General features: G+C 62.5%; 51 protein-coding genes and 6 pseudogenes (1 of these 57 only partly in view). 15 read left to right on the top strand and 42 right to left on the bottom strand.

Going from position 1 to position 57,373, the window contains the following annotated elements; translation table 11 throughout:
• Together QCE49_RS16415 and QCE49_RS16410 are read left to right on the top strand one after the other, a co-directional pair.
• A protein-coding gene (locus QCE49_RS16415) for a hypothetical protein (protein WP_250437247.1) crosses the window boundary here: on the top strand, nt 1–20 show its end. 163 nt of this gene lie to the left of the window's left edge; only the last 20 of its 183 coding nucleotides appear in the window; the start codon falls outside the window, past its left edge; it ends in the stop codon at nt 18–20.
• Nucleotides 21–103: 83 nt separating this feature from the next.
• A pseudogene (locus QCE49_RS16410) lies at nt 104–765 on the top strand (hypothetical protein).
• A gap of 134 nt (nt 766–899) precedes the next feature.
• Here the strand turns inward: QCE49_RS16410 and QCE49_RS34565 are convergent.
• The 3 genes and pseudogenes from QCE49_RS34565 to QCE49_RS16400 form a co-directional block, all read right to left on the bottom strand.
• Nucleotides 900–1,353, bottom strand: a pseudogene (locus QCE49_RS34565) (winged helix-turn-helix domain-containing protein); the annotation flags it as partial.
• A gap of 33 nt (nt 1,354–1,386) precedes the next feature.
• A pseudogene (gene ompR / locus QCE49_RS34560) lies at nt 1,387–1,524 on the bottom strand (two-component system response regulator OmpR); the annotation flags it as partial.
• Nucleotides 1,525–1,904: 380 nt separating this feature from the next.
• Entirely contained in the window at nt 1,905–2,420 is a 516-nt protein-coding gene (locus QCE49_RS16400) for a hypothetical protein (RefSeq protein ID WP_250457052.1), read from the bottom strand.
• Nucleotides 2,421–3,033: 613 nt separating this feature from the next.
• On the opposite strand from QCE49_RS16400, the gene QCE49_RS16395 reads away from it, so the two are divergent.
• On the top strand, nt 3,034–3,312 hold the full coding sequence (locus QCE49_RS16395) for a DUF4148 domain-containing protein (RefSeq protein ID WP_250456920.1): 279 nt from the start codon (nt 3,034–3,036) through the stop codon (nt 3,310–3,312).
• A 12-nt stretch (nt 3,313–3,324) separates the two neighbouring features.
• Here QCE49_RS16395 and QCE49_RS16390 read toward each other — a convergent pair whose 3' ends face one another.
• The 14 genes from QCE49_RS16390 to QCE49_RS16325 form a co-directional block, all read right to left on the bottom strand.
• Nucleotides 3,325–4,479, bottom strand: a complete 1,155-nt coding sequence (locus QCE49_RS16390) for a porin (RefSeq protein ID WP_250456919.1) — start codon at nt 4,477–4,479, stop codon at nt 3,325–3,327.
• Nucleotides 4,480–4,599: 120 nt separating this feature from the next.
• Entirely contained in the window at nt 4,600–5,811 is a 1,212-nt protein-coding gene (locus QCE49_RS16385; protein WP_250456918.1) for a CynX/NimT family MFS transporter, read from the bottom strand.
• 76 nt (nt 5,812–5,887) lie between these two features.
• Complete coding sequence (locus QCE49_RS16380; protein ID WP_250456917.1) at nt 5,888–6,706, bottom strand: amidohydrolase; 819 nt, start codon at nt 6,704–6,706, stop codon at nt 5,888–5,890.
• A gap of 34 nt (nt 6,707–6,740) precedes the next feature.
• Complete coding sequence (locus tag QCE49_RS16375; protein ID WP_250456916.1) at nt 6,741–7,460, bottom strand: hypothetical protein; 720 nt, start codon at nt 7,458–7,460, stop codon at nt 6,741–6,743.
• Between the two features lie 123 nt (nt 7,461–7,583).
• Complete coding sequence (locus tag QCE49_RS16370; RefSeq protein ID WP_250456915.1) at nt 7,584–8,996, bottom strand: MFS transporter; 1,413 nt, start codon at nt 8,994–8,996, stop codon at nt 7,584–7,586.
• 81 nt (nt 8,997–9,077) lie between these two features.
• Nucleotides 9,078–10,337, bottom strand: a complete 1,260-nt coding sequence (locus tag QCE49_RS16365) for a LysR family transcriptional regulator (protein WP_250456914.1) — start codon at nt 10,335–10,337, stop codon at nt 9,078–9,080.
• A gap of 41 nt (nt 10,338–10,378) precedes the next feature.
• Nucleotides 10,379–11,239 (bottom strand): fumarylacetoacetate hydrolase family protein, encoded by an 861-nt coding sequence (locus QCE49_RS16360; RefSeq protein WP_250456913.1) that lies wholly within the window; start codon nt 11,237–11,239, stop codon nt 10,379–10,381.
• Between the two features lie 22 nt (nt 11,240–11,261).
• A complete protein-coding gene (locus QCE49_RS16355; protein WP_250456912.1) occupies nt 11,262–12,041 on the bottom strand; it encodes an SDR family oxidoreductase in 780 nt (259 codons plus the stop codon).
• A gap of 19 nt (nt 12,042–12,060) precedes the next feature.
• Nucleotides 12,061–13,071 carry an amidohydrolase family protein gene (locus QCE49_RS16350; protein ID WP_250456911.1) on the bottom strand — a complete coding sequence of 337 codons (1,011 nt, stop codon included), beginning with the start codon at nt 13,069–13,071 and terminating at the stop codon, nt 12,061–12,063.
• 37 nt (nt 13,072–13,108) lie between these two features.
• Nucleotides 13,109–14,041, bottom strand: coding sequence for a VOC family protein (locus tag QCE49_RS16345; RefSeq protein WP_250456910.1), 933 nt, complete (start codon nt 14,039–14,041; stop codon nt 13,109–13,111).
• Nucleotides 14,042–14,067: 26 nt separating this feature from the next.
• Nucleotides 14,068–14,964 (bottom strand): phosphate ABC transporter substrate-binding protein, encoded by an 897-nt coding sequence (locus tag QCE49_RS16340; RefSeq protein WP_250456909.1) that lies wholly within the window; start codon nt 14,962–14,964, stop codon nt 14,068–14,070.
• Between the two features lie 11 nt (nt 14,965–14,975).
• Entirely contained in the window at nt 14,976–15,920 is a 945-nt protein-coding gene (locus QCE49_RS16335; protein WP_250456908.1) for an ABC transporter substrate-binding protein, read from the bottom strand.
• A gap of 25 nt (nt 15,921–15,945) precedes the next feature.
• The gene (locus QCE49_RS16330; RefSeq protein WP_250456907.1) at nt 15,946–16,803 is read right to left on the bottom strand and encodes an HpcH/HpaI aldolase/citrate lyase family protein; all 858 of its coding nucleotides are present in this window, start codon (nt 16,801–16,803) and stop codon (nt 15,946–15,948) included.
• A 21-nt stretch (nt 16,804–16,824) separates the two neighbouring features.
• Nucleotides 16,825–17,865 carry a VPS10 domain-containing protein gene (locus QCE49_RS16325; protein ID WP_250456906.1) on the bottom strand — a complete coding sequence of 347 codons (1,041 nt, stop codon included), beginning with the start codon at nt 17,863–17,865 and terminating at the stop codon, nt 16,825–16,827.
• Between the two features lie 392 nt (nt 17,866–18,257).
• On the opposite strand from QCE49_RS16325, the gene QCE49_RS34555 reads away from it, so the two are divergent.
• Nucleotides 18,258–18,599, top strand: coding sequence for a carboxylesterase family protein (locus QCE49_RS34555; RefSeq protein WP_350029141.1), 342 nt, complete (start codon nt 18,258–18,260; stop codon nt 18,597–18,599).
• Between the two features lie 97 nt (nt 18,600–18,696).
• On the opposite strand, the gene QCE49_RS16320 is transcribed toward QCE49_RS34555, so the two are convergent.
• From QCE49_RS16320 to QCE49_RS16270, 11 genes and pseudogenes are all read right to left on the bottom strand, one after another.
• Nucleotides 18,697–19,959, bottom strand: coding sequence for an MFS transporter (locus QCE49_RS16320; RefSeq protein ID WP_250456905.1), 1,263 nt, complete (start codon nt 19,957–19,959; stop codon nt 18,697–18,699).
• Between the two features lie 49 nt (nt 19,960–20,008).
• Nucleotides 20,009–20,383 (bottom strand): annotated as a pseudogene (locus QCE49_RS16315) (enolase C-terminal domain-like protein); the annotation flags it as partial.
• Between the two features lie 15 nt (nt 20,384–20,398).
• The gene (locus QCE49_RS16310; protein WP_250456903.1) at nt 20,399–20,563 is read right to left on the bottom strand and encodes a hypothetical protein; all 165 of its coding nucleotides are present in this window, start codon (nt 20,561–20,563) and stop codon (nt 20,399–20,401) included.
• 259 nt (nt 20,564–20,822) lie between these two features.
• On the bottom strand, nt 20,823–21,827 hold the full coding sequence (locus QCE49_RS16305) for an ABC transporter permease (protein WP_250456902.1): 1,005 nt from the start codon (nt 21,825–21,827) through the stop codon (nt 20,823–20,825).
• Nucleotides 21,828–21,829: 2 nt separating this feature from the next.
• Complete coding sequence (locus tag QCE49_RS16300) at nt 21,830–22,837, bottom strand: ABC transporter permease (RefSeq protein ID WP_250456901.1); 1,008 nt, start codon at nt 22,835–22,837, stop codon at nt 21,830–21,832.
• A complete protein-coding gene (locus QCE49_RS16295) occupies nt 22,834–24,366 on the bottom strand; it encodes a sugar ABC transporter ATP-binding protein (RefSeq protein WP_250456900.1) in 1,533 nt (510 codons plus the stop codon). Before QCE49_RS16295 ends, QCE49_RS16300 begins: the two co-directional genes overlap by 4 nt.
• A gap of 44 nt (nt 24,367–24,410) precedes the next feature.
• Nucleotides 24,411–25,427 carry a substrate-binding domain-containing protein gene (locus tag QCE49_RS16290; RefSeq protein WP_250456899.1) on the bottom strand — a complete coding sequence of 339 codons (1,017 nt, stop codon included), beginning with the start codon at nt 25,425–25,427 and terminating at the stop codon, nt 24,411–24,413.
• 37 nt (nt 25,428–25,464) lie between these two features.
• Nucleotides 25,465–26,259: an SDR family NAD(P)-dependent oxidoreductase gene (locus tag QCE49_RS16285; protein WP_250456898.1), complete on the bottom strand. Its 795-nt coding sequence runs from the start codon at nt 26,257–26,259 to the stop codon at nt 25,465–25,467.
• Nucleotides 26,256–27,425 (bottom strand): mandelate racemase/muconate lactonizing enzyme family protein, encoded by a 1,170-nt coding sequence (locus QCE49_RS16280; RefSeq protein WP_250456897.1) that lies wholly within the window; start codon nt 27,423–27,425, stop codon nt 26,256–26,258. Before QCE49_RS16280 ends, QCE49_RS16285 begins: the two co-directional genes overlap by 4 nt.
• A gap of 24 nt (nt 27,426–27,449) precedes the next feature.
• Nucleotides 27,450–28,124 (bottom strand): GntR family transcriptional regulator, encoded by a 675-nt coding sequence (locus tag QCE49_RS16275; RefSeq protein ID WP_250437215.1) that lies wholly within the window; start codon nt 28,122–28,124, stop codon nt 27,450–27,452.
• 57 nt (nt 28,125–28,181) lie between these two features.
• A complete protein-coding gene (locus tag QCE49_RS16270) occupies nt 28,182–29,060 on the bottom strand; it encodes an SMP-30/gluconolactonase/LRE family protein (protein ID WP_250456896.1) in 879 nt (292 codons plus the stop codon).
• A 277-nt stretch (nt 29,061–29,337) separates the two neighbouring features.
• Here QCE49_RS16270 and QCE49_RS16265 point away from each other — a divergent pair, with 277 nt between their 5' ends.
• Complete coding sequence (locus QCE49_RS16265; protein ID WP_309806168.1) at nt 29,338–30,315, top strand: L-dopachrome tautomerase-related protein; 978 nt, start codon at nt 29,338–29,340, stop codon at nt 30,313–30,315.
• A gap of 29 nt (nt 30,316–30,344) precedes the next feature.
• Here QCE49_RS16265 and QCE49_RS16260 read toward each other — a convergent pair whose 3' ends face one another.
• On the bottom strand, nt 30,345–31,253 hold the full coding sequence (locus QCE49_RS16260) for a LysR family transcriptional regulator (protein ID WP_250456894.1): 909 nt from the start codon (nt 31,251–31,253) through the stop codon (nt 30,345–30,347).
• A gap of 86 nt (nt 31,254–31,339) precedes the next feature.
• On the opposite strand from QCE49_RS16260, the gene QCE49_RS16255 reads away from it, so the two are divergent.
• The 5 genes from QCE49_RS16255 to QCE49_RS16235 all read left to right on the top strand — a co-directional run bounded on the left by QCE49_RS16255 (nt 31,340) and on the right by QCE49_RS16235 (nt 35,347).
• Entirely contained in the window at nt 31,340–31,852 is a 513-nt protein-coding gene (locus tag QCE49_RS16255; RefSeq protein ID WP_250456893.1) for an SRPBCC domain-containing protein, read from the top strand.
• A gap of 16 nt (nt 31,853–31,868) precedes the next feature.
• Nucleotides 31,869–32,552: a type 1 glutamine amidotransferase domain-containing protein gene (locus QCE49_RS16250; protein WP_250456892.1), complete on the top strand. Its 684-nt coding sequence runs from the start codon at nt 31,869–31,871 to the stop codon at nt 32,550–32,552.
• Between the two features lie 130 nt (nt 32,553–32,682).
• On the top strand, nt 32,683–33,183 hold the full coding sequence (locus QCE49_RS16245) for a lactoylglutathione lyase family protein (RefSeq protein ID WP_250437205.1): 501 nt from the start codon (nt 32,683–32,685) through the stop codon (nt 33,181–33,183).
• A complete protein-coding gene (locus QCE49_RS16240) occupies nt 33,183–34,196 on the top strand; it encodes an alcohol dehydrogenase catalytic domain-containing protein (RefSeq protein WP_250456891.1) in 1,014 nt (337 codons plus the stop codon). Before QCE49_RS16245 ends, QCE49_RS16240 begins: the two co-directional genes overlap by 1 nt.
• 32 nt (nt 34,197–34,228) lie before the next feature.
• Nucleotides 34,229–35,347 (top strand): NADH:flavin oxidoreductase/NADH oxidase, encoded by a 1,119-nt coding sequence (locus tag QCE49_RS16235; protein WP_250456890.1) that lies wholly within the window; start codon nt 34,229–34,231, stop codon nt 35,345–35,347.
• Between the two features lie 67 nt (nt 35,348–35,414).
• Here QCE49_RS16235 and QCE49_RS16230 read toward each other — a convergent pair whose 3' ends face one another.
• From QCE49_RS16230 to QCE49_RS16210, 5 genes are all read right to left on the bottom strand, one after another.
• Nucleotides 35,415–36,746: an MFS transporter gene (locus QCE49_RS16230; protein ID WP_250437202.1), complete on the bottom strand. Its 1,332-nt coding sequence runs from the start codon at nt 36,744–36,746 to the stop codon at nt 35,415–35,417.
• Nucleotides 36,747–36,758: 12 nt separating this feature from the next.
• A complete protein-coding gene (locus tag QCE49_RS16225; RefSeq protein WP_250456889.1) occupies nt 36,759–38,096 on the bottom strand; it encodes an MFS transporter in 1,338 nt (445 codons plus the stop codon).
• A 97-nt stretch (nt 38,097–38,193) separates the two neighbouring features.
• Nucleotides 38,194–39,129 (bottom strand): sugar kinase, encoded by a 936-nt coding sequence (locus QCE49_RS16220; RefSeq protein ID WP_409017238.1) that lies wholly within the window; start codon nt 39,127–39,129, stop codon nt 38,194–38,196.
• Nucleotides 39,116–39,766, bottom strand: a complete 651-nt coding sequence (locus QCE49_RS16215; protein ID WP_250437200.1) for an RraA family protein — start codon at nt 39,764–39,766, stop codon at nt 39,116–39,118. Before QCE49_RS16215 ends, QCE49_RS16220 begins: the two co-directional genes overlap by 14 nt.
• 98 nt (nt 39,767–39,864) lie before the next feature.
• A complete protein-coding gene (locus QCE49_RS16210) occupies nt 39,865–41,097 on the bottom strand; it encodes an L-dopachrome tautomerase-related protein (protein WP_309806163.1) in 1,233 nt (410 codons plus the stop codon).
• A 189-nt stretch (nt 41,098–41,286) separates the two neighbouring features.
• On the opposite strand from QCE49_RS16210, the gene QCE49_RS16205 reads away from it, so the two are divergent.
• Nucleotides 41,287–41,964, top strand: a complete 678-nt coding sequence (locus tag QCE49_RS16205; protein ID WP_250437197.1) for a GntR family transcriptional regulator — start codon at nt 41,287–41,289, stop codon at nt 41,962–41,964.
• 79 nt (nt 41,965–42,043) lie between these two features.
• Entirely contained in the window at nt 42,044–43,780 is a 1,737-nt protein-coding gene (gene dld / locus QCE49_RS16200) for a D-lactate dehydrogenase (RefSeq protein ID WP_250456888.1), read from the top strand.
• A 158-nt stretch (nt 43,781–43,938) separates the two neighbouring features.
• Here dld and QCE49_RS16195 read toward each other — a convergent pair.
• Nucleotides 43,939–44,031, bottom strand: a pseudogene (locus QCE49_RS16195) (IS3 family transposase); the annotation flags it as partial.
• Between the two features lie 193 nt (nt 44,032–44,224).
• On the opposite strand from QCE49_RS16195, the gene QCE49_RS16190 reads away from it, so the two are divergent.
• From QCE49_RS16190 to dctA, 3 genes are all read left to right on the top strand, one after another.
• Nucleotides 44,225–45,271 carry a LacI family DNA-binding transcriptional regulator gene (locus QCE49_RS16190; RefSeq protein ID WP_250456887.1) on the top strand — a complete coding sequence of 349 codons (1,047 nt, stop codon included), beginning with the start codon at nt 44,225–44,227 and terminating at the stop codon, nt 45,269–45,271.
• A gap of 531 nt (nt 45,272–45,802) precedes the next feature.
• The gene (locus tag QCE49_RS16185; RefSeq protein WP_008346814.1) at nt 45,803–46,768 is read left to right on the top strand and encodes a LysR family transcriptional regulator; all 966 of its coding nucleotides are present in this window, start codon (nt 45,803–45,805) and stop codon (nt 46,766–46,768) included.
• Entirely contained in the window at nt 46,765–48,075 is a 1,311-nt protein-coding gene (dctA, locus tag QCE49_RS16180) for a C4-dicarboxylate transporter DctA (RefSeq protein WP_250456886.1), read from the top strand. Before QCE49_RS16185 ends, dctA begins: the two co-directional genes overlap by 4 nt.
• A 14-nt stretch (nt 48,076–48,089) precedes the next feature.
• On the opposite strand, the gene QCE49_RS16175 is transcribed toward dctA, so the two are convergent.
• The 7 genes and pseudogenes from QCE49_RS16175 to QCE49_RS16145 form a co-directional block, all read right to left on the bottom strand.
• Nucleotides 48,090–48,872 (bottom strand): substrate-binding domain-containing protein, encoded by a 783-nt coding sequence (locus QCE49_RS16175; protein WP_250456885.1) that lies wholly within the window; start codon nt 48,870–48,872, stop codon nt 48,090–48,092.
• A gap of 50 nt (nt 48,873–48,922) precedes the next feature.
• A complete protein-coding gene (locus tag QCE49_RS16170; RefSeq protein ID WP_008346820.1) occupies nt 48,923–50,221 on the bottom strand; it encodes an MFS transporter in 1,299 nt (432 codons plus the stop codon).
• Nucleotides 50,222–50,389: 168 nt separating this feature from the next.
• Entirely contained in the window at nt 50,390–53,089 is a 2,700-nt protein-coding gene (locus QCE49_RS16165) for a CoA-binding protein (protein WP_250456884.1), read from the bottom strand.
• A gap of 11 nt (nt 53,090–53,100) precedes the next feature.
• On the bottom strand, nt 53,101–54,399 hold the full coding sequence (locus QCE49_RS16160) for an ATP citrate lyase citrate-binding domain-containing protein (protein WP_175981551.1): 1,299 nt from the start codon (nt 54,397–54,399) through the stop codon (nt 53,101–53,103).
• A 447-nt stretch (nt 54,400–54,846) separates the two neighbouring features.
• Nucleotides 54,847–55,635 carry an SDR family oxidoreductase gene (locus tag QCE49_RS16155; protein ID WP_250437338.1) on the bottom strand — a complete coding sequence of 263 codons (789 nt, stop codon included), beginning with the start codon at nt 55,633–55,635 and terminating at the stop codon, nt 54,847–54,849.
• Between the two features lie 18 nt (nt 55,636–55,653).
• Nucleotides 55,654–56,856: an alpha-hydroxy acid oxidase gene (locus QCE49_RS16150; protein WP_081851806.1), complete on the bottom strand. Its 1,203-nt coding sequence runs from the start codon at nt 56,854–56,856 to the stop codon at nt 55,654–55,656.
• Nucleotides 56,857–56,919: 63 nt separating this feature from the next.
• Nucleotides 56,920–57,373 (bottom strand): annotated as a pseudogene (locus QCE49_RS16145) (hypothetical protein); the annotation flags it as partial.

Below are 57,373 nucleotides of genomic sequence, written 5' to 3'. Positions count from 1 at the left end.
TCGGCAATCTCAGGGCATGACCGGGAAGTGATAGGTCAGCGTCGGCGCGAACACCCACAGCATGAACACGACCAGCGGAACATGCACGACGAACTGCGCGAACGTGAAGCCGACCACATATTTCGGCAACGAGATCACCTCGCGCCGCACATCGGCGGCATCGGCGCTGGCGGAGAGCTATCTGGCGCGCAAGGATGCCTCGCGCATGACGCTGCTCGGCGCTGAGCGCGTCGGCAGTGTAGTGCCGCAGGCGTATCGCGCGGTGCTGCCGATTCGCGAAGTCGGGCTATGGGACGCGGCGCCCGCGGCTTCGGAGCAGCTGACCGCCCGTCTCGCCGAACTCGGGTTCGCGCGCGCGTCGTCGACAATCTGCCGGAGAGCGTCGCGCGCGCCGATGTGGTCACGTGCGCGACCTCGCCACCGCGCCCGTCGTGCAAGGCAAATGGCTCCCACCGGGTTTCACGTCTAGACCTGATCGGCGGCTTCACGTCCGCTATGCGCGAAGCCGACGACGCCTGCTCTCACGAACGCGACGATTTTCGTCGACACGCCCGAGGCGTTCCAGAAGTCGGGGATCTGCTCGGGCCTTTGCAGCGCGGCGTGCTAGCGAACCCCGAACAATGGCCGACGCTCGGAGCACTGTGCCGCGCGCAGGCGCCGGGCCGTTCGAACGATGTGGAACGCACCCAATTCAAGGCGGTGGGCACGGCACTCGAAGACCTTGCGGCTGCGGCGCTCGTCTATGACCGCAATCTGCGCGAGTAGCCGTACATGTCGATCGTGCAGGCGAGAACGCCGCCGACGTTTTTCAAAAATTGCTTCCGCTGGGGCGCCAAACGGGCGAATACAGTAATTTCGCGGACGAAAATTGACTCGACTTACTGCGTAGCCGTCTGCTGCTACCTGGTATTCCCGCCCTCCGGCATGAACACGAAGCCCTTACGGCGCACGGTCTGAATGAAGTGCGGGTTCGACGGGTCGGTCTCAATGATACGCCGAAGTCGCCAAATGGGGACGTCGAGTCCCCGATCCCGAAACGGAACTTCGCCGTGGTGAAGAAGATCATGAAGCAGTTCACGTGTCAGAACCTTGAAAGGGTTCTTGACGAATACCCTCAGCAAGGCAAACTCGCTATCGCGCAGAACAATGCGTTGAGCATCACGTAGAAAGGTGCGTGTCGTGAAATCAAGCTCGAATGGCCCGAAGCAAGCTCTCGACAGTGCTTCAGGCACATTTGTTGGAGGGGGGCCGCACCGTCGGAGAACCGCATGAATGCGAGCTGCCAACTCGCCCGGATCAAATGGCTTGACGACATAATCATCAGCAACCGAGGGAGAGTCCGGCGATACGATCCTCGACTGCTCCTCGCGCCGAAATAAGTACGATGGGGATATCATCGCGAGACTTGCGAAGTGCTGCTAAAGCGGCCAAGCCGTCTGTGCCGGGCGTCATGGTGTCGAGAACGATGACCGATGGGCGTTTTTTTTCGAGGCGTCGGCGGAGATCTTTGATCTCATGAAGCACCGACACATAAAATCCGTTGGCCGAAGGAACCGAGAGAGGAGATCGCGGGCGACGGGATCATTGTCAAAGACAAGAACTTCGTGGTTCATTCTGGCCTGCACATGATCGGTGATCAGGGCTTTCGAAAAAAAACGGAAATCACGCTCTGGTGATCGAAATCTCTCGGCAATCGTTATGGTCTCTACCACCAGAAATGACTGCTCCGGCTCAGTGTTTTAGCGCGATCCCAAGCTCTTTATTGCCGGACTTCGCCAACAACGTTCCTGTCCATCGACAACCGGCGACACTTTTCTCTAGGCTATCGTGGCCAGATAAAAATGTTGCAACGCTGATTAGATTTCGATTGCCGTGTTTGCCATCCTGAAATATTGCCCGTTCCGTCATCGCTTTTGCACCAGCACCGTCGATAAGGCACTCGCGACGAGGCTGTCCGATTGGGGGCCGCCCAACATACGTTTGACGACCAGCGCGAGCGGCACCGTGAAGCAGAAATGCGACATGAAGCCGCCAATGATCACGTTGGGGTCGTAGTAGTTCGGATGATTGGTCGACGCGATCATGATGGCGACGTGCATCACGATCCACGCGAACATTGCATAGAACAGCGCAATAAAGGTGGCCTCAAATCCGCGTCGACGAAAATATGGCCACAGCATCGCAAACAAGATGCCCCACGCGGCGGCGAATACGAAGTGAATGCTCGTGCCGATCATATAGGACCATATACCGATCGCTTCTTGAAACGCCTTCCCGAAGACCAAGCCGGTTGCGTTTCGTGGAATGCCCGCGAGTGGCATCAGATGCTGTACGCCCACCCAAATAAGCGCTTCGTAGATCCAGATAATCACGGCGCCGACGAAGCCGCCGGCCGCACCGGCACGGAGCGTCATGCGCATCGACGCAGGCGATTCAGATGTGGAAATTCGATGACCGGATGACTCGATGCCGGGCGTATGTGAGTGCGTTTGCATCTGTACGGCCTCCCCTGACTGAGCACGATTTCATTGATGCAAGAACATAACTTGAGTGGCCTAACGGTAGAGAATGGGGTTAACCAGTTGCGATACCTGGTCGACCTCGCGTCGCAGCTCCGCAAGTTCCAAGTCGCCGGCCTTTCGGCCGCAGTTGATCGTCTCTTTCGACAGGGAAGCCGATAAACGTTTTAGATGGGATAGGTGTGATTTCGCATAGCATGCCTCGATATCGGCGGGCTAGGGCCGATCCACGCGTAGGCTGAAGATCGGCTGCGGCGAATGAGGCCCGTGCGTCGCGACGCACTCGGCCGACAGCGTGCATTTCAAAGTAAAAACCCTACACGCCCCTACACCGTGAGACCCAGATCTATGTCCGTGGACGCGATGCATCCAAGAGGGGGGATCCCGCAAAAAGCGACGTGCACCATAGATTCCATGCCCGACGCGATCGATAAATGCTTAAGCTGCTATGCAGATTAAGGGAAAACCCTAGAATGAAAACCCCTTTAATTCGCGACTTATGCCGCTACTCAAAATGATTCTTCGCATCGCTCTATGCATTTCCTTCAGCCTGCCGATTTCCGCCGTCGCTGCCGGGAACAGCACTATCGACCGCACGCAGGTTGTGGCCGAGCTCCGGCAACTGGAGCAGATGGGATACACGCCTTCAGAAAACGATCCGTCCTATCCGGCCAACATGGAGGCAGCGCAGCGGCGCTTGCAACTCGCCGCTGCGTCGAAAGTGAACGATTCCGTCGACTCTGCGCTCGGCGGAGCGCCCTTTGTCAGTCAGGCGTCCGGGCACGGAAAGTAGGCATCGTGACGCTCAAAACTTGTGCATGATTCCCGCTTCGACGAGCGTCTGATTCTTCCCCGATGACGGACTCGTCGTGTAGATCTGCGCGAATGCGTTCGGCCCGCTCGCGCGCTGATAAATGCCGATCAGAAAAAGATCCGTGCGTTTCGACAGAAAATAGTGCGAGGCGATATCAATTTGGTTGTAGTGCGTCGAGCGCCCGATCGAATAGTCGCCGTGCGTGTACACATACGCGACGCCCATCTCCCACGCCGGCGTGATGTACTTGTACGCCGCGCCTTCGAGGTTCTGCAGACGCAGACCGGTCGAATCCGAGTAGTTGAACAGGACGTTCGTGTAGTTGCCGAGCACGTTGAACCAGCCGAAGTCATACGTGCCGCCCACGCCCATGATGCGCTGCTGGTTCGTACCCGCACCGCCCGGGCTCGTCACGAATGGCGAGCTGAAGCCCCAGCCGGTGCTGTCCACCGCGCCGCTGGTAAGATTGGCCGGATTCGCGTTGCTGCGCCGGTTGAACTGCGTGAACGCCGCGGCGACCTTCAACGGTCCGCGCGCATAAGTGACGCTGCCGCTGTAGCCGTCATTGTTCGAGAACTCCGTCGAGTTGGAGAACGCGAAACTGCCCGCCAAGCTGAAGCCCGCGAAATTCGGCGATGCATAGCGCACCGCATTGTTGAAACGGTTCGTGAAGAACATGTTGTCGTTGTCGCCGATGTGCGCGCCGTAGCCCGCGAACACGTTCGCCGATGTCGCAAACCACATCGTGTTCGTCATCTCTTCGTACTGGCGGCCGAGCGTGACGGTGCCGAGCGACCGGTTGCTCAGGCCGACGTAGGCCTGACGTCCGAACATGCCGCCGAGCATCGCGCCATTGGTGATGTTGAAGCCGTTTTCCAGCGTGAAGATCGCCTGCGTGCCGCCGCCGAGATCCTCGACGCCGCGCAGGCCCCAGCGCGGCGGCATCATGCCCCCGTTCGACAGCGCGTACAGGTGATTGCCCTTCGCGTTGCTCACGAATTCCAGTGTCGTCGAAAGCACGCCGTACAGTGTCACGCTGCTTTGCGCGTGTGCCGTTCCTGCGATCGACAGCCCTATCGCCATGCCGGCAATGCCGACGATGGCGCGCGTCGCGCTTGCATTGAATCGTTGCGTGATCTCCTTCACCTTCTGTCTCCTTATGTAATCCGCTTTTTGTCGCGATATTTTCGGGCGTGCGCCTGCCCGTCCGGCGAAGCCGCCGGAAATGACCTGCGCGTCAGTGAGTGGATAGCGCCGTGCGGCGGCTCAGCGATGTCCGAGCGCCTGCACGTCGCCGGAAGGAAGTTCGTCGGCGTCTTTCGAGCGCGATCCCATGAGGATCGGCGCGAGTTGCAGCACGGTCGCCACGACCACGAGCGTGACGCGTACCGTCCAGCCGCCTTCGTAGAAACTCGCGAAAATCGCGGGCGGCCCGAGCAGAACGCCGAGATACGTCGCCTGCGAGACGAGGCCGCTCGTGGCCCCGAGTGTCGCGGGCGTGGGCGCGGCGCCGGGCACCATCGTCCAGATGGTGCCGTTCACCGTGCCGATGCCGAGCGAGAAGGCGCACACGGCCACCGCTGCGCCGACGAGCGCCGTCGCCGGAAGATACATCACGATGCCTCCCGCGAGCATCACGATGCCGCCCGTGATCGCCAGCATCCACGTCTTCGCGCCCGCCTTGAGCAAATGCCCGACCGAGAGACAGCCGATCGCGACGAACACCTCGGCGAGCGTGCCGATGCCCGCGGCCGAAGCTATCGAGATCTGAAAGCGCCTCGCGAGATAGACGGTCAGCGCGGCCATGATGCCCGTCTGGATGAATGCCGACGCGCCCGACGCCAGCGCGACGCGATACGGCGCACGGCTTCTCAGCACGAGCCAGATGTCGGAGAGACGCCGGTCCTGCGTGTTCGCGTGCTTGCGCGGCAGTAGGAACGCGAGCGCGACGAGCACGGCCATCAGCATCGCGTGGCCGCCGAACGCCCAGCGCCACATCTCGCCGCGCTGGGCGAGCGGCGCGACGAAGGACAGCGTCATGCCGATGCCCACCGCAGTATGCGACGTCCACAGCCCGAGCGCGATGCTACGGCGCGCGCCGCTCGTCGTACGCATGATGAGCGTCACCGCGCCGACCGTCAGCGACAGATAGCCGACGCCTTCCAGCAGGCGGCTCACGAAGAGCGCGGTCAGATCGTGCGCGAAGAACACGCCGAGATTGCCCGCGAAAGCGAACACCGAGCCGCCGAGTATCACGCGCTTGTCGCCGATGCGGTCGACGAGCCAGCCGGCGAACAGCGCGCCGAGCGCGGTGATCAGCGATGGTATCGAAATGACCCAGCCCGACGCCGCATGTGAAAGATGAAAATACGTGGCGATATCGCCGATAACCGGCACTGACTGCGTGACGAGCGACGTCGCCACGGTGCCGTAGATGTACAACAGGATGATGCAGGGCCAGCTTCCGGCTGTGAGCATCTTCGTCTCCTAAGGATGGCCGGTCTTTTGCCGGCTCATTTTCTCGTATGGTTTTATCAAACTCAAAAAGCGGCTGCTAGCGTTGCCTCCACTCCAGAAGGCGAATCAGGTTGCGGCCCATGATGCGTTCGAGGTCCGCGCCCGACAGCCACGCGAGACTCTCGCTGAAATGCGTGACGCACTGCCGATACGGATGATGCAGCCGCGACAAATCGCTTCCCCAGATGATGCGGTCCGGGCCGAAGGCATCGAAGACGCGGCGAAGCGTAGCGTCGAGCGATCGGAACGGCCAGGGATCGAGTGCGTAATCGCCGACTGCGACGGCCTTCACATGCACGTTCGGATAACGCGCCAGCGCGAGCAGCTCGGGCAGATGATCGAATGCGCCCGGCCCCGTCGCGCCGCGCGGCACGCCGAGATGATCGACGACGATCCGCAGCTCCGGATGCCGCTGCGCGATCTTCGCCACTTCCGCGAGCGCGCCTGGAATCAGCAACGCGACGACGAGGCCGGTCTCTTCCGCGATCGGCCAGAGTGCGTCGTAATGGCCGTCGAGCAAGGGCGCGATGCGCTCTTTCGTATTGAAGAGAAAGCGCATGCCGAGCATGCCCGGCGTCTCGCGCCATGTGCGCAAACGTTGCGCGGCGCGCTCTGTGTCTTCGGGCGGCACGTCGAGCAGGCCCATCACTGCGAAGCGGTCCGGCGCGGCTTGCGCGAGTTCGAGCGAATAGGCATTGCGACGCGCATCCCATAGCGGCGGCACGAGCACCGCGCGCGCTACGCCCGCCTGCTTCATCTCGGACTCGAGCACGTCCTTCGTAATGGGCGTGCGCCGATGGTGCCCGGTCGATTCTCCGTCTGGCCAGGCGTGAACTTGAGCATCTACGATCTGCATGAGTGTTGTTGTCCGTTGTATTCGTATGAGCGGATCAGTTGCCGCCGAAGAGCCCGCCCGCGCCCGCGATACTGCCGCGCCAGCCCGCCGCCTGAAGCACCGACCAGAGCATCGCCTGATTGCTCGTCACAACCGGCATGCCGAGCGACTCCTCGAGTTCCTGAACAGCCTCGAAGGCGCGCACGTTCGCGCACGACAGGAGAACCGCGCCGGTCGTGTCGTCCACCTGTTTCATCACGACGTCCGCGATCTCGCCCGGCGGCATGTGCGCGGCCACTTTCGCATCGGTGAAGCCGAGCGACACCGTGCGCTGCATCGTCAATCCGGCTTCTTCGAGCGATGCGCGTTCGACGCGTGAGAACTCGTCGCCGAACGGGCACACGTGCAGGATGTTCCGTGCCTGCACAAAGGCGAGCGCTTCCTTGATCGCGACCATCGTATTGGTCGACGGCACACCGAGCTGCTCGCTCATGCGCGCGGCCAGTGCGACGTCGCAACCCTTGCCGTGCGCGACGCTCGCGCCGGTGCAGTTGAAAGCGATCGCATCGGGCGACAGGTCCTTCACGAAGCCGGCTTCATCGACTGCTTCGAGATACGCGCGTGTCAGCGCGTCCATCGTCACGCGGCCGGCCTCCTTGCGCAGCCTGATGCGATGCACGTGATACGACACCTCGTTCGGGCAGAACGCCCTGAAATCGTCCTCGGCGATGGTGTTCAACGAAGGCACGATCATGCCCACTCGCAAACGCTTCATGGATTCCTCTTGTCTCGTTTCGTGTTGCCAGGTTCGAAATCAGTCTATGGCGACGCGGCTTGCAGGCCCAATCGGAAACGCGCTGTCGCCATATGTTTTTGCTGTATCCGCAAACGACGCGCGTCAGCCGCGCTGGCGCGATTCTTCGAGCACGGGAGCGCTGTCCTCGGCGGTGTCGTCGAGTGATTCGAGCGTCTTGCCGCGCGCCTCGATGCCAATCGTCAGATAGGTCACTCCGCATACGCACAGGCAGAAGGCGAGGAACTGGAACGCGGGAACGATCACCGAGACAGTCGCGGAAGGCATCACGACGTTGCTCGATCCCGCCGTCAGCGCGAGGCCGAGCGGCCCGACGATCTTGCCGACGGACCCCGCGAGCCCCGCGTAGCCCGAGCCCGATCCGCGCAGTCGCGACGGCCAGATTTCCGTCGAATACGCCGCGCAGACAGAAAGGCTGCCGTCCGCGATCACGAACGCGAGCAGGAGCGGCAGCCAGAAATACGCGGGCGAGCCGATATCCCCATGACCGATGTAGCCCGCCACGACGAGCGCCGCCGCCGCCGCGAGCGCGAACCAGCCGCCCGTCTTTCTGCGGCCGACCCTGTCGGCGAGCGACGCGGCCGCGAGCCGCGACGCGATGCCGAGCACGCTGAAGCCGATCATCACCTTGGACGCGTGCACCGGCGCCATTTGCTGGATCTGCGCCATCAGCGTCGGCGCCCACAGCACGATGCCGTAGTAGCCGGAAATCAGGCCGATGTTGATGAGCGTCGCCGTGAGCATCGGGCGCGGACACTGGAAGATCTCGAACCAGCTTTGCGAGCGAGCCGGCTGCAAGATGGCGCGTTCGAGTTCGAAATCCGTGCTGCCGAGCGCCCACGTGACGGACCGCTTCGCATCGTCATGACGTCCCTGCAGACTGAGCCAGCGTGGCGACTCCGGAATGTAGAACGCGCCGATCAACGCGATGAGCGCGGGCGCCGCGCCGAGCACGAAGGTCCAGCGCCAGCCGATCGCGGGAATCACCCACGCGCCGCTGAACGCGCCCAGCAGCAGGCCGCCGGTGGTGATCGCCGAAACGACGCCCGTCAGCATGCCGCGCCTGCGCGGAGGCGTGAACTCCTGCACGAGCGCGATCTGGATGAAGTATCCCGCCGAACAGAATCCGATGACGGTCCTGAGCGCCGCCATGTAGATCCAGCCGCGCTCTGGCGTGAACGCGAGACCGATGCTCGCCGCCGCGAGCAGCAGCAGCGACACGACGAACACGGGCTTTCTGCCGAAGCGGTCGGCCATCGCGCCCCAGACTACGCCGCCTATGATCGCGCCCACGCCCGACGACAGCAGCACCGCACCCATGATGCCGTAGGTCAATCCCCATGGCTTGATGAGGAACGCCATAATGAAGCCGATGAGAAACGCGTCCCAGAACTCCAGCATGCTGCCGATTCCGACGAGGCCGATCAGCATGCGTTGATTGCCTGAGAGCGTGGCCTGATCCTGAAATGGGCTGCGCCCGAATTGCGCCTGTAGCATGATATGTCTCCTTTACTGCATTTTATTTTGGATCCCGAAATAGATGATCCGCTTGTTTCCTTGGCCATCGGAGATGAAATCTCAGTCCGGATCCGAATCCCCCGCTATCGCCGCGGCGTTCTGCTTCAGGTTGCGAAGGAACGCGCCCTGCACTTCGTTAGGCGTCCAGCCTCGCCGTAACGTGATGCCGAACATCGGGCCCTTCCACGGCACGTCCACCGGCAGCGGCGCGAGAAAGCCGAAGCGCCGTTCGCTCAATATCTCCGTCCAGCTGAGCACGGTGAGCATGTCGGAATCGGTCAGCGTGATCCGGATGGTCGAGAGCGAATACGTCTCGATGCTCGCGGGCGGCGGCGAGCCTTCGGAGAAGAGGTTTTCGTAGGCTTCGCGGCGCGGCGAGCCCTTCGGCGGCAACACCCACTGATACCGCCTGAGCGATTCGACGGACACGTCGCGCTCGCGCATCAACGGATGATCGCGACTCGCGACCACGAAGTAGCGTTCGCGATACAGCGGCTCTTCGACGAAATCGAAGGCCTTGCCCGGATTCTTCAGCAAGCCGATCATGAAATCGATCTCGCCGCGCGAAAGCTTGTTGAGCTGCGCCTCGTAAGTGCCGCTCAATACGGTGACGCGCGTATCGGGAAACTGCGCCGAAAGCGCGCGGATCGCATTGACGATGAGAATGGCCGGATCGAGCAGCAGCACGCCCACCGTGACCGAGCGCTCCTTCGGAAACTCATACGCCCGCACTGCCTGAACGAGCGCCGCGATCTGCTCCCAGACGAGTTTGAGACGCTGCGCGAAGGCCTTGCCGGTGTCCGTCGTCGTGACGCCCGCCGCCGTATGCCGATAGAGCTGCGCGCCGAGATTCTGCTCCAGCGTGCGCGCCGCGCGCTGCAGCGAGGCTTCCGTAATGCCGAGCATGCGCGCCGCCGCGCGAAACGAGCCGCGCTCCTCGATGGCGAGGAGACAGCGAATCTGCGTGCGCGTGATGCCGCTTGCGAGCGCGAGCGGCGACGCCTTGCGCGTGCTGCCGAGCAACAGCACCGCTTCCTCTGCGGCCTGCAGGATGCGGCGCGCGCGCACGAGCGCCGCGACGCCGACCGGCGTGAGCCAGGTTCCGGTGGTCGAGCGGTCGAACAACGTGACTTCGAGCAGCGCTTCGAACGCCGCGATGGATGATGTGGTCGCCGGCTGCGAGCGCAGCAGTTCCTGCGACGCCTGAGTGACGTTCTCGTGCCGCGCCACGGCCTCGAACACTCTCAGTTGCCAGATGCTGGGCAGTTCCTGCGCCGCTTTCTGAACCTTCTCGCAGGCTGCCGGCTCGACCTTTCCCATCGCGATCCCGTATCTGAATTCGAAGCGCCGCCCTTCTTCCGTTATTGCGCGGCGACCCGGTTGCTCAACTTGCCGATGCCTTCGATCGACACCTCGCACACATCGCCCGGTCTCATGAACACGGGTGGCTTGCGCGAGAAGCCGACGCCGCTCGGCGTGCCCGTCGCGAGAACATCGCCGGGATAGAGCGGCGCGATGCTCGACACGTACTCGATGAAACGCGGGATCTTGTGCACCATCGCGCTCACGGATTCGTCCTGCATGACTTCGCCGTTGAGCGTCGTTTTGATGCGCAGCGCATCGACATCCGCGATCTCGTCCTTCGTGACGATCCACGGCCCGATGGCGCCGCTGCAATAGAAGTTCTTGCCTGGCGTGATCTGGCGCGTATGAAACTGCCAGTCGCGCACACTTCCCTCGTTCATCACAGTGTATCCCGCGATGTGATCGAACGCGTTTTCCTGGCGGATCTGAAATCCTTCCTTGCCGATCACGACGACGAGCTCGCCCTCGTAGTCGAACTGCTCGCTCACTTGCGGATGACGCAGCGTCTGTCCGTGGCCGATGAGCGAATCGCTCGCGCGCGCGAACAAGGCTGGCGACTTCGGCAACTCCTGCACGCGTCCCGCCGCCTGCACTTCGTTGTGATGCTCGGGATAATTGAGCGCGAGACACCAGATATGCACCGGGTCCGCGATCGGCGGCAGGAAGCTCACTTCGTCGATGCGGTAATCGGCTGCACCGGAAGCCGCTTCCGCGATTTCGCGCGGCAGGCCCGCCGCGATGAACGCCTTCAGGCTCGCGTGCCGATCGCCGAAGCGCTTGCCGAGATCGACGACGCCATTGCTCGTCACCGCGCCCCACGTGTTGCGATTGCCGATACTGAAACTCGCGTATTTCACGAATGATTCTCCTTGTAGCGTGTTAAACGAGGCCCGCGTACGAGCCGCCGTCGAGTTGCAGATTCTGTCCGGAGATGAAGCCCGCCTGCGCGCTGCACAGATACGCGCAGGCATCGCCGAATTCGCGCGGATCGCCGAGTCGCTTCGCGGCGATGGTCGCGGCAATCCGCTTCTTCGCCTCGTCGACCGTGATGCCCTCCTTCTTCGACATGCGATCCGCCATGTAGCGCTGACGATCCGTGTCGAAGCGCTCGGGCAGCATGTTGTTGATGGTCACGTTGTCGATCACGGAGTCGCGCTGCACGGATTTGCTGAGCGCCGTGAGCCCGGCACGCACGGCGGCGGACAGACCCATCGTCGCGCTGGGCGACTTGACCATCGCGGACGTGATGTTGACGATGCGTCCGAAGCGGCGGCTGCGCATGCCCGGCACGTAATGCTTGATGAGAAACACCGGCGCGAGCATGTTGCCTTCGACGGCCGCGAGCCAGTCTTCGCGCGACCAGTCCGCGATCTTTCCCGGCTCCGGTCCCGCGTTGTTGTTGATGAGGATGTCCGGTTCCGGGCAAGCATCCTGAAGCGCGGCGCGCCCGGCTTCGGTGCCGAGATCGGCGACAACGACGTGCGGCCGCCTGCCCGTCGCTGCTTCGATCTGCTGCGCGGCGGTGTCGAGCGCATCAGCGTGCCGTCCGTTGATCCAGACTTCGCATCCTTCGCGCGACAGCGCAGTGGCGCACGCGAGCCCGAGTCCGCGCGACGACGCGCACACGAGCGCCTTTTTCCCTGCGATTCCCAAGTCCATGGTTCTCTCTCCCGCGGCCTCAGGCCGGAAGCAATGCCTTCAGCCGTGGATAGACATCGAGCGCGTTGTTGCTGAACACGTCCTGCCGGTGGCAATTGCACAGATGCGGCGTGGCGGCGATATAGCGCCCGGTGTCGTCGTAGTGGTGGCCGGTCTCCGGATCGATGCCTTTCACCGCGCCGATCATCTCCGAGCCGAACAGGATGTTTCGATGCGGCACGACCTTCGTCAGCAGATCGACGCCCGCCTGGTGATACACGCACGTGTCGAAGAAGATGTTCTTAAGCAGGCCGTCGGCGAGCGGCTTGAAGCCCATGTCCTGCGCGAGTCCGCGATAGCGTCCCCAGTGATACGGCACCGCGCCGCCACCGTGCGGAATCACGAAGCGCAGCGTCGGGAAATCCTCGAACAGTTGCGGTGCGAGCAGGAATTGCATGAAGGCGGTGGTATCGCCGTTCAGGTAATGCGCGCCGACATGATGGAAGCACGGATTGCACGAACTGCTGACGTGAATCATCGCGGGCACGTCGAGTTCGACCATCTTCTCGTAGAGCCGATAGTAGAGGCGATCGGTCAGCGGCTTGTCGGTCCAGTATCCGCCCGAAGGATCGGGATTCAGATTGCAGCCGACGAAGCCGAGCTCGGTCACGCAACGCTCCAGTTCCTGCACGCAGGCATCGATTTCTTCGCCCGGCGATTGCGGCAACTGGCACACCGCCGCGAAATTCTCCGGGTAGAGCGAGCACACGCGATGAATCAGGTCATTGCACGCGCGCGACCATTCGATGCTGTGCGCGAGCGTGCCGAGATGATGTCCCATCTGGCCCGCGATCGGCGAGAACAGCGTCATGTCGAGGCCGCGCTCGCGCTGGACGCTGAGCTGCTTGCTTTCCAGCGCTTCGCGCAGTTCGTCGTCGGAGATGTGGAGCGGCGCGCCGTAGTGACCGCCTGCGTTTTCCAGTTGCTGACGCCGCCATTCGTGCAGCGTCTTCGGCACCGTCGTGAAGTGCCCGTGACAGTCGATGATCATGATTGTCGTATCGTTGGTTCGTATCGGATGGAATGCGTCACACAGGCCATGGAACGATCGGCGTCACCTGCTTCACGAAACGCTCGGGCGGCCGCTCGCCGGTGTCGTAGCTCATGCCCTCGCCAATCTGTATGCGGTTGAACCTGCTCGACGCGTTCATCTTCTCGTGCGAGATCCAGTGCTCGTGCATCTGCTCGAACGGGCTCATCCAGTAGTTGAAGATCTGGCTGCCGAGCGCATGGCGGCCGATGCCACGCACATGGTCGTGCGTGCCGCGCGTCATGTGATCGAAGCCGAAGAAGATGTCGTCGACGCCTTCCACCTGATACGAGACGTGATGCATGCCCGCCCGCTGTCCGCGCATCAGGAAGATGACGTGGTGATCGACGAGTCCGTCACCGTGATCGACGCGGTCGAACTGGCCGATCACGTTGTCCGGCGAGCCGACGAAAAGCTCGTCGGTCGGCAAGAGACCGAAGGTGCGTTGATACCAGCCGATCACGTCGGCGAGATTCGGCGTGGCGTAGGCCGTATGCGCGATACGCACGACGCGCGCCGGTCCGAGCGCCCGGCTCTCGCCATCCGGCCCGCGCACGACGACGCGTGACGGCAACGGACTCGCACGCTCCTGCCCGGCCACAAGCTCCAGCCAGAAGCCGTTTGGGTCGCGCAGCCGCACGCGTTTGCCGCCGCCAGGCGCATCGAGCGTTTCGATGCCGTGCGCATCGGGCAGCTTCGCGATATCGTCGAGCAGGGATGCATCGCGCAACTCGTAGCCGAAGCTGAGCACGCCCGGATCGCCGAGCTCGGTCACATGCAGGAACGGCGCATCGCCTACGCCGCGCATGAAGAGGCGCGTGTCATCCCTGTGTGCGACGACCATCCCGAAGTCTTCGAGAAACGCCTGCATCATGCCGAGATCGGGCGCACTGAGCCTGACAAAAGCCATGCCATTGATGGGTGAGGCCACATCCGTCTCCTTCGTTTTATTCTTTCCTAGCCGAGAATGTCGGCGACTTTGCCGTAGAGCTCGTCCACCGTATAACGCTTTTGAATGAGCTTCTGCTCGCAGGCGTACCGGATCGCGGTATCGAGAGAAGCCTGCAACTTCTCGAAACCGACGGGCTGCAAATCGATGCTCCCCGCCGGCGTCTCACCGCCACCAGCCGCGCGGCTCTCGCACAACATGCGGAAGACTTCGCGCACGAGCTCGTCGCTCGTTTGCACGACGTCTTCCCTGATCGCGACGATGTGATTGATCGGCACCACGCCCGTGCGTTCGTGCCAGCGCAGGGCGGCTTCCTTGGGCTCGTCGATGAGCGTGCGAATGCCAGGATCGCCCGACAACGCGCCGCCCGCGATGATCGCGTCGACTTCACCCGCCAGCAGCATCTCTTCGAGGCCACGCGCCGCGGTTTGCTGCGTGACCCACGGCGGGTCTGCGTATTCGGCGACGTGCGCGCCTTCCTGGCTCAGCCACTTCACGCTTTGCAGGTCGAGGCCGTATTCGTCGGAAAGGATGCCGCGCACCCATGTGGGCGTCGTTTGCGCATACGAGCGCATCGCGATGGTTTTACCGGCGAGCGCGTCGGGTTCCAGGTCGTCCTGCGCGCGGCAGAGAATGCTCTTGTGATGGAACATGCCGTTCATCACGAACGGCAGCAGACGATAAGGCTTGCCCGCTTCATAGGCCTGCAGGAACGTGACGATCGCGAGTTCGGCCACGTCGTATTTGAGTCCACGCACGACGTCCTTGAACGCCTTCTGCGCGGTATCGACGTTAGCGATGTCGAGCGTGACGAGCGGCGAGCGGATCTGCCCTTCCTTCAGCGGTTTCGTCTTCGGATAAGTCCCGAGCATGGTGCTCAGGTGAATGGTTTCGGTCGCGTTCATGCGCGCCTCCTTTAAGCGATGGCCTTCGTGCGCGGGTCATGCACGATCGATTCGAGCGATGGCAATTCAGGAATCAGCTTCTGCCGATATGCATAGCGCACGAGCGCCTCGAAGGACTGCGCGTTCTTGTCGAGCCCGTAGGGAAGCGGATCACCGACGAGTTCAGCGAGCGCGAGATAGCGCTTGTCTTCGGCCTCTGCCGCGCTGCCCGAGCGCACGCGCGCCAGATAGCTTTCCTTCGCAAGAGAGAACGCTTCGAACAGCGCGCGAGCGAGCGATGGATATCGTTCGAGGACACCGTTTCTCACGACGATCACTCCATGCAGCGGATAGATGCCCGTCCTGCGATACCAGTCGCGCTCTCTCGCCTTTGCATCGGGGACCACATCGACGAGTTCGCCCGCGTCGTCTCCCGCGCCCGCGAGTCCTGCGAAAGCCGCATCGAGTTCGCCGTCGCGCAACATGCCGGCAAGCGTCCTGCCTTGCCCGACGCGTTGCACGTTCGACGGCGGCACGAAGCTTTCGACGTTCTCCTCTTCCTCCGTGAACCACGTAACGCTTTCGGGATCGAGACCGTATTCGTCCGCGAGTATGCCCCGCGTCCACACGGCCGCCGTCACCGAGTAGGCGCGAACGCCAACGCGTCGCCCCGCGAGCTCTTTCGGCCCACGTATCGCCGACGACACCGGCCGCTGCAGCCCTGCGTGGCGAAAGCGGCGCGTCATTGGCAGCGGCAGTGCGGTGATCGGCGCGCCTGCGGCGACAGCCATCAGATACGAGGTCGGCGCCATTTCACAAATGTCGTAGGGCTGGCTGCGCGCCATCGCGCGATAGGCATCGGGCATGCGCTTGATGTCGATGAAGTCGAGCGCATAGCCTTCGACCTGCACCGCGCCGCTGCGCAAATCCGCGACCTGACCGTGCCGCCCCAGCACGATGGACAGTTTCTTTAACATGTTGGCTCCGTTTGTTTCGCGTCGTTCAGCGGCCCGCGAGCTTGCGGCCCATGTCGAGCGCGGAGAAATCGCGCTTCGGGAACGTCATCAGGAAGCGATACCCGTCTTCGATTACGCGTACGACGTTCTGCTCGGTCACATGCGGATGACCCACGGGAATATCGAACGCCTTGCCGACTTCGAGCACGTGACGCATCATGCGCAGCAGTTCAGGGTTGTCATACTGACGCGGACAACCGAGTTCCTGTGTGAGATCGCCCTCGCCGATCAGCAGCACGCCGATGCCCCGCACGCGCCTCACGATCTCCTCGATGTTCTCGACGGCGGCCGTATCCTCGATCATCAACGCGACGAGCACTTCGCCTTCGGGCGCGAGCGGCCATACATCGGCCTTCTTGTAGTAATCCTGCTGCGACAGTCCCCAGTAGCGCGCGGCAGGCATCGGGGCGTCGCCGCGCAAGCCGGCCGGATCGTAGAGCGGCGCTGTCTTCAGCCGCGGATAACGGCATGCCGCCACCGCGTTATACGCTTCCTCCGGCGTGCTGATGCGCGGCCATACGATGCCGTATGCACCGAGGTCGAGCGCCTGCTTGGCGAACCACTGATTCATCTCGCTGCCGCTCGGCGGGATGCGTACGAGCGGCGTCATCTGGCACGCGACGGAACCGGCATGCGCGATCTTCTGGCGCAGGAGCAGGAACTGCATCGCTTCACGCAATGCCCGAATGTCCCAGGGCGTGTGCTCCATCTCGAAGACCACGCCGTCGTTCGCGGATTGCGCGAAGCTGACCGCGTTCTCCACTTCGGCCTGAATGAATGACGTGAAGGCGATGCGTCGTCCGGATTCCAGCGCGCGGATGACGCCATTGAGTCGTTCTGCCATGTCTGACCTGCCTCCTCTCGCTTAGAGAATCGCGCCGCAGAACGCGTCGCCGGCTTGTTGAGGAAGGCGCTTCTCGGTCCAGTTCGACCCGCCGTCGAGCGTATAGAAGACCTGTCCGCCGCGCGTCACGGTGACGATGCCGTCCGGGTCCGTCGAATGCACGCCAAAGCCCAGCATCGTGCTTTGCGGATCGACGGCGGCATCCGCGCGATACCACGTCTTGCCGAGATCGTCGCTTCCGTAGAGCGCACCCGCGTTGCTGCGCGACGAGATGCTAAAGCACGCGTACATCTTCTCGGGCATGCCCGCTACAAAGCGGCAATCGCGCGTATAAGCGAACGGCGCGAATTTGCCGACTTCGATGTCCCTGAAGGTTTTGCCCTTGTCGCGGCTCTCGAAGATGCCGAGCCGGCAGATGTAGAAGAGCGCGTCGGGATCGGCGGGCGTCGTCACGACGGAGTGCGCGTCGAACATGCCTTCGGCGTCGTCGTCGGTTTCGATCTTGCTCTTGAGGTGCGCATGCTTCGAAAGCGCGATCAGGCCGTCGTTTTCGCCACGCCACGAGAGACCACCGTCCTCACTCAGCAGGAAGCCGTTGATCTCGCTGACGGCGTACATCACGTTGGCGTCGGTCGGGTGGAATGCAATGCGCATCACGCGCGACGCCCCGAACGAAATCTTGAAGCGCTCGGGATAATCCGCATTGCATTTCGTCCAGGTATCGCCGCCATCGTTGCTACGATAGAACGCGACCGGCGCAGTGCCCGCGAACAATGTCTGCGGGTCGTGCGGGCTGACGACGACACACCAGAACTGCTTGTTTTCGGCGGTGACGTTCAAGCGCGCCCATGACTGGCCGCCGTTGGTCGAGCGATAAACGCCCTTACGTGTGGCTGCGAAGAGCAGATTCTCCTGTTCGGGATGCGGCGTGATCGCCTGCACGGACGCGTCGTGAGGAATACCGTCCGCGGTTTCCCATTCGCCGCCGGGACGCAGCGTGAACATCGTGCCAAGTGCGTCGGGGCGCGTAGCCGCCGTGCCGACGAGCATCAGGTTCTTCATTCGAGTCTCCAATCTCTGTTATTCCGGTGTCCACGCGGACTGCACGACGCGGGACCTCGAGTTGCGTGAAACTTGCCTTTCGCGGCAGTTCAGCGAGTGATCGGAGACCAGTGTAGGCGGGGCGAACTACGCCTTGTTATTCAAAAACAGCCTTGGCGATAGATTTTTGCTTAGGCGAAATCACGCCCGTCCGAAGCGTCGGGTCCCTTGATGGGCGCCGTCTTCCTCTTAAGTACGAATCGGCTTTTTGGCGAGACTTCTTGCCGCCACGTCATTTCTGATAGCAGCTAGACAAGGCGGCACTTGGAGGGAAACCGTCTGAATTCAAGGATGCTGTACGGCCCGGCGGCTCGCGCCCACACATATGACCTCCGTCGGGCAGGCCATCGAATATGAAGGCGCCAATGGCACCAGGGCTGGCATCCGCAATCGCAGCACGAGCATGTTCATCAGGGTTTTACAACAGCGAAGCGCCCGTTGTACCGAAAAGCAATAGGGGCACCGCGAAGTCCCCGGCCGCCCGGCGACCCTGGCGCGTTCTTCAAGGGCAGCCCTTTTCGAGCAGCCCCACGAACTCCCTGCGCTGGACGCCGCCGCAGCCTGCGCAGCCGTGGCAAGGCACCAAGGTGGCGACTGCTTCCCAAAGTTCATGCGTCTGCACCGGCGCAGCGATGCGCGCACCCACCCGTTCTATGGTCCGCTGTCGCCCGCCAGTTGCCGTGACGCAATCGTGACTTTTAATGTGCTGCTTTCCTGGTCGATGTCGGGCGCGACGTTCACCGCAAGACACTGATAGCAGGATGGATCGGCACGCTGCGCGCCGGTCCATGCTCAGTTTGCTTCTCGAGTTCCGTGCGCGAAGCGAGCTGCCTGATCGCGATGCAATCGCGACTTCTGCACGCGTCCATACGCCAGCAACGAAATGCCGCCGAGTATCACGAGCGCGCCGAGTACCACGAAGCCCGACATGTACGAGCCCGTCGAACGATAGAGCAGTCCGACCAGAAATCCCGCGATCGTCCCGCCGCCACCCGCGCCGATGCCATTGATGATGCCCGATGCCGGGCCGATCGCCTGTGGCTCGATGGACGATTGCACGATCGACCAAATGTTCGGCGTATAGCTGCTCGCATAAAGGCCCAGCGCTACGGTAATGAGCCCGAGCTTCGCATAACCGCTCGACACCATCGGCAGAAGCATCATCAGCACGCCGGGAATCAGCAGGCCGAGCGCAGCGATCAGTACCCGCTTACCGGTGCGGTCGCTGATGCGCGACATCGGCAAGGCGAGCAACACTGCAGCTATATACGGCAGCGAACTCGCGAACGCCTGCGACATGCCCGTGAAGCCCACCGACTGCACCGCGAGCGGGATCCACAACGTGACGCCCCAGAACAGCATGCCTTGCGTCACATAGCTTAGAAGCAGCAGCAGAAACGGCGCACCACCGAGCGACGCGAATGTGAGCTTGCCCGCCGCGGCCGATTGCGCGGGCGGCGTGCGATACGGCGCTTCGAATTCGGGCTTCAGCTTCGCCATGTAGAGCGGCACGACGATGACCAGGCCGATGCCGCCCATCAGGAAGAACATCGAACGCCAGCCGAACGCATGATAGATCGGCGTCAGCACGATGAAACCGAATGCCAGCGCGAGATATTGTCCATAATACTGAATGATCGCGTTCGCCTTTGTGCGTTCGTCTGGTGCGAACCACGCCTTCGCGAAGCGCGATTGTTGCGGCCAGTATATGCCTTCAGCCACGCCGAGAATCAGCCGGCAAGCGAGCAGCACGACGAGCGAGCTCGTGAAGCCGACATACACCGTCGCGGCGGACCATAACGCGAAAGTCCAGATGACGACGGGCTTCGGATCGAACCGACGCGTGAGGATGCCGCCGAGCACGTTCGCGAGCGCATAGCCCACGAGAAAGATCGTCAGCGCAAGACTTGCGGTTACAGCGAAGCGCTCCCCCGCGAAGCCCATCTCCTGCGCGACGGATTGCAGTCCCACGGACAATGTCGTGCGGTCCAGATAAGCCACGCACAGCCCGAGCATCAGCGAGCCGCCTATGCTCCACCATTTCGATTGCGTCATCGTTATCTCCTTCTATATTGTGTTTATTGATCGTGCAGTACTGCCCGCTTCATTGCGCGGCGAAACGCGCAAGTGCGTGCCTGTCGACTTCGATGCCGAGTCCCGGCCCGTCCGGAATGCGCACGACGCCGTTCATGTGCTCGATCGGCTTCTTTAGTAAGGTGCGGCGAATCGGGTGTTCGGTTCGATCGAATTCGAGCATCGACTCGATGGGCGCAAGCGACGTGGGCGTTTGTGTCGGCAGCACGGCGAGCGGTTGCAGCGCTGCCGCCATCGCAATGCCCGTACCCCCACACGTGCGGGTTGTAGTGGACGCTGAAAGCCTGCGCCATGTCGGCAAACTTCTTGCACTCGGACAGACCGCGCGCCGCGCAGGTGTCGGCTGCACGATGTCGAGCGCTCGTGCGATCAGCATGTCGCGAAAGCCGAGGCGCGTGAATTAGCACTCGCCGCCCGCGACCGGAATCGATAGCGCGCGCTTCACTTGCACATGCCCTTCGCGATCCTCGGGCGGGACCGGTTCCTCGGACCAGCCGAACAACGCGAAGGCCCCGATGACCAGCGACTTCGGATCGAACCTGTGCGTCAGAACGCTGCCCGGCACGTTCCACCGGATACCCCACTAGAGATGGTTGTGCGCCAGGTCTTCCTTCACCGCGAAGAGCTCGCCGGCGAATCCCCGCTCCTACGCGATCAATTGCAGGCCAACCCGAAGCGTAGTTCGATCGAGATAGGCGACGCGCATTACCAGCGTCAGCGATCCGCCGTTCCCCCACCATCTAGAGTTCGTCATGTCCGCCTCCGCCTTTTCCACGTGTGGTGCCCATTAGCGCGACGTGCGGCGCACAGGCACAACCGTGACTTCACGCATCCGGATCCAGCCGCGCGTTGATCGCGATGGCGAGGATGATGACGACGCCGCTGATCGCATCTTGTATGTGCGGCGACACGAGCAGGATGTTCAGGAAGTTGCTCAAGGTCGCGAGGAACAACACGCCAACGAAGGCGTTGCGTATCGAACCCTTGCCCCCGGCGAGACTGATCCCCCCCACTACGACGGCCGCAATCGTTCCTAGCAGGAAGTTGTCGCCGGAGGTCGGCGCGACCGAACCCGTGCGCGCTAGAAACAGGAAACCGGCGAGTCCCGAGAGCAAACCCGAGAGTGTGTAAATGGCCACTGTCGTGCGCTCTACCGCGATGCCCGACAAACGCGCAGCGCGACTGTTGCCGCCCAGCGCATACAACACGACGCCGAGCTTGCTGCGCGCGAGCAGCACGCCGATCACCGCGGTCAGCACCAAAAAGATGTAGACCGGCACCGGCAGCGTGAAGATGCGCGTGGCTCCCAGGTCCGCGAAGAATGCGTCTGGGTTGTAGATCGGTGCTCCGCCCGTAAAGAGCATCGACACTCCGGAAAGTACCAAGGCCATGACGAGCGTCGCGATGAACGCGGGAATGCGCAGCACGACTACCATCAGCCCGTTGATTAGGCCCACTGCCGCCGCTCCGATCATCGCGATGGCGATGGCCGGCAGAAAGCCGACATACGGCAGGGCGTTGGACATGCTCATCTGCTGCTGCAACTCGGAACCGGCGCCGCCCATGAAAATGGCCGATGCCACCATCAGTGCGACGATCGACAGATCGATGCCTCCGGTGAGCATGACCAGTGCCTCGCCGAGCGCGAGCACGCCGATCACCGAACTCTGGAACAGAATGTTCGAGAGATTGCCGGGTTCCACCAGACGACCCCGTGAGACGGCCGTCCCCACGATTAGAAACAACGCAAACACGAAGACGATGGCGTTCTTGCGCACCACCGGCGAGCGCCACCACGGATCGTGTGCGGATTGAGCTAAGGTCGTCATGATCATCCCCTGTTGCCGAGCGTGCGGCGCTCTTGCCGTCCCTGCCGTAGCACGGAAAGCCCCACGGCGATCACAATGACCCCCGCGCGAATGATGCTCTGGTAATACGGATCAATCCCCGTGAGATTCATCACGTTGGCGATCAACTGATAGATGAGCACACCTGCCATCGCCTTGAGCAAGCGTCCTTCGCCGCCGAACAGACGCACTCCGCCAATGACGATGGCAGCGATCGAATCCAACTCCCAGCCGGCGCCGCCATTCGGTACGCCGCTGCTCGAACGGATGACCAGCGCGATGCCCGCCACGCCCGAGATAAGCCCAGCAATCGTGTACACGCCGAGTTTCAGCCGGTCGGATCGCACGCCCGCGAGACGCGCAGTCGTCTCGTTGCCCCCGACGGCGTAACAATGCAGACCCGACCGCGTTTGCGCGAGCCATACAGCGGCCACCGCCACGAGGACAAGCCACAGGAGCGTCGGCGGTGTAAGCAAACCGCCGCTGCTTCCGAGCGATTGAATCAGCGCGTTGCTGGTCAGCACGCTCTTCTCGCTGACGCTGAACGCGAGCCCGCGCGCGACGCCCATCATCGCGAGCGTGGCGATGAGGGGCTGCACGCGTCCGCGTACTACCGCTACACCGCTTGCCAATCCGCAAAGCGCGGACGTGAGCAGCGCCCCGCCGAGCGCCAGCACGATGTTCGTGTCCGCGTAACGCGCGAGTAGGATCGATGAAAGCGCCATGACGGCCGCGACGGAAAGATCGAAGCCGCCAGTCAGCACGACGATAAACTGTGCGACCGACAGAATCCCCAGTACCGCTGATTGCGTGAGCAGGTTGCCGATGTTCGATGCCGTTAGGAATTGCGGGCTCACCGCGCAGGCAAGCGCAATCAGGAGCAGCAGAATCAGGTAGACATCGTAGCGCGCGAGCACGCGCTTGACGTCGCGCCGCGCGGGCGCGTGATGCGACGAGACCGCCGCGTTCGATGAAGATGTGGCGTGACTCATGCGGCGGCCTCCACGTATGCGTTCGATCGGGGCACCGCGTGGCGCATTACCTCGACCTGTGTTGCGTGTTCGCCTTCGAGCACGGCGGCCGCGCGTCCTTCCGCCATCACGAGAATGCGATCGCTTAACGCGAGGAGTTCGAGCATGTCGGAGGACGCCATGATCACGGACATGCCTTCGGCCACGAGATTGCGTATGAGTTGATGGATCTCGAACTTCGCGTTGATGTCCACGCCGCGGCTCGGCTCGTCGAGCAGCAAAATGCGCGTATCGTTCGCGAGCCACTTGGCGAGCACCACTTTCTGCTGATTGCCGCCGGAGAGCGTACGCACGGCCTGCTGCAATGAAGGCGTCTTGATGTGCATGCTCTTCACAAGTTCCTCTGCGATCTGGCGCAAGCGGCCCCGGCGCATCATCGACAAACGCGATACGCGCTTAAGAATCGGGTAGGCGATATTGTCCTCTACCGAACGGCCAATCACGAGGCCGCTTTCGCGACGCTCTTCCGGCACGAGTCCGAGGCCTGCGCGAATCGCATCGCGCGGCGCGCCGAACGATACCACCCTGCCCTCTATCATGATCTCGCCTGAATCCGGCTTCGTGATGCCGAAGAGGCACTCGAGCAGCTCGCTGCGCCCCGCGCCGACCAGGCCGCCAAGACCGAGAATTTCGCCCTGGCGCAGGTCGAAACTCACGTTCTCGAACTGGCCTTCGACTGTCAGGTTGCGTGCCGCCAGGATGACCTGCGCGCCGGCTTTCGTCTCAGGCCGCGCAGGCATCGCGTCTTCCAACGGACGGCCGACCATTGCCTGAATCAAACTGGCCTCGCTTACGTCCTTCACGTCATGCGTCGCCACCCGCGTGCCGTCGCGCATGATCGTCACGCGATCGCCAATGGTGATGATCTCCTGCAACCGATGAGACACATACACGATTCCGATCCTCTGCCTCCTGAAGACATCCAGCAATTCGAACAAGTGGCCGATCTCGTTGTCCGTCAGTGACGCCGTAGGCTCATCGAGCACGATAATTCGGCTTTCGCGCGAGATCGCTTTGACAATCTGCACAAGTTGACGTTGCGCGGGGCCGAGATGGCGCACCGGCTCATCGATGGGAAAGCGCAGGTTGAAGCGCTCCATCAACTCCACGACGCGCGCCCGCATTGCCGCTCGATCCAACAGGCCGCCACGCTTCGCCAGCTCGTGACCGAGAAACACGTTCTCGGTCACGGTGAGCGGCAGCACAAGGTCAGTTTCTTGATAGATCACCGTGATGCCGAGTTCATGACTCAACACCGGGTCCAGCGCGGCGAATTCGCGTCCAGCCATCGACACGTGGCCGCCGTCGGGTCTTTCCGCGCCGGACATGACGCGCATGAGCGTGGATTTGCCGGCGCCGTTTTCGCCAATCAGGCAATGGATCTCCCCCGCGTGCAGATCGAAATCCACACCCTTGAGCGCCCGCACGCCCGGATACGACTTGACGATGCCCGACATGCGCAGCAGCGGGACCGTAATCTCGTGGTTCATGACAATAACGTTCCGTTAAGCGGAATGAGGCGGCATCATCGGCTTCAGCAGCAGCCGACGCCCATTGCCTTGAGTTCTTTCAGACGCTGCTCGATGAGCGCACGATGCTCTGGCGTATGTGCATCGAACTGCTTCTTGTCCGAGTACACGACGGGCGCGACGGGCTTGCCGGCTTGCGAGTCGTTGAAGACTTTCAACGCCAGGGCGCCGAAAGTCGGCGGAGTCTGCACGGTGTAGCTCGCCCAGCCGTCGAGGATCGCACGCAGGCCGTCGGCGGTGCCGTCCTTGCCCCACAAGTAGCCCTTCAGGTCGTCGCGATTCGCGGCCTTGATCGCGGTGAGGCCGCCGATCATTTCATCGTCGCTATCGAACACGATGCCGTCGATGGATCCTTTCGGAAAGGACTGCAGGAAGTCTTCCGTGCACTTGCGGCCGCCCTCGCGGCTATACCGACCATCGCACTTCGCGACGAACTTGATATCGGGATGTTTTGCGAAGACGCTGTCCAGTCCCTTCTGCTCTTCGAGTACCGGCGCCGCGCCCGTATTGCCCGTGACGTGCAGCAGTTTGCCTTGCGGCTTGCCGTTTTTCTTTGTCATCTGCGCGACGACGTCGTTGCCTACGCGCACGCCAGTGTCTTCATAGCTGATGGTCAAAAGCGAGATCCAGCCGTCCTTGCCCGGTTGCCCTGGCATCGCGCGGTCCGCGACGATGAGCGGAACCCCCGCCTTTTTTGCCATTCCGGGAACGGGCGCTGCGGGCTCATACTCGACAGGCTCCACGATCAGCACTTTGGGCTTGCGCGCGAGCAAATCCTGGATGTCGGAAAGCTGCTTGGCAGGGTCCCAATTCGCGTTGGTCCAAACGAAGTCGTATCCCGCTTCTTTCCAGCTCTTCTCCATGTCCTTTGTGTTGACGACTCGCCATTCGTTCTCCATGCCCGATTGCGACATTGCGACAAGTCCCTTGCTTGCGTCGGCCTGCATCGAGAAGATCAAACTGGCCGCGCCCAATGCGATCGACAACGCGACACGCGCGGCATTCATTTGTCGTACTAACATTTTTGCCTCCGTTGATTTGGTATTCTTAGTTCTCGATTCAGGTCATCAAAAATCCGCCGGTAACGTTCAGCGCCTGTCCCGTCATCGCGCTGGAATCGGGGCTGGCGAGGAACAGCATCGTGTTGGCGACTTCCTGCGGCGTGACGAAACGGTTCATGGGTGCGGCGCTTTCCCATTCGCGGCGAACCTGCGCGATGCTCTTGCCTTCCTTCTGCGCGTGGTGCGCCATCACGTCTTCAATGCGATCACCTTCTACCGGACCAGGACACACCGCATTGACGCGGATGCCGTGCTCCGCGTTTTCCAGCGCGAGCGTCTGCGTGAGCCCGAGCAGCGCCCATTTCGAGCAGACGTAATCCGCGCGCAGCGGTAATCCGCGCCGCGCAACGTTTGATGCGGTCGTCACAATCGTACCGCGCTTCGCCGCGATCATCAGCGGCAGCACGGCGCGTGTGACAAGCATCGTGCCGGTGAGGTTGATATCGAGTGTCTCGCGCCACTGCGCAAGCGGCATGTCCTTGACGAGGTTGTAATGGCCGTTGAAGCCTGCGTTGTTGACGAGCACGTCCACGCGCCCATCGAAAAATCGGGCGGCGGCGCTCACGCCTTCTTCGACGGCGTGTTCATCACGGACATCGCAATGAAATACCTGGCAGCGGCGTCCTTCTTTCTCGACCAGTTCGCGCGTCTGATCGGCTCGCTGAAAATCCAGCACGGCAATATCGGCGCCTTCCCGGGCGAAAGACGTCGCGATGACTTGCCCAAGTCCCGCCGCCGCGCCCGTGATGATCACACGCTGGTTGACAAATCGACTCACGAAGTCCTCCTTCATTGAACAGAGAAGCGCTGCAACGCGGCTTCGTTGACGGTTACACCAAGGCCCGGAGCATCCGGCACGGCGAGTTTCCCTTCCGCCAGCGCGAAGCGTTGATCGAGCAGGTCGTCGCGCAATGGATTGTGTTTGCGATCGAATTCGACGATCGGCTCGTTCTGCAGCTCGATTGGATTGGCCGTGTGCGGAATCGGCGGAATGGTGGCGATGGCCTGCAACGCCGCCGCGACCGCGATGCCCGAGCCCCATACGTGCGGAATCACGCCGACGCCGTGCGTGCTCGCGAACGCGAGAATCTGCTTGAATGCAGTGAAACCACCGCACACCGCGAGATCCGGTTGCGCGATATCGACGCAACCGCTACCAATCAGTTCGGCAAATCCATAACGCGTGAACTCGCATTCACCGCCCGCCACGGGAACGGGATTCTCAGCGCGCACGCGGCGATACCCCGCCTTGTCCTCCGGCACTACCGGTTCCTCGAAAAAGCGTACGTCAAGCGGTTCCATCATTCGGCCCATGCGGATCGCGGACGTCGCGTTGTATGCGTGGTTCGCATCGACCAGCATGCCGATATCCGGACCTACGGCTGCACGAATTACTCTCAGGCGTTCAATATCATCCTTCAGGCTCAGCAGACCGATTTTTACTTTGAGCATCTCAAAGCCCGCATCGGCGTAGCCGGACGCCTCTTCTTCGAGGCTGCGCAGCAGTTCGGGCAGACGGGTGAAATCCTGTGGGTAATAGCAGCCGGTCGCGTACGCGGGAACGGCGTCGCGGAAGCGTCCGCCGAGCATCTTCCACACCGGCAGCCCCGCGGATTGGCCCGCGATATCCCAGAGCGCGATATCAAGCGCGGAGATCGCCTCCACGTAAGTGCCCTTCTGCCCGAAATCGCGCGAGAAGTTGTACAGCTCCTCCCAGATGCGGACCGGCTCGGTCGGATCGCGGCCGATCAGTTTCGGTGCAAGCACGTGATCGATACACGCGGCGAGCGGTTCCGGCGGGCCATACTGCCCGCCTTCACCCCAACCAACAAGGCCAGTGTCGGTCTCGATGCGCACGAGATAACTATTGCGCTCAGGGAACGCGGCCTGCGACGAGTAGAACAGCTTGTCGCCGAGCGGCACGCGTAGCACGTAGGAACGAATTGTCCTGATCTTCATGTCGTGATTTGAGGTTGTCAGCGTTCAGTTTTCGGAGTTGAGGTCCGCGAGATCGATGTTGGCGCTCAAGCGGTCGCGCGAGTTTTCCAGATGCGCTCGCATGGCTCTCGCCGCGCCCTGCGCGTCGCGCAGGCACACGGCTTCAACGATGGCAATGTGCTCAGGCAACGCAATTTCGTATGCGCCCGTTAGCTTGTCGACGATGGCGCGTTGTGCCCAGCGAATGAGTTCCATATGTGATGACAGGGCTTTTTGCAGCCGCACATTGCCGCAGTGCACATGCGCGAGTTCATGAACTTTTCGGTCAGCCTGCGCGATCGGCTCCACGTCGCCTCTGTGTAGCGCCTCTGCGGCGCCCAGATAAGCGGCGCGAACCCGCTCGGCCTCCTCGGTAGGTACGGCGAGCGTTGCGCGTTCCACGGCCATACATTCGAGCGCGATGCGCAGGTCGAATATCTCGTTGACGGTTTGCTGGTCTAGCGGCGCGACATACACGCCCTTGCGTGCTTCGACGGTCACGAAGCCCTGAATTTCAAGCGAGCGCAGCGCGTCGCGAAAGGGCGTCGAACTGACTTTCCATGCGGTCTGAAAATCGCTGACGTTGATGCGCTGCCCCGGCCGCATCTTCCCGCCTATGATCTCTTCCTTCAGCGCGGTCTCCACCTGCTCGCTGAGCGATGCTCTGTCGAAAACCTTCATCTTGTTTAGCCTCGAATATGTCTGGTTTGCGCGTGCGGCGTTATCACATCCACGCGCTCAACCCTGAAAACGCGGACTCGGCAAACCTCGCACGCCCGGCCGCCACGCAAACAGACTGCCGGCGTACGGCTCCTTTTCGCGGGTCGCGGGATCGAGTGTGAACCACGCTGTCGTGATGTACATAATGTCGAGTTCAGGTCCACCGAAAACCATGCAGGTCGGGTTCGACACCGGCAATGCGACCTCGCGATCGACCGATCCGTCGGGTGCGTAACGCACTAGTTTGCCGCCGCCCCACTGCGCGTTCCACAGAAAGCCGTCTTCGTCGACGATTGAGCCATCCGGGGCGCCCGGCGTCGTGAGCTCGGCGAATATGCGACGGTTGGCGATCTTGCCGTCTGCATAGTCGAATGCATCGATGCGGCGCGTCGCCATGTCGGAGAAGTACAGCGTCCTGCCGCTCGGGCTCCAGCACAGGGAGTTGGCACAGGCGATGTCGGTCAACAGCGTGCGCACGCTTGAATCGGCGTCGAGCGCGTAGAGTGCGGCGTTGGCGCGTTGCGGCTGTTCCTCGCTCATCCCGCCGCAGAGGAAGCGGCCATCGGGCGCGACCCGGCCATCGTTGAGGCGCGTATGCGCGGCAGGATCGGGCAGCGAGGCAATCGGCACGGGTTGCGAGCTGTCCGCCTTAAGCGTAGCAAAGCCACTTTCAAGCGCGATCACCAGTCCGCCGCCCTCACGCAGCCCGATTGCGCCGATGCGCTCCGGCATTGTGCGGACGACAGGCGCCGACGCCGACACCTCCCACGACCAGATCTCACACGCGTGGATGTTGGTCCAGTGCAGAGTCTGCGTGCGCTCATCCCATACCGGGCTCTCGCCGAGTTGATTGCGGCAAGCCTGCACGACCTCGGGCGATCGGAAATTGAGTGACATCGACGCGCTTCGGTGAATTGATTGATGCATGATGCCTGATGCATCAGACTTCACGCATCAGAAAAAACCCGTACAATTTTTGCTCGACACCTCGAATACCAAGGCGATGCCTTTAATGAACCGTCGAATCTTTTTGGCAATGGCACTTGCGAGCAGCACAGGTCTCGCCCCACGAGTTCGCGCGGAACAGTGGCCTCTTGCGCTCGAGGTCGCCGTGCGCTCGCCGTGGATGGCGAATTAAGTTGCGCTGACGAGCTGCAATCTGCTGTTCCTCGGTTTGCCACGATATGCGCGTGAAATACCGACGCCGTCCATCGCACGCAGAGAAGCGAACGGCTCCCTTCAGCCCTTTCCCGGCAACGCATGGAACGCTTGGAAGCCAGGCGACGATGGCCGCGACGCGTTCGTCTATCTGAATTCCTTGCACGTCTTCTCGGACGACACCGTCTGGTGTGTCGATCAGGGTTCATTGAACGCGGCAGCCTTTCCATACGTCAATGAGACGCTCGACCGAGGTGCGCAAAAGCTGATCCGGCTCGACCCCCACTCAGGTCGCGTGCTCGATGTCCTGCGCTTCGACGACACCATCCTGCCCGCCGGCGCGCAACTTAACGACCTCCGCTTTCATGGTTCGACGATGTATCTGACCGACTCGGGTCTAGGCGGACTGATCGTGCATGAACTATCGAACGGCAAAACGCTACGACGGCTCTCCGGATATCCGCAGGTCAAGGCGTCCTCCATCGAGCCGCCGGCGATCGTCGCCCACGTGAAGGGCGGCGAGGTGTTTCATCCGCCCAACAGCGACTTGATCGAGATCACCGCGGACGGAAAGTGGCTCTACTGGGCGGCGCCGACCGGCCCGCTCTATCGCATCGAAACGCGTTTGCTGCGCGATGCGACTCTCACCGACGCGCAACTCTCCACGCACGTAGAACACGTCTTCGAAATCAGCTTCTCCGGCGGCTGCGCGATGGATTCACGGGGCAACATGTACTTCTCAGAAACGGCGACGCATCACATCACCGTGCTTTCGCCCGAAGGCAAGCGTGCGGTGCTGGCGTCGCATCCGACATTGATCCGGCCCGATGGCTCGTTCATCAGCCGCGATCGGCGGCTGTATATCCCGGTGAAACAGCCCGTCGCACGGCCGCACGGGCAAGCCAACGTGGCCGCGCCCTTCGTCACCTACTCGATTGTGCTGCCCGAGCTTTTCGACGGAATATCGCTCGGCGGTCCAGTCACGGGAAACTAGATGTCTGCCGCACCGCAACCCGCGCGCAATCAGTCCAGCCTCGCGCAGACCTCGGACAGCAGTTCGCGAATCCAACGATGCGCCGGTGATCGATGCGTACGTTCGTGCCACGCAGCCACCTTCGAAAAACCGGGCACCTCGACCGGTGCATCGATGATTACGAGTCCGTCGCCGGATTGCACTAACCTGCGCGGAACGACTGCGATCAGATCGCTGGATGCAAGGATGCGTGGCAATACGAGAAAGCTCGTCACCGACAGCGCGACGCGCCGAGCGTGGCCGAGCCGTTCAAGCACATCGTCGGTGACGCCGCGAAACACGCCTCCGTCGTGCGACACCAGCGCATGATCGAGTGCGCAGAAGCGCTTGAGCGACAGCGCGCGCCTTCGTGCATCCGGGTGATCGCTGCGCATCACGCAAACATAGCGCTCGTTGAAGAGCGTACGCGCATGCAGATCGGCGGGCGTGGTTTCAGGTGTGACGAGCGCGAGGTCCAGTTCGCCGCGCTCGAACTGCGCGTGCAAGGTTTGATTGCGCACCGGCACGACCGCCACGCGCACGCCCGGCGCGAGCGCCCGCAATCGCGCGAGCAACGGCACGATCACCACTTGCAACGCGTAATCCGTTGCTGCGATGGTGATTGTCACGTCCGCTGTCGATGGCTCGAACGCCTGCGGGCGCAACATCGCTTCGATTTCGCCCAGCACCTGCTTGAGCGGCCCGACAAGTTCCAGCGCACGGGCAGTCGGCACGATGCCACGCTGCGTGCGCACGAACAGCGGATCGTCGAAGCTCTCGCGCAGGCGCGTGAGCATGCCGCTCACGGCGGGCTGTGTCAGCGACAAACGCCGCGCGGCCTTCGTGACGTTGCGCTCGTCGAGCAGCGCATCGAGCGCGCGCAACAGATTCAGATCGACGGTTTTGATATCAGTCTGCATGATGACTGTAATCATTACATGCGATTGGATTTATTGCAGCCCCACGCGCATCATTTGTTTCGTCAAATAACGAACGCCAAACTCCCATGCACGACATCATCTGGCCGCAAGGCTACCTTCCAGGTCTTTCGGACAATTTTGCGTCGAACGAGGTCATCGTCGCGGGCTTGTCTGTCTCCGATGTCTGGCCGATGCTTGACGACACGACTCAGTGGCCGAGGTACTACAGCAACTGCGCCGACATCCGGTTTCACGATGCCAACGGTCCGCGACTTGCTGCCGGCGCACGCTTTCGCTTTACGACTTTCGGATTTCCCGTCGAAGCGGAAGTGACCGAATATGTGCCACCCGTCGAAGGCCAGCCCGCACGCGTGGCATGGCACGGTTGGGTGGAAGGCGATGCCCAATCCCGTCTGGATGTGCATCACGCATGGTTGCTCGAAGACCTTCCGCAAGGACGCATGCGCGTGCTCACGCAGGAAACGCAGAACGGCGCGCCGGCAAAGGCGCTTGCCACCACGCGACCCAATCCCATGATCAACGGTCATCAAGAATGGCTCGACGGAATGATCGCGGCCGCGCGCGCGGCCCGTTCTTAAGGAGACGACGATGATCGTGAAGAAGATTCTAATGGTCGTGACGTCGCACGCAACGATGGGCGAAAGCGGGCGCTCTACTGGCGTGTGGTTCGAAGAACTTTCCACGCCTTACTACGTGTTCAAGGACGCCGGCCTTGATGTCGAGATTGCTTCGATTAAAGGCGGTCCGGTTCCGTTCGATCCTCATTCGATCGAAGCCGGGGAGGCGCGTCCGGCAAGCGTGACCCGCTTCATGAACGATCCCGAAGCGATGCAAAAGGCACAAGCCTCAATGAAGCTCGATGCCGCCGATGCGTCCAACTACGCAGCCATTTTCCTCCCGGGAGGTCACGGAACGATGTGGGACCTGCCCGCGAGCGCGACGCTCGCGCACCTGTTGTCCGATGCGTGGGCGAAAGAGAAAGTGCTTGCCGCCGTCTGCCATGGCCCGGCGGGTCTCGTGAACGTCAAGGACGCAAACGGCACACCGCTCGTCGCAGGACGCGAGGCGACGGGTTTTAGCAACAGCGAGGAAGAAGCAGCGGGCCTTACACAAAGCGTGCCGTTCCTCCTCGAAGATCGCCTGCGCGAACTCGGTGCGCTTTATCGCAAAGCGCCGGACTTTCACGCACACGCGATTCGCGATGGCCGCCTCGTCACCGGCCAGAATCCGGCTTCGTCCGAAGAGGCCGCGCGTCTGACCTTGCAGGCGATCGTCTGAAGGTCGTCCACTGCAATCAGCGGCATGACGCTGCTCGCTGCGGTCTTGAAGCCGATCGCCAATCGATTGATTCGCGATCGGCGCTTGCGTTTTAGCTTCGCCCCCCGCTAACCCAAAGGATTAACGAAACATGTCCACACCCTATCCGCGCGCCTTCTCGCATATCGGTCTTTCGGTGACCGATCTGGATGCCGCTGTCAAGTTCTATACCGACATCATGGGCTGGTATCTCATCATGCCCCCGACGACCATCAACGAAGACGACAGCGCGATCGGCGTCATGTGCACCGATGTGTTCGGCGCGGGCTGGGAGTCGTTTCGCATCGCGCATCTCTCGACAGGCGATCGCATCGGCGTCGAGATCTTTCAGTTCAAGAATGCGCAGAAGCCCGAGAACAACTTCGAATACTGGAAGACGGGCGTATTTCATTTCTGCGTGCAAGACCCGGACGTGGAAGGGCTCGCGGCGAAGATCGTCGCGGCGGGCGGCAAGCAGCGCATGCCGGTGCGTGAATATTTTCCCGGCGAGAAGCCGTATCGCATGGTCTACATGGAAGATCCGTTCGGCAATATCGTCGAGATTTACAGCCATAGTTACGAGTTGACGTACTCCGCCGGCGCGTACCGCTGATGCATACGCCGACACCGGCGCACGATGCGCCTCCGCCCTCGTGGCCCGCGTGGACATTCACTGGCAGCGACGATCCGAGGGCTCTCGCCCTGAACCGCATCGACGCGCCGCCGCTCGAACGCGGACACGTTCTCGTGCGCAACGCGGCTATCGGGCTGAATCCGGTCGACTGGAAAGTGCTCGGCGGCGATCTCGTCCACTGGCAACTGGGCAAAGTGCCGGGTGTGGATGGCGCGGGGGTGGTCGTGGCGGTCGGCGGCGATGTCGAACGCGGATGGCTCGGCAAGCGCGTCGCCTATCACACGAGTCTCGCGACGCCCGGCAGTTTCGCGCATTGCACGCCAGTCGCGGCACGCGCGCTGCTGATGGTTCCGCCGGAGATCAACCTCGCCACGGCCGCGAGCATGCCGTGCCCCGCGCTCACGGCGTGGCTCGCGCTCGACAAGTTGCCAACGCGTGCCGGGGCGCACGTGTTGATCAGCGGCGCGGGCGGCGCGGTCGGCCACTACGCGCTGCAACTCGCGGTGCTTCGCGGCTTCGATGTCAGCGTGATGTGTCATCCGCGGCATTGGGATCGTCTGCGCGCGCTCGGTGCGCGCATGTGTTTCGAAGGCCCGCTCGACGATGCATCGCTGTGGTCGCACGATCACGCAGGCGAATTCTTCGCCGTGGTCGACAGCGTGAGCGGGCCGCACGCGGCGCGTCTCGCACCCTCGCTCGGCGCGAGCGGGCATCTCGTCTGCATTCAGGACCGCGCCGATGCCTGGCCCTGCGCGCCCTTCGGCCGCACGCTCTCGTTGCACGAAGTCGCGCTCGGCGCGCTGCACGTTCATGGCGACGACCGCGACTGGGCGCGCCTCGTCGATGCCGGCGAGCAGATTCTCGGCCTCGTCGCGAGCGGACGTTTCATCGCAGAAGACATATTGAGCGCGCCGTTCGATGCCTTGCCACAGCAACTCGATGCGTTGAGGCATCGCGCGTTCTCGGGCAAGCCAGTCGTGTCGATCGAGTGAACGCGGTTTCTTTCCTTTTTCGAGAGGTTTCAATGTCAGCGCTTTTCAGCCCTTTCACACTGAAGGACATCACCCTGCGCAACCGGATCGCCGTCCCGCCGATGTGCCAGTACAGCGCGGTCGATGGCGTCACCGACGACTGGCACGACGTCCATTACGCGGGCCTAGCGCGCGGCGGCGCGGGCCTCGTGATCGTCGAGGCCACCGCGGTTTCGCCGGAAGGCCGCATCACGCCCTCGTGCACGGGTTTATGGAACAACACGCAGGCGCAGGGCATGGCGCGCATTGCCGCATCCATCAAGAAAGCGGACGCGGTGCCCGGCATCCAAATCGGCCACGCGGGATGGAAAGGCAGCGCGAATCGTCCGTGGGACGGCGACGATCACATCTCGAACAGTGACGCGCGCGGCTGGCAGACGATATCGCCATCGGCCATCGCGTTCGGCGGCAAGCTCGACAAGGTGCCTTCCGAAATGACGCTAGACGATATCGCGCGCGTGCAGCGCGACTTCGTGGCCGCCGCCGTCCGCGCCCGCGATGCCGGTTTCGAATGGCTCGAACTTCACTTCGCGCACGGCTATCTCGCCCAAAGCTTCTTTTCGGTGCACGCAAACCGTCGCACGGATCGATACGGCGGCGATGCCGAAGGACGCGGACGCTTTCTCATCGAAACGCTGCGTGCGGTGCGCGAAGTGTGGCCCGAGCGCCTGCCGCTGACCGCGCGCTTAGGCGTGATCGAATTCGATGGCCGCGACGAGCAAACGCTCGCGGAATCGATTGAACTCGTGCGGCGCATGAAGCATGACGGCCTCGACCTGCTCAACGTCAGCATGGGCTTCTCGACGATGCAGGCGAAGGTGCCGTGGTCGTCGGCGTTCATGGCGCCGATCGCCGCGCGCGTGCGCGATGAAGCGCAAATTGCGGTGGCGACGGCGTGGGGCATGGACGATCCGGCTGACGCGGAGCGCGCCATCGCCGCGCATCAGCTCGATATCGCGATGATGGGACGCGCGCATCTGGCCGATCCGCATTACCCGTTCCGCGCGGCGCGGGAGTTAAACGTGCCCCGGTCGTCGTCGCTGTTGCCCGCGCAATATGCGTATTGGCTGGCGCGCTATCCGGGTCCGCAAAACGGCGATCCGGTGGACTGATCCTTCTTCTCCGCAACTTTCGACCGACTCGCGCGGCGCGAGACTCGCGCCGCGTCGTGCTGCTTCGTCAAGTCGCGGCACCCGCGGCCTGCCCGCGCTCGTCTGGCGGACTGGGAATCGGCTCGATGCGACCCAGCACGAAGACGATCGACAGGATCCCCACGAAGATCACCATGCCCGCGACCCAGAACGCGTTCTCGAACGAATGGGTTGCGCTCACGATGAAGCCAGTCAACGCAGGCGCCACCGCTCCCATTACGTTGCCGACGCAGTTCATGATGCCGGACACCGTGCCGACGCCGCCGCGCGGCGCGATGAGCGAAGGAATCGACCACGTCACCGCGCCCGCGATGGCAAGTCCGCCGAGCGAAATTGAGATCCACGCGATCGCCCAGCGCGGGTCGCTCGTACCGATCACGCCGAGAATGCCAAGCGCGCAGATCATGCCGAAGATCAGCACCGCCTTGCGTACACGGCTTTCGTCGTGACCACGGGCGATCATGCGGTCGATGATCCAGCCGCCGACGAATACATCGGTGAACGTCGCCCATGCCCAGGGAATCATCGCGTAACCCGCGGAGTGCAAGACGCTCATGTGCATGGTCGTCACGAGATAGCTCGGCAGCCATGTCAGGAACAGGTAGAACGCGTAGTCGTATGCGGAATAGCCGATCGTTAGCCCCCAGACTTTCCGGTTGGTCAGCAGATAGCCCAGCATGCCGGCCGTGCTCGACGCCGGTTGTCCCTCCGGCGTCGCGCCGCCCCGCTGGATGTACGCTAACTCTTCGCGAGAGAGCCGCGCGTCCTTCGACGGATCGCGATAGACGATGCAGAAGCCCGCGAAATACGCGAGACTCAGCATCGCCGATACCCAGAAGCCCCAGCGCCAGCCGAACGTGACGACGACGAAAGCGATCAGCGGCACGCCGATCACATTGGCGAATTTTGCGGACGCGTCGAAGATCGATGTCGCAAGCGCGCGTTCGCCGCGCGGAAACCAGTAGCCCGTGGCCTTCGAACTCGCGGCGAGTCCGGGCGCTTCGGCGACGCCGAGCAGAAAGCGCGCCGCGACGAGTCCGCCGAAGCCGCTCGCCAGCGCCGTGATCACTGACGACACCGCCCACAGAAACGCCCCCCAGCGGCCCACGCGCGTCACGCCGTAACGATCGAGGACGACCCCGGCCGGAATTTGCAGGAGCGCGTAAGCCCACGAGAACGCGCTGAACAGAATGCCGATATCGCCTGGCGTCAGGTTGAAGGCTTCGCTCAGTTGCGGCGCGGCGACCGAGAGCGTCACGCGATCGATGTAATTCACCAGAATGCCGATGCCGATGAAAATGCCGATCCACCAGCGGCGACGCGGCACCGGTTTGCCCAAGCTTGAAGCGCTGTTGTTCATGTCGTCCCCTTGTCAGTTCGTGCGCCGGCCTTCGACAGGGTCCGTGCCTATTCCCGATGCCTGCCGACGTTCGCGCGAACGGCCCGAGAGCAGCGTAACGATCGCCGCGAGCAGTGCAGCGGCCGCCAGGATGCCGAGCCCCACCGCATATCCGGAAGTCGTCGAACGTACATACCCCAGCAGATACGGACCCGCGAAGCCGCCGAGATTGCCGATGGAATTCGCCAGCGCGATACCGGCCGCTGCCGCCGTGCCACCGAGGAAGGTCGTCGGCAACGCCCAGAACGAGGGCAACGCGCCATATCCGCCGATTGCGGCGATCGTCAGTCCGAGGAAAATCGCTGGCAACGAAGAGGACGTGGCGGCAAGGGCCAGGCCCAGTGCCGCGACCACGCAGGCACATGCGAGATCCAGGCGGTACTTGCCGCGCCGGTCGGCGGCGCGCGACCACACGACCATCGTCAATGCGCCGATGACGAACGGCACTGCGTTTGCCGGGCCAATCCATTCATCGGCCACACCGAGCATCCTCATGATCTGCGGCTGCCACAGTACAAGCCCATTGTTCGCGGTGACGATCAGAAAGTAGATCGCACCGAGCAGCAACACGCGCGGATTCGCGAGCGTTTGCAAAGCGCTCGCCTTGTGATGCAGCTCGCGTTCGGCGGCTTCGCCAGTAATACGCGCATCGAGCCAGCGGCGCTCGTCGTCGTCGAGCCAGACGGCCTGACGCGGCGAATCGGCAAGAAAGCGCAGCGTCACGAAACCGAGCAGCACCGACGGCAGGCCTTCAATCACAAAGAGCCATTGCCATCCCGCGATACCGAACAGGCCGTCCATGCGCAAAATGAAGCTCGACACGAGCGAGCCGAGCGCGGTCGAGATCGGGTTGGCGAGCATGAAAAGTCCCACGACCTGCGCCCTATACCGCGACGGAAACCAGAAGGTGAGATACAAGATCACCCCAGGAAAAAAGCCTGCCTCCGCCGCCCCGAGAACGAAGCGCAGAATCATGAAGCTTGTGGGGCCGGTGACGAATGCACCGCATGCCGAGATGAGGCCCCAACTGATGAGAATGCGCGCGAGCCATACGCGCGCGCCGGTTTTGGCGAGCGCAAGGTTGCTCGGTACTTCGAAGATGAAATAACCGATAAAGAAGATGCCCGCCGCCCAGCCGTACGCATACGACGACAGGCCGATGTCCTTATTCATCGTCAGCGCGGCGAAGCCGACATTGACCCGATCCAGGAATGCAAAAAAATACAGCAGGATCAGAAACGGCAAGAGCCGTCGCGTCACCTTTCTCATCGTGCGCTTTTCGAGCGCAAGATTGTCGTTATGGTCGTTCATGACATGTCCCCTCGCCTGCCCTGTGGCGGTATCGGTGATGTGTTATTGATCGAAGAAGCCGGCCACGGCGCAGACGCAATGACCGGCTAGCACCGCATCAGCTCGCGGACTGCATGGCCCGCACGTCGTGGGGGCGCGGAATCGGCTCAACCGCGCCATAGCCTTGCGTCGACAGCGCGGCAGCGGCGTTCGCATAGCGCGCTGCGGCCTCGGCGCTGTCGCCAGCCGCCAGACGCGCGACGAACGCACCGTCGAAGCAATCGCCCGCGCCCGTTGCATCGACGACATCGACCTTGTGCCCTTCGATGCGCACGCGCGATTCCCCTTGGGCGACGAGAACTCCATCGCCGCCCAGCTTCAGGCAAACGGTTCGCGGACCGAGCGCGAGATAGTGCCGGACGATCGTTTCGGGATCGGAAAGACCCGTGAGCGTTTGCGCGTCTTCGAGACTCGGCAGCAGGTAGTCGGCGTAACGCACCGTTGCATCGATGATCGCCCTCGCACGCGCGAGCGGCCAGAGCTTCAGCCGCACGTTCAAATCGAACGTCACCGCGATGCCTTCGCGCTTCGCATGCTCGAGGGCCGCAAGAACCGCGTCGCATGCGCTCTCGCTGATGGCCTGGCTGATGCCGGATACGTGGAGATAACGCGCGCGGCCGATTACGTCCAGTGGCAAGTTCGCGGGCGAGAGACGGCTCGCCGCCGATCCCCGGCGCAGATAGCTGAACGCATGGCCGCGCTCGTCGTGCGTGACAAAGTACACACCGGTATGCGCCTCTCGATCCGTCGCGACGCCGCTCGTATCGACGCCTTCGCTGCGCCATAGATCGAGGAAGCTGCGACCGAAGGCATCATCTCCCAGACGTGTGATGTAGCCCACCTTTCCGCCCTGTCGCGCTGCCGCTACGCAAAAGTTCGATGTGTCGCCGCCGAAACCCTGCAAGTAGTCGCGGGCATTGGCCTGCGTCTGATTGAACTCGATCATCGGCTCGCCAATCGCGACGATTTCCGCTGCCATGTCAGATGCGGCCATACTTCGCCAGTCCCTTGCGCAACGACTTCTCGCCGATGATGAGACGTGCCTGTTCGAGTTCGCGCTCATCGATTTCCTGCGAGAGCTTCAGTACCGCTTCCGCATGCACGCGCGGCACGACAACGACGCCATCGATATCAGCCACGATAATGTCGCCCGGATGCACCTTCACGCTTCCACACTCGACGGGCACGTTCGCCGCGAGTGTCGTGAAACGGCCGACCGTCGTGCCTGGCGACACGGACCGCGAATAGATCGGGAAGTCGTAGTCGCGGCGGATTTCCGTCAGATCGCGTACGCCGCCGTCGAGAATCGCGCCGACGTGCTGGTTCGCCACCGCGCCCGCGGTCATCAGCCCGCCCCACACCGCGACGTTCGTCTCGCCGTAGATACCGATCACAATCACGCTACCGGCGGGCGATTCGTCGATCGCGTCGAGCGCGTGCTGCGGCGGCACTTTCTCGTGCGTCGGCGCTTCTAGGATCGTCACTGCGGGCCCGACGATCTTCTTGTCGTTGATACGCGGCTTGATCGACTCATCCATGTACCCGCGAACGCCTGCGATCTGATCCACCGCATCGGCAACGGAGGCCGTCGCCACACTCTCGAAACCCTTGATCAACTCTGCCAGTTCCATGTCATGCTCCTTTCGTTTGTAGTACACCTAATCGGTCGTTTGACGCTGCATTCCGGGGAAATGCATCGGGTGTCAATCGAGTGAGTCCTGCTCGCCGTCTACTTCGCGGTATAACTGCGGCCGTTCGCCTGCACCTTCCAGATACGGAAATTCGGCACGGCCGGGTTATCGAAATCCATTGCGTTGTCGACCCATTTGTTCAGATGCCCCGACACGACGTAAAGCGACCCGTCCGGACTCCAGCTGAGCGTATCGGGCCACGCCATCTCGGGATGGATCGCGTAGGTTGAGATGGCGCCTGTCTTTGCGTCGCGGAACATGAGACCATTCAATTCGAGCGCCGTCATGTAAAGGTTGCCCTTGCGGTCGGCGATCATGCCGTCGGTGTTCGAGGGCAACGACGCGACTCTTTTGACGGCGGTGCGCAGTGTCGATTCGCTGGAATCAAAGTCGCGCAGCAACGCGGTATCGAGCGAATACAGCGTATGGCCAGACAAGTTGGTCCAGTAAAGCGTGCGCTTGTCACCCGACAGCGCAATACCGTCGGCGCCTGTGCGCATCGGTGTCTTGCTGAGCACCGCCTCATTATCGATGCGGAAATGGAAGTCGGCTTCGTCGGTCGTGAAGACGGTCTGATCGAGCACGCGGTGCGCGCGATTGTGCTTCTGGTCATACACGATGAGTCCGCCGTGCAGATGGTCGCAGAAGATTCCCGAGTCGGTGATATACGCGAAGCCGCGATCGTTATCGACAACGACATCATTCAGGAACGAGCACTTCTTATCGGAGTCGGCGTCGTTGAACTCGTAGCGCTGAATTTCGCGGTCTGCCTTCAGGTCCCACAGAACGAGTTTCTCCGCACCTTGTGCCGATGGCTGTCCGGCAATGTGCCCCTGGTCGAGAATCCACATCACGTCATTCCGATCGATCTCGAAGCCAAGCACGGATTGCAACGCCTGACGGTCGCCGACCTTGTTCATTGCAGCGCTCGGGAAGGGCTGCAGTTCCCAGCGGCCGTTCTTGTGAACAAGCTTCGACAGCGTTGCGGGCACGTCAGGACCGCCCCAGCGCGCGGTGCTGACGTACATCGTGCCCTTCGAGTCGACTTTCACGCCTTGCAGCAGCACCTTCTTGTACGTCTGGTTGCTGTCGTAAGCCTGTTCGGCTTGCGCGTCGCCAAGGTCATAAGGCAAGCGATTCCACTCGGCCACCACTTCCATATGCGGCGCGCTGGGTGCCACGTTCGGTGACGATGCCGCCGCGAAAACCGTCCCGCTCGTTATGACCAAGGCGCCCGCCAGCGTGTGTCTGATATTGCGAAAGCTACGCATGTGTCTCCTCCGGTTGACTTCATCTTCTTCGGACGACCCGGCCGCGCGTCTGCCGCCGATCGTTAACTGATATCTTAGATATCAATTCTTGGGCGTGCAAGCGGCGCGTGCTAATATCCCTAAAAACTGCCCGTGCTTTGAAACAAGCACCGCCCCGGTCATACGACCAATAGTCGATGCCCCTTGAACATGAAGATCGAAAAGCTGGTGGAGCGCCCGAAGTCATTGACTGCCATCGCGAAGGACATGATCCGCAACGCGATCGTCGATGGCGAACTGCCGTTCGGCAGTCAGTTGTCCGAGAGTGCGCTGGCGCTCAAGCTCGGATTCAGCAAAACGCCGGTGCGCGAGGCGCTGCTGCAACTCAAGCTGGAAGGGCTGGTCGAGATCCTTCCGCAGTCCGGCACGTTGGTGTTCAAGCCGACGGAGGATCAGGTTCGCGAGATTTGTCGTTTTCGCGAGATCATCGAACTGTCGGCTCTCGAGCTGGCTATGCGCCTTGACGCCGATGAGCTTGCACAACGTCTGACAGCGGCGCTGAAAATAGGCCGCGAAGAAAGTCTCGACGATGACAGCCGCCATCGCAAGCAAGATGCTCAATTCCACGGGGCGATTCTCGAATGCTGCGGCAACGCATATCTGCAGTCCGCCTATCAACTCGTTGCCGATAAGATTCAGGCGTTGCGCGCGCGGCTTGCAGTCGGCGACAAGCCCGTTGGCACGTGTGACGACATGCATGCCGAAATCATGCGTCTGATCCGTGACGGGAACGTGCGCAAGGCGTGCACGGAACTGCGTGCACATATTCGCAGCACGGAAGACTCATACATCCGCGCGAGCAAGATTGATGGGAACGCGGGAGCGTAGTGCTCCGTCTTGACCATCGGTTCATTCACGGCCTTGGCGTGAAGGCGCAGCAGACCGTCACAAGATCGAATCTTCCACTATGCAAGCACTCATCCAGTCGCTCGGCGACATCGTTGGCAGCAAGTTCGTCTTCACGGGCGCTACGGAAACGCGACGGTTTCGTCAGGGTTATCGCTATGGCGGCGGTCAGATCGTCGCCGCCGTTCAGCCCGGAACGCTCCTCGAGTTCTGGCATGCGCTGCAGGCCTGCCATCGCGCGGGCGTCATTGTCATCTGCCAGGCCGCCAATACCGGGCTGACGGGCGGATCGACACCGGCTGACGAAGGCTACGATCGTCCGGTTATCGTCATCAACGCTATGCGTCTACGGCGGCTCCACCTGATTCGCAACGGCGAGCAGGTGATCTGTCAGCCGGGCGTGACGCTAGATCAGCTGGAAAAGCAACTGCAACCGCTCAAGCGCGAACCGCACTCGGTCATCGGCTCCAGTTGTATCGGCGCTTCGGTGACTGGCGGCGTCTGCAACAACTCGGGCGGCTCGCTGATCCGCCGGGGCCCCGCGTTCACCCAGTTGTCGATCCACGCGCGAATCACGGCCGACGGCGAACTCCAACTCGTCAATCATCTGGGCATCGATCTCGGTGAGTCCGCCGAAGCCATCCTCGGCCGGCTCGACGCGGACGACTTGCCCGACGATATTCCGGCGGCCACCGGGCTACTGGCGTCAGACCGCGAGTACAGCACGCATGTCCGTGACATCACCGCGTCCACGCCCGCGCGTTTTAATGCCGATCCGCGCCGGCTCTACGAAGCGTCGGGTTCGGCCGGACACCTTGCCGTCTTTGCGCTGCGGCTCGATACCTTTCCGGCGGACGAACATACGCAGGTGTTCTATCTCGGCAGCAATGATCCGGCCGAATTGGAAACGATACGCCGTGACATTCTGGGCGGCTTCGCCAGCCTGCCGATCGCGGGCGAGTACATGCACCGCGGCGCGTTCGATATCAGCCGCCGCTACGGCAAGGATATGTTCCTGTACATACAGGCCTTCGGCACCGACAAGGTGCCGCGCGCGTTTGCGGCGAAGAGCCGATTCGACGGCATCACCGAAAAGGCGGGCCTGGGCAATGCCGTCAGCGATCGGCTATTGCAGGGATTGAGCCGGCTACTGCCCGAGCATCTGCCTCGCCGGCTGATCGATTATCGCGACCGATTCGAACACCATCTGTTGTTGAAGATGGGCAACGAAGGCGTGCACGAGGCGCGCGCCTACCTGAAATCCCGATTCCCAACGAAACAGGGCGACTTCTTCGAGTGCACGGAAGAAGAAGGCAAGGCAGCGTTTCTCAATCGCTTTGCCGTCGGTGGCGCAATGGTTCGATATCGGGCCGTTCATCCGAGGACGGTAGAAGATATCGTCGCCCTCGACATCGCGCTGCCGCGCAACGCGACCGACTGGTTCGAACGGCTTCCGTCGCACATCACGAAAGACATCGAGCTCGCAATGTATTGCGGCCATTTCTTCTGCCACGTGCTGCATCAGGAATATCTCGTCAAGAAAGGCGTCGACTGCGACCGCATCAAGGATGACATTCTTGCGCTGCTCGATGCGCGCGGCGCCGAGTATCCCGCCGAGCACAATGTCGGCCATCTTTACAAGGCGAGTGAGGCCCTCAGTGCGTTTTACGAAGAACTCGATCCGACCAACGCGTTCAATCCGGGCATCGGAAAGACTTCGCGGCTCTTCAATTGGGGGAAGTCCGCGTATAGCTGCGCGTGCAAGCCCGAGCCTGCTGCTGCGGATGAGGAGCAGTGAGCCCCGACGTTCTTGTAGCTGGCGTACTCAGCGAGGAACCGGTTGATTGCGAGCGGCTCGGCATGAGGCACGTTTCGGAACGCGAGCCGGACGTCGCCTCCGCGTGTGCGGGAGGTGGCGCGCTTCATTTGGGGGTGCGGCTAAATTCTTGGACTGATTTATGCCGCAATTCCAAGACTCTGCCGGTACTCGAGCGGGCTCAGGGAGCCTAGGGAGACCTTGATCCGCTTTGCGTTGTACCAGCGGATATTTGAGCGCGCTCGAGCGCGAACAATTGCTGTCAGCAACTCGCAGCCAGACGGTGCGCGCAGCTGACGCCTAATTGATTGCGCAACCATTGTCGTTTACCCTTGCGGCATGGGCCTGCTTGCGTTTCCGCATGGGTTCGATGCGGTTCGTGGTCTAATGCTGTTGCGCACTAATCGTTAGATCCAGTACTCTGAAATGGCCAAGAAAAGCGATAACCGGCAAACGACCGAAGCGGGCGTGCTCCAGAGCGTGACGCTTATCGATGTGGCAAGGGTGGCGGGCGTTGCGCCGATGACAGTCTCCCGTGCCCTTCATCGGCCGGAACTCGTTCGTAGCGACACCCAGAAGAAAGTGCTTGAAGCGGTCCAGGCCACCGGGTACGTGCCCAACATGCTTGCGGGCGGACTGGCCAGCAGCAAAAGCCGGCTGGTCGCCATCCTGTTGCCGACCATCGCAAGTTCTATCTTTGCGGAGACCGTGCAGTCGCTCGTCGACAAATTGACCGCGTCGGGTTATCAGACGCTTTTGGGTCTCACCGCTTACTCGACAGCTCGCGAAGAAGCCTTAGTCGAAGCGATTCTCGGCAGGCGGCCTGATGGGATCGTGCTCGCCGGTACAAGCCATACCAAGGCGACAGTCGAGCGGCTCGTCAAAGCCAAGATTCCGGTCGTCGAAATCTGGGATCTCACCAACAAACCGATCGACACCGTCATTGGCTTCTCGCACGAAGAAGTAGGCAAGCAAGTCGCGCGGCACCTTCTCGCGAAAGGTTACAAGCGCTTCGGCGTCGTTTCCATCGATGATCCGCGAGGTTTGCGCCGCTGCAGGAGCCTGATCGCCGAACTCGCGAAACACGGCATTGGCAAAGCTACGTTCGCGATCCTCCCTGCACCGGCCACCGTGCAAGCGGGGCGCGAAGGCGCGGCCCGTCTGTTCGATGAGACGCCGCCGGAAATCGTCGTATGCAGTTCCGATACGCTCGCGCAGGGGGTGCTTGCCGAAGCAGCCAGTCGGAAAATGAGCGTACCTGAGCAGATTGCTGTGATGGGCTTCGGGGATCTAAGCTCTGCCGCGCACATCTATCCTTCTCTTTCGACAGTGCGAGTCGAAGGCGCCGTCATCGGCGTGAAAGCGGCCGAATCATTACTGTCGCGCTTTGCGCAAAGCTCGGCAGCCGGGCATCAGCCTGTGCACGTCAAGATCGATACTGGCTTCACCATAATCGACCGTCAAAGCACCTAGACGTCTACCAGCCGGGGGTAGCCGCATCGCTAACCCTTCCATGGCCGAAAGTCATCCGACGCGCGACGCAATCGTCAAATCCTCTAAGCGGGCCCCATCGCCCTGGCTTGATGTCGCTAGTCGATGTATTTCGGACGCTGGAATGTCTCGCCGCTTCTGCGAGCGAAGGCCCTTCATGGCCGATAAGCCCCCTTCGAACCAACTTCCGACTCTGATCGACCCGCTTGCTCACTGCACGCGTTTTTGCCCAAACCTCCGCCGTGCGGTCGGGGTTGTAACGATCGACGTCTAGTGCCGAGAGACCCGCCCACCCGCTCCCTGCCGCTTGAAAACGCGCGCCGATCGACAACCGGAAAATAGCATCGAACGCATCAATCGTTATCCGCTCGCCATCATCCCCGGCTCACGGCTTCGCGAAGCCCCACCGCCGCCCTCGTCCGACCAGACCAAGATCACAACCCGCCCCCACAATTAGCCGCCCCCCTCCGCGTAATGCACAATATCGGCATCTAAGAACGCGGAGAATGGCCCGTGGGCGTCAACTTCGACCTCAACGACTTGCAGGCATTCAGAGCCGTGGTGGAACTGGGCAGCTTCCGAAAGGCAGCCGAGGCGGTGAACATATCCCAGCCGGCTTTGAGCCGCCGGATCGACAAGCTGGAGGAAGCGCTCGGCGTGCGTCTCTTCGAACGCACCACGCGCAGCGTGACGCTCACGACTGTGGGCCGCGCCTTCGCGCCGAGCGCGGAGCAGCTGCTGGACGATCTCGATGTCGCCCTGCTCGGCATCCGCGATGTCTCATCGAGCCGATTGGGTCACGTAACCATTGCCTGTGTGCCATCCGTGGCCTACTACTTTCTGCCAAGCGCGGTTGCGAGCTTCCATCGCCGTTTTCCGCGCATCCGGGTGAAACTGCTCGATGCGAGCGCGAACGAAGTGCTCTCCGCCGTCATCAGCGGCGAGGCCGATTTCGGCGTCAGCTTCATGGGAAGCCAGGAGTCCGAGGTCGACTTCAAAGTGCTGCTGCAGGAGCAGTTCGTTGCGGCTTGCCGTCGCGACCACCCGCTCGCGCGCAAGAAACGCGTGACCTGGAACGAGCTCTACGAACACGAATACGTTTCCGTGGACAAGACGTCCGGCAATCGCCTGTTGCTCGATCAGGCTCTTTCGGCCGTATCGCCGCGCGCGCCCAGCGTGTGCGAAACACGTCACGTCACGACCATGCTCGGTCTCGTCGAAGCGGGCCTCGGCGTCGCCGCCGTACCGTCGATGGCCATGCCCGGACGCAATCATCACATCCTCACGAGTGTGCCGCTGGTCGACCCCGTCGTGAAGCGACGAGTGGGAATCGTGAGACGCCGCGGGCGCACGCTGACGCCGGCCGCGCAGGAGTTTCATCAAACGATTCTGGATATGAGAGGCGATGTCAGGAGCAGCGGCACATTAACCGACGACGTCGCTCCAAAAGCGCGCCCGAGCAGGAAGCCCGCGTCGTGAGGGTGGCGAGAACGCTCCGTTTGCTCTATGTGCAGGTCGTGCTCGGCATGTTGCTCGGCATGGCGCTCGGGCACTTCTGGCCGCAAGCCGGCTCGCTTCTCAAGCCTGTCAGCGACGGTTTCGTCGGCCTCGTCAGGATGATGATCACGCCGATCGTCTTCTGCACGATCGTCTCCGGGATCACGTCTGTCGCGAGCGGAAAAGCCATCGGGCGCGCAATCTTCCGGGCGTTGGGACTCTTCTATCTTCTGACTGCCGTGGCGCTCGCGCTGGGACTCGTCACGGCCTTTCTGCTGCGGCCCGGCGCCGGCATGCATATCGACGCCCGAAGTCTCGATACGACGATCCTCGCGCAGTATGTGAAGCAGGCGCATCCGGATGGTCTCGTCGCCTTTGCACTGAACGTCATCCCCGAAACGATGCTCGGCGCCTTCGAGAAGGGCGAGGTGCTGCCGGTGCTGCTGCTCTCGCTGCTATTCGGCTTTGCACTGAATCTGCATCCCGGCGCAGGCAGGCCCGTGCTCGCGCTCATCGATGGCATCGCCCAGGCGCTGTTTCGCATCCTCGCGATGATCATGCGGCTCGCGCCGCTCGGCGCATTCGGCGCGATGGCTTTCACGGTGGGCCGCTTCGGGATTCACTCGGTCGGCTCCCTCGGCATGTTGATGGTGTCGTTCTACGTGGCATGCGTGCTGTTCGTCGCGCTCGTCCTCGCTGCGCTTGCGCGCTTGCACGGCTTCGCGCTTTGGCGGCTCTTGCGTTATCTGCGCGAGGAATTGCTCATCGTACTGGCGACTTCGTCGACGGAACCGGTGTTGCCGCGCCTCATCACCAAGCTGGAGATGCTCGGCTGCGACAAGGGCGTCGTCGGACTCGTGCTGCCCGCGGGCTATTCGTTCAATCTCGACGGCACCGCGATCTATCTGACGCTTGCTTCCATGTTCATCGCGCAGGCGTGCGACGTGTCGCTCTCCGCGCCGCGGATCGCGATGATGCTCGCGGTCATGCTGCTCACGTCCAAAGGCGCGGCGGGCGTGTCCGGGAGCGGCCTGGTGGCGCTCGTCGCGACGCTGACGGTGATTCCGGATCTTCCCGTCGCCGGCGTGGCGCTATTGGTGGGCATCGACCGCTTCATGTCCGAAGCGCGCGCGCTCACGAGCGTCATCAGCAACGCGTGCGCGGTGATCTTCGTTTCGATGTGGGAAGGCGCTTGCGATCGCGCGCGCCTCGCCCGGATGCTGCGCGCGCCGGCGCCGGGCGACGCCGACGGCGCAGAGGACCACGCGAGCAGCACCTCGAGAAGTTGACGGCGAAGGCTGTATCAATGCGCGGCGACGCTATCGAGTCCCGTCGATTTCACATCTGCCTGAACGCCGGGCGATGCCAGATAGTCGAGGAGCGCCTTCGCTTCCTTCGGATGCTGTGCGCTCACGGGAATGCCAGCGGCAAAACGCGTGACGGACTGCAAAGACTCGGGAATCTTTCCGACGAAGGTCGCGCCCTTGACCGGCAGCAACTCGCTCACCTGCTGAAAGCCGATCTCGTAATCGCCGTTCGCGACGACCGAGGCCACTGGTATGCGCGGGATCATCTTCGCCTTGGGCTTGACCTGATCCTCGATGCCGAGCTTCGTGAACAGCTCCCGCTCGATATAGACACCGCTCGCGCTGTCCGAGTAGGCGATCGACTTGGCATGCAGCAGCGTCTGCCGGAGGCCTTCCGCCGAGCTGATGTCGGGCTTGGCCGCACCGTCGCGCACGACCATGCCGATGCGCGAGTCCGCCAGTTCCACGCGCGATCCGGGCACGACCTTGCCCTGCTTGATCAGCTCGTCGAGCGCGTAACCGACCATGATGACGGCGTCGGCCGGCTCGCCCCGTTCGAGACGGTTGGGAATGGCTTCGGGCGATTTGCCCATCGACGGACCCAGCGCCGTGTCGAGCGTGTTGCCCGTCTCGGACGCGAACCTCGGACCGAGCACCTTGTACGCCGCGGTAAAGCCACCCGAGCTCATGACGTGCAGGTCGGCGGCCTGCACGCTGAACGCAACGGCCGAGGTGGCGATGAGCGCAGCCGCGCATAGTTTCGGAAGCAGATTTTTCATGATCGGAGTCGTGTAGGGTTCGATAGACGCTTGGCGCAACGAGCGACGCGTCAGTGCGCCGGAGTCAGCGTCGCCGCACGCCGGCGATAGAGCGCAAACGTCGCCAGAAGCGCGCAGCCGGCGGCGAAGCTCATCCAGTATCCGGGCGCGGCCTTGTCGCCGGTCATGTGAATGAGCGCCGTCGAGATGGCCGGCGTGAAGCCGCCGAACACCGCCGTCGCAAGGCTGTAAGCAAGCGAGAAACCCGCCACGCGCACCTGAACCGGCATCACCTCGGTCAGCGCGACGACCATCGCGCCGTTATACATGCCGTACATGAACGAGAGCCAAAGCAGCACGAGCAGCATGTTGATAAAGCTCGGCGCGTGGGCGAGTATCGACAGCGCGGGGTATGCGGTTGCGATAGCGAGCACCGTCATGCCGACGAGCAGCGGCCTGCGGCCGATCTTGTCCGAGAGCGCCCCGCCGATCGGCAGCCACACGAAGTTCGACACGGCCACGCACAAGGTCACGAGCAGACTATCCGCGGTGCTCAGATGCAGGACCGTCTTGCCGAAAGTCGGCGCATAGACCGTGATGAGATAGAAGCTCGAGGTGGTCATCGCCACCAGCATCATGCCGGCGATCACGACGGCCCAGTTCTGGGCCAGCGTGCGGAACACTTCCTTCATGCTCGGGCGATGCTGACGTGCCTTGAATTCCTGCGTTTCTTCCAGATTGCGACGCAGCATGAAGATGAACGGCACGATCATGCAGCCGACGAAGAACGGCACACGCCATCCCCAACTCGCGATGGCCGTGGTGTCGAGGAATTGGTTGAGCGCGAAGCCGAGCGCCGCGGCCACGACGATCGCGACCTGCTGGCTCGCGGACTGCCAGCTCGTGAAGAAGCCCTTGCGGCCGGGCGTGGCCATCTCAGCGAGATAGACCGATACGCCACCCAGTTCGGCGCCCGCGGAGAACCCCTGCAGCAGACGTCCGACGAGCACGAGCGCGGGGGCCAGAAGACCGATCGTCGCGTATCCCGGCACGAATGCGATCAGGATGGTGCCGCTCGCCATGATGGAAAGCGTGACGATCAGGCCCTTGCGGCGGCCGACATCGTCGATGTACGCGCCGAGCACGATCGCGCCCAGCGGACGCATCAGGAATCCGGCGCCGAAGACCGCGAACGTCATCATCAGCGAAGCGAATTCACTCGATGCCGGAAAGAACACGCCGGCGATTTGCGTCGCGTAGAAGCCGAACAGAAAGAAGTCGAACTGCTCCAGGAAATTGCCGGCCGTTACGCGGAAAACCGCCGCAGCCTTGGAATGTCCCGGCGAAAGGGTGGAAGGTGAGGGATGCATCGATGTGTCTCCTGAAGTCCCGAAATTTGCGGAGTGTCCGCTCTTGTCTTTCGGGAATGATGGCGCGTCGCCATCAAAACGATAAGTGCAATGTTCTCAACGATTGATGTCCTATGGTTATCAATCGCCGGAAACGGTCGGCTCGGCCGACCTCCCGGATGTCGGCGCTCAGGCCATGAAACGGCACTGTGAAGCGGGCGTGCGCGTGTCCATGTTTCGACCGCGGTTCAGGTGATCGTCGATTTCCGCGGCGCAACCGAGCATGCGCGGATACAGAAAGATCGTGAACGCAGCGGTTTCGAGATCCGCCTCGCTGAATGCGCCGCGTTTGAGCGGTTGCCACAGCATTTTCAGCAGCAGCGCGGCGATCACGGCATCGACATTGACGCAGTAGACGTTGCGCGAGACGCCCGCGTCGAACAAGGCCTGCACCAGCGCGCGGTAATACGCATGAAACGCGTTGTACTCGCCTCGCGCCTCGTACAGATCGGCGATGAACACCTCGCGCGGATCGTGATTCACCGGCTTGTCCTTGAAAACCGGGTGATTGACGCCCGGCAGCTTGGCGATGTCGAGGCTGCCGGCCTGCTTCTGGCTCGCCTTGTAGCGCGCGTAATGCTCGACGGAACGGCGCGCGAGCGCGTCGAGATCGACGCCGTGATGCGGGTCCGCAGGATCGTCGAGGGCGCTGTCGTAAAACGCATCGTTGAGAAAGGCGATGCCTTCGTAGCCATTGCCGCCGTGCGTATAGCCGGTGTGCGTCAGAAAACCCGTCAACGCCTTGTTCAGTTGCACGCGTTCGGGTGATTCGGGGCCATCGGCGGATACCGCACCCTTCGCGCCTTGCGCCGAGATCGCACCCGGTCCGTTCGTGAGCAGCAATCCGGTCAGCGTCCTGAAAGCGAACAGGTCGTCGGCGGACGGTTCGAGGCCGAGCAGCGCCGCGAACGCAATCTCCGTCAGCGAGCGCTCGCCGAGCAACGCCTCGGTGGAAACATCGCAGAAGCTGTCGGGACGATGGCGCGACGCGTCCGCCGAAGCGCCGATCAGCGTGCCGAACAGCTTCGTCCACCACGGCAGACTCTCCGCCGTCAGACGCGAGATGCGCTTGCGCACGAGCGGGCCCCAGGCGAGGGTCGTCGTGATCGCCGCGAGCACGGCGTCCGCGCGCGGATGGCCCGGGCCGCTGGCAATCCATCGCACGAATACGGAATTCACGCCACGGGCGGCGAGACCGGCGAGCATGGCTTCGGCCTTCGGATCCGGTTCCTCGCAGAACAGTGCCGCGCTGCCCTCGGTGTCGATCGCGTCGATGTGGAAATCGCGATCGAATGCGTCGACGAGTCTTGCTGCGGCGAACCGGTCGATCATCAGCTTGGCCGCCTCGCGCGCCGCGCGCTGGCGATTCGGCCCGACGATGGCGGCAGCAGCCGCGAGCACGGCATTGGGCGCATTGCCGGCCTCGCGCGCCGCCTGCGCCGCCGCCAGTTCGGGCGTGCCGTACAGGTTGACCGCCGCGCCGACCGCGACGTCGATCAGTTTCTCATCGTTCGCGCCGCCGAACTCGTGCAGCAGCGCGAGGCACACGTTCGCTTCGAAGGAATGCGTCGACGCGTCGAGCATCGATACGCCGTGCAGGCTGCTCACCTGAGTCTTCGCATCCATCTGCGAGGCGCCCGATGCGTCCTTCAACGGCTGCCGCGGCGGAATCGCGCCGATCTGGTCGTTCACCCGCGCGACTTGTTCGTCATAGGGCGCGACGGCTTTCACGACCGCAAGCGCGAGATCGTCGGGCAAATCGAGCCCATGATCGGAGCCGAACCACGGCTTGAGCGCGAGGCTGCCTTCGGGCTCGAAGTCGGGCATCGTCGCGTTCGCCCGCATCACCGCCGTGAGCGCGGCGGGAATATGCGCGATGTTCGTCACCACCGCACCCTTCGCCGAGCAGCATGGATCGCCGGGCGTGAAAAGCCTTTCGACGCCGAATTTCTCCTTGAACCAGCGTTCCTTCGCGAGCGCATCGTCGGCGCCGCCCGCCATCGCGCCAGCATGTCCCACCGCGCGCGTCAGACGGCTTTTCCAGCGGCCCACCACGCACGCGACCACGGGCTTCGTGAAGTCCGCGTCGGCTTCGTAATAGCCGCCGGGCTCGCAGTACAGCACGGCAGCCTTGCTGCGCGCATCGTTTGCGAGCGCGAAGGCGAATTCCGGCGCGGCATAGTGGATGTAGACATCCTTCCCGCTGGAAATGACCGTCGAGGTGCCCCAGCCGCTCATGCGCAGGTATTGCGCAATCGTTGTGCTGAAGCCGCCGGAATTCGAGAAGATCGCGATCGATCCCTGGCGCAAGGTCGCGCCCGGATCGTCGCCGCCGAGCGCGCCGCCGATGCGTACGCGTTGCCACGAGTCCGCGACGCCCAGCCCGTTCGCGCCGAAGATGTCGATGCCCGCCTGCTGACCCATCGCGCGAATCTCACGCGCATCGTGCACGGCGATCTTCTCCGTGATGATGAAGATCTTGCGCAGATCCGGATTCACGCGGATCAGTTCGGCCACGCCGTCGCGCGCGGCCGAAGGCGGCAGATAGACGACGCCGCAGTTGAACCGATGTCCGGCTTCCAGCCCTTCTCGCACGTTGTTGAAGACCGGAATGTCGCCCGCGGGCGTCGCAAGCATCTGTCCGCCTTTGCCGGGCGCCGTGCCGAAGACGACATTCGCGCCCGAGAAAGCGTGGCTCACCGGCGTAACGTCCGATGATTCGCCGCCCAGGATGTTGAGCACGCAGACGCGGTCTTCGCGCGTCGCGATATCCGCCAGCGACTGTATGCCGACGAAGTATTTGAAACGACTATTGCCTTGCTTGTGCATGTCCGATCTCCTCAAGCCGATGCCGTGTGCGATTGCGCGTCGCGCGCGCCGATGCGCGTCGCAACTTGCGCGCGTCCGCCCGATTGCATCCATGTATCCGCACGGCGCGCGTACTGGATCACCTCGCTGATGTCGGAGTCGAAACCGAAAAGGCGATACGGCAGGCCGAGCGAATCGCAGGTGTCGCGCAGCGCGGACATGCCGCGCACGAGGTTCGGGCCGCCGCGTCCGAGCACGACATAGAGCGGCGTCGGTCCGTGCTCGCTGAAGTGCTCGCGCAGCGCATCGGCCATCGCGCGCAGGGTTTCGAAGATGTCGGTGTTGTTGGACTTGCCGCCGATGATGAACAGCACATTCGACTGCTTCAGCCAGTGCCGGAAGCAGATGCGCGCCACTTCCTTCATCTTTTCGTAGGGCGGATTGCCGCCGAAGTCCGACGAGATGATGGCCGCATCGCCGAGCATTTCCGTGACGAGCGAGTTCGCGCCGCCGCCGAAGGTGGGCGCGAGGATCGTGCCCTTGTCGTTGATCACGTAGACATCGCTTTGACCCTGGTGGGTGCGCAACTGGTTGATCTCCTGTTCGAAATCCGAGTAGTCGGCGGCGAACAGATGCGGGGGCAGGCCGAGCCGCGAGAAGCGCGGATCGTCGCGATCGAATCCGCACTTGAAGTCGCATGCGACGGGCGTGAGACGTCCCTTCTTGTCCTCGCGCATGCGGATCGGGTTGAGTTCGAGCGTCGTCATCCCGAAGTCGTGGAACAACTCCCAGAGCTTCGGCAACTGCTGCACGAGCGGCGAGATGATTTCGCGCGGCGCGCCGATCTCGCTCAGCGCATTCGCCACGACGAACGCCTTCAATCCGGTCAGGGCATCGAACGGCACCATCGCGACGTGCTTCGGATCGACTTCCTCGATGTCCATGCCGCCCATGTGCGAAAGCGTCATCGTCGGCGCGCGGAAACGCGTGGAATCGGTGATCGAAAAGTAGACCTCGTGCTTGGCCGGCACGCCCGCTTCGAACGTCACGCCGTTCGCCTTGGCTTTCACATGACCTACGGCGTGTTCGGCGAAGTACAGTCGTTCCTTTTCGGCGAGCGCCGTCTTGAGATCCGTGGCGCGGCCGAGCAAGCCCGCTTTGCCCTTCTTGCCCACACCGCCCTTGAACACCGGCTTGATGAATATCTGCCCGTGACGGTCGATGAGCGACTTGATCTCTTCTTCGCTGGCGCCCGGGCCCAGCACTTCGCTGGACGGAAAGCCGACGAATTGCAGCAGGCGCGAGCCGTGCAACATTCCGGTGATCTGCATGTGACGTGTCTCCTGATTTGAGCAATGACGAATGAAGCGGATACTGGAAGTGCATCGACTCGCTGCGGCAGGCGCGAGATGCACCGCTGCCGTAGACGCGCTCGAAAGCGGCGGCAGGATTCAAGTAGCGAGGTGGGTTACGCGAGATAGGCGTCGACGACTCTTGACGGCAGCCCTGAACGGGCGTGCACCGGGATGCAGCGAAACGCTGTGCTGCGCTTCGTGCCTGTCTCCGACGCGTTCTCTTTTATGAACGTCTTGAGACCAGATACTTGCGCAAGAAGGCTGAAACAAGAAGTGCAATTTTTCGAAGCATTGATGTTCAAACGTTATCAATGCCGAAAAAGGCGGCGACTGGACGACGCGTTGCACGCCGGTAGCGCCGCCTGATTTTGGCGCTCGGAGAAGAAAGCCCCTCGTGACTGACGGCCGCGATGAAACGAACCGTCAGAACGTCCCGGGAAACGAGCCCCCATCCATCAGGATGTTTTGACCGGTCAGGTAGCCCGCGTGTCCGCTGCACAGGAAAGCGCACATCGCGCCGAACTCCTGCGCCGTGCCGAATCTCCCTACCGGTATTGCCTGACGTTTCGCTTCGAGCACAGCGTCATACGCCTTGCCCTGCGCGGTAGCGGCCGCTTGGGTGGACTGCTTCAGGCGGTCGGTATCGAACAAGCCCGGCAGCAGATTGTTGATGGTCACGTTATGCTCCGCGATCCGTTTCTGCCGGGCCAGACCCGCGACGAAGCCGGTCAGGCCGGAACGCGCGCCGTTGGACAGCCCGAGCACATCGATGGGCGCCTTCACCGCACCCGACGTGATGTTGACGATCCGGCCGAAGCCTCGCTCGGCCATCGCATCGACGGTGGCGCGCATCAGTTCGATGGCCGTCAGCATGTTCGCATCGAGCGCCGCGATCCAGTCGTCTCGGGTCCAGTCGCGAAAATCGCCCGGCGGCGGGCCGCCCGCATTGTTGATCAGGATGTCGATGCGAGGCGCCGCGCTCAGTGCCCGCTCCCGACCGGCGCTCGTCGTGATATCGCCTGCCACCGCGATCACCTGAACGCGGGGATTCAGTTGCCGAAGCCCGGCTGCCGTCGATTCGAGCGCGTCCTCGCCGCGCGCCGTCACCACGACGTTGACGCCTTCAGCGACCAGCGCTTCGGCGCAGCCCTTACCCAGCCCCTTGCTCGCGGCGCAAACGAGCGCCCATTTACCCTCGATCTGCAGATCCATTGCGCGTCCAACCTCCAATCAAATGACAGATTCTTCTCGTTGAGTCATGGCCCCGGCCGTGCGCGCGCGGAAAGCCTGTGCAACACGCGGCTCGTGAAAGTTGTGCGGCCCGATCTCCTCGATCGACCGGACGCCGGTCAGCGCCATCGTCACGTCGAGTTCGTTCCGCACAATCTCGAGCATGCGCGCGACGCCGGGTTCGCCCATCGCGCCGAGGGCATACATGAAGGCTCGGCCGACCATCGTGCCCTTCGCGCCCAGCGCGAGCGCCTTCATCACATCCTGGCCGGTGCGGATGCCGCCATCGACCCACACTTCAGTGGCGTCGCCCACGGCATCCACCACGGCGGGCAAGGCCTCGACCGTCGACGGCGCGCCGTCGAGCTGCCGTCCGCCATGATTGCTGACGACGATGGCATCGGCGCCCAGCGAAGCCGCCATGCGCGCATCCTCGGCGCACATGATGCCCTTGAGCACCAGCTTGCCGGGCCAGAGACTGCGGATATGCGCGATGTCGTTCCAGTCGAGGCTCGGATCGAATTGCGATGCGACCCACTTGCTGATCGCGATCACATCGTCACCGCCCTTGATGAAGCCGGCGAGATTGCCGAAGTTGCGTCTGCCCGAAGCGGCGCGCATCACCCAGCCCGGCTTGCGCAGAAAATCAAGCAGGTTCGCCGCCGTCAGGCGAGGCGGCACGGTCATGCCGTTCTTGAGATCCTTGTGACGCTGCCCGTTGATCTGCAGATCGAGCGTGACCACCAGCGCCGAACAACCGGCGGCCTTCGCGCGCTCGATCAGCGACTGGTTGAAGCCACGGTCGCGCATGACGTAGAGCTGAAACCAGAACGGCGCCTTCGTATGAGCCGCAACGTCCTCGATCGAACAGATGCTCACGGTCGAGAGCGTGAACGGCACGCCGAAGCGCTCGGCCGCGCGCGCACCCAGGATCTCGCCGTTGGCCCATTGCATGCCCGTCAGTCCGGTCGGTGCGATGGCCACGGGCATTGCGACCCGCTGTCCGAGCATCGTGCTTGCGGTGCTGCGCCCTTCCACGTTCACGCCCACGCGTTGCTTGAGCGTCAGCCGGGCGAACGCGCGACCGTTCTCGCGATAAGTCGATTCGGTGTACGAGCCACTATCGACGTAATCGTAGAACGCCTTGGGCACCCGCTTTTTCGCCATGAGGCGAAGGTCTTCGACACACGTTACTGTTTGCATTGAAGCTCGAACTCCGACAGAAGATCTTTTCAAACGACACGCAACGCCGGCATGGCGAGCGAATCAGGAAAGCGCGCCGACGGCCGTTTCCCCGACGTCTTCCGATACCGCGACTGGCCGGTGCACGAGCAGCAGATACGCCACCGCCGAGAGCAGCGCGATGACCGCGCTCACGATCAGCGAGGCGACGAACGAATGCGTCCGGTCCACGACGATGCCGGTGACGATCGGCGCGGCCGAGCCGGCCAGGAAGCCGCCGAAGTTCTGGATGCCGCCGAGCGAGGCCACCGCCTGACGCGGCGCGGCGATCGAGATCAGCGACCACGCGCCGCCCGATGCCAGATTGATGAAGAACATGGCGCCCGAGATGTAGATCACGGCGAGCGTGGTGGACGGCGTCAGCGCCGCCGGAACGGTGAACGCCGCCCAGTACGTGAACGCGCGGCCCGCCTCGGCATAGGCCTTCTGCGTGAGCAGCATGCGACGCACATCCGGATGCACGATGATCGGATCGGCG

This window comes from Caballeronia sp. LZ008, assembly GCF_031451435.1.
Taxonomy (GTDB): domain Bacteria; phylum Pseudomonadota; class Gammaproteobacteria; order Burkholderiales; family Burkholderiaceae; genus Caballeronia; species Caballeronia zhejiangensis.
This window is presented reverse-complemented; position numbering and strand designations above follow the sequence as displayed.

Bases quoted from the DNA above. Each gene is read 5' to 3' on its own strand.
- QCE49_RS16400 (WP_250457052.1), bottom strand. From the start codon at position 2,420: ATGCGCATGACGCTCCGTGCCGGTGCGGCCGGCGGCTTCGTCGGCGCC.
- QCE49_RS16395 (WP_250456920.1), top strand. From the start codon at position 3,034: ATGATTCTTCGCATCGCTCTATGCATTTCCTTCAGCCTGCCGATTTCC.
- QCE49_RS16385 (WP_250456918.1), bottom strand. From the start codon at position 5,811: ATGCTCACAGCCGGAAGCTGGCCCTGCATCATCCTGTTGTACATCTAC.
- QCE49_RS16380 (WP_250456917.1), bottom strand. From the start codon at position 6,706: ATGCAGATCGTAGATGCTCAAGTTCACGCCTGGCCAGACGGAGAATCG.
- QCE49_RS16375 (WP_250456916.1), bottom strand. From the start codon at position 7,460: ATGAAGCGTTTGCGAGTGGGCATGATCGTGCCTTCGTTGAACACCATC.
- QCE49_RS16370 (WP_250456915.1), bottom strand. From the start codon at position 8,996: ATGCTACAGGCGCAATTCGGGCGCAGCCCATTTCAGGATCAGGCCACG.
- QCE49_RS16365 (WP_250456914.1), bottom strand. From the start codon at position 10,337: ATGGGAAAGGTCGAGCCGGCAGCCTGCGAGAAGGTTCAGAAAGCGGCG.
- QCE49_RS16355 (WP_250456912.1), bottom strand. From the start codon at position 12,041: ATGGACTTGGGAATCGCAGGGAAAAAGGCGCTCGTGTGCGCGTCGTCG.
- QCE49_RS16350 (WP_250456911.1), bottom strand. From the start codon at position 13,071: ATGATCATCGACTGTCACGGGCACTTCACGACGGTGCCGAAGACGCTG.
- QCE49_RS16340 (WP_250456909.1), bottom strand. From the start codon at position 14,964: ATGAACGCGACCGAAACCATTCACCTGAGCACCATGCTCGGGACTTAT.
- QCE49_RS16335 (WP_250456908.1), bottom strand. From the start codon at position 15,920: ATGTTAAAGAAACTGTCCATCGTGCTGGGGCGGCACGGTCAGGTCGCG.
- QCE49_RS16330 (WP_250456907.1), bottom strand. From the start codon at position 16,803: ATGGCAGAACGACTCAATGGCGTCATCCGCGCGCTGGAATCCGGACGA.
- QCE49_RS16325 (WP_250456906.1), bottom strand. From the start codon at position 17,865: ATGAAGAACCTGATGCTCGTCGGCACGGCGGCTACGCGCCCCGACGCA.
- QCE49_RS34555 (WP_350029141.1), top strand. From the start codon at position 18,258: ATGAAGGCGCCAATGGCACCAGGGCTGGCATCCGCAATCGCAGCACGA.
- QCE49_RS16320 (WP_250456905.1), bottom strand. From the start codon at position 19,959: ATGACGCAATCGAAATGGTGGAGCATAGGCGGCTCGCTGATGCTCGGG.
- QCE49_RS16305 (WP_250456902.1), bottom strand. From the start codon at position 21,827: ATGACGACCTTAGCTCAATCCGCACACGATCCGTGGTGGCGCTCGCCG.
- QCE49_RS16300 (WP_250456901.1), bottom strand. From the start codon at position 22,837: ATGAGTCACGCCACATCTTCATCGAACGCGGCGGTCTCGTCGCATCAC.
- QCE49_RS16295 (WP_250456900.1), bottom strand. From the start codon at position 24,366: ATGAACCACGAGATTACGGTCCCGCTGCTGCGCATGTCGGGCATCGTC.
- QCE49_RS16290 (WP_250456899.1), bottom strand. From the start codon at position 25,427: ATGTTAGTACGACAAATGAATGCCGCGCGTGTCGCGTTGTCGATCGCA.
- QCE49_RS16285 (WP_250456898.1), bottom strand. From the start codon at position 26,259: ATGAAGGAGGACTTCGTGAGTCGATTTGTCAACCAGCGTGTGATCATC.
- QCE49_RS16280 (WP_250456897.1), bottom strand. From the start codon at position 27,425: ATGAAGATCAGGACAATTCGTTCCTACGTGCTACGCGTGCCGCTCGGC.
- QCE49_RS16275 (WP_250437215.1), bottom strand. From the start codon at position 28,124: ATGAAGGTTTTCGACAGAGCATCGCTCAGCGAGCAGGTGGAGACCGCG.
- QCE49_RS16270 (WP_250456896.1), bottom strand. From the start codon at position 29,060: ATGTCACTCAATTTCCGATCGCCCGAGGTCGTGCAGGCTTGCCGCAAT.
- QCE49_RS16260 (WP_250456894.1), bottom strand. From the start codon at position 31,253: ATGCAGACTGATATCAAAACCGTCGATCTGAATCTGTTGCGCGCGCTC.
- QCE49_RS16255 (WP_250456893.1), top strand. From the start codon at position 31,340: ATGCACGACATCATCTGGCCGCAAGGCTACCTTCCAGGTCTTTCGGAC.
- QCE49_RS16245 (WP_250437205.1), top strand. From the start codon at position 32,683: ATGTCCACACCCTATCCGCGCGCCTTCTCGCATATCGGTCTTTCGGTG.
- QCE49_RS16240 (WP_250456891.1), top strand. From the start codon at position 33,183: ATGCATACGCCGACACCGGCGCACGATGCGCCTCCGCCCTCGTGGCCC.
- QCE49_RS16235 (WP_250456890.1), top strand. From the start codon at position 34,229: ATGTCAGCGCTTTTCAGCCCTTTCACACTGAAGGACATCACCCTGCGC.
- QCE49_RS16230 (WP_250437202.1), bottom strand. From the start codon at position 36,746: ATGAACAACAGCGCTTCAAGCTTGGGCAAACCGGTGCCGCGTCGCCGC.
- QCE49_RS16225 (WP_250456889.1), bottom strand. From the start codon at position 38,096: ATGAACGACCATAACGACAATCTTGCGCTCGAAAAGCGCACGATGAGA.
- QCE49_RS16220 (WP_409017238.1), bottom strand. From the start codon at position 39,129: ATGGCCGCATCTGACATGGCAGCGGAAATCGTCGCGATTGGCGAGCCG.
- QCE49_RS16215 (WP_250437200.1), bottom strand. From the start codon at position 39,766: ATGGAACTGGCAGAGTTGATCAAGGGTTTCGAGAGTGTGGCGACGGCC.
- QCE49_RS16210 (WP_309806163.1), bottom strand. From the start codon at position 41,097: ATGCGTAGCTTTCGCAATATCAGACACACGCTGGCGGGCGCCTTGGTC.
- QCE49_RS16205 (WP_250437197.1), top strand. From the start codon at position 41,287: ATGAAGATCGAAAAGCTGGTGGAGCGCCCGAAGTCATTGACTGCCATC.
- dld (WP_250456888.1), top strand. From the start codon at position 42,044: ATGCAAGCACTCATCCAGTCGCTCGGCGACATCGTTGGCAGCAAGTTC.
- QCE49_RS16190 (WP_250456887.1), top strand. From the start codon at position 44,225: ATGGCCAAGAAAAGCGATAACCGGCAAACGACCGAAGCGGGCGTGCTC.
- QCE49_RS16175 (WP_250456885.1), bottom strand. From the start codon at position 48,872: ATGAAAAATCTGCTTCCGAAACTATGCGCGGCTGCGCTCATCGCCACC.
- QCE49_RS16170 (WP_008346820.1), bottom strand. From the start codon at position 50,221: ATGCATCCCTCACCTTCCACCCTTTCGCCGGGACATTCCAAGGCTGCG.
- QCE49_RS16165 (WP_250456884.1), bottom strand. From the start codon at position 53,089: ATGCACAAGCAAGGCAATAGTCGTTTCAAATACTTCGTCGGCATACAG.
- QCE49_RS16160 (WP_175981551.1), bottom strand. From the start codon at position 54,399: ATGCAGATCACCGGAATGTTGCACGGCTCGCGCCTGCTGCAATTCGTC.
- QCE49_RS16155 (WP_250437338.1), bottom strand. From the start codon at position 55,635: ATGGATCTGCAGATCGAGGGTAAATGGGCGCTCGTTTGCGCCGCGAGC.
- QCE49_RS16150 (WP_081851806.1), bottom strand. From the start codon at position 56,856: ATGCAAACAGTAACGTGTGTCGAAGACCTTCGCCTCATGGCGAAAAAG.